General features: G+C 61.0%; 53 protein-coding genes (2 of these 53 cut by a window edge). 10 read left to right on the forward strand and 43 right to left on the reverse strand.

Annotated features, from left to right (window positions below; translation table 11 throughout):
- The 4 genes in view from fdhF to ACYQ2U_RS13415 are tightly spaced (at most 60 nt apart) and all read left to right on the forward strand, a layout consistent with a single transcriptional unit that may run on beyond the window.
- Window positions 1-471, forward strand: partial view of a formate dehydrogenase subunit alpha gene (fdhF, locus tag ACYQ2U_RS13400; protein WP_459950878.1) — the end only. 2,400 nt of this gene lie to the left of the window's left edge; 471 of the gene's 2,871 nt are visible here — the last part of the coding sequence; its start codon lies off the left edge, out of view; it ends in the stop codon at window positions 469-471.
- 2 nt (window positions 472-473) lie between these two features.
- On the forward strand, window positions 474-1,319 hold the full coding sequence (gene fdhD / locus ACYQ2U_RS13405) for a formate dehydrogenase accessory sulfurtransferase FdhD (RefSeq protein WP_459950879.1): 846 nt from the start codon (window positions 474-476) through the stop codon (window positions 1,317-1,319).
- Window positions 1,316-1,546, forward strand: coding sequence for a formate dehydrogenase subunit delta (locus tag ACYQ2U_RS13410; protein ID WP_459950880.1), 231 nt, complete (start codon window positions 1,316-1,318; stop codon window positions 1,544-1,546). The genes fdhD and ACYQ2U_RS13410 overlap by 4 nt, the downstream gene beginning before the upstream one ends.
- A gap of 60 nt (window positions 1,547-1,606) precedes the next feature.
- Window positions 1,607-2,596, forward strand: coding sequence for a serine/threonine protein kinase (locus ACYQ2U_RS13415; RefSeq protein WP_459950881.1), 990 nt, complete (start codon window positions 1,607-1,609; stop codon window positions 2,594-2,596).
- Window positions 2,597-2,661: 65 nt separating this feature from the next.
- Here ACYQ2U_RS13415 and ppsA read toward each other — a convergent pair whose 3' ends face one another.
- Window positions 2,662-5,028 (reverse strand): phosphoenolpyruvate synthase, encoded by a 2,367-nt coding sequence (gene ppsA, locus ACYQ2U_RS13420; protein WP_459950882.1) that lies wholly within the window; start codon window positions 5,026-5,028, stop codon window positions 2,662-2,664.
- A 117-nt stretch (window positions 5,029-5,145) separates the two neighbouring features.
- Between ppsA and ppsR the strand changes: the two genes are divergently transcribed.
- On the forward strand, window positions 5,146-5,970 hold the full coding sequence (gene ppsR / locus ACYQ2U_RS13425; protein ID WP_459950883.1) for a posphoenolpyruvate synthetase regulatory kinase/phosphorylase PpsR: 825 nt from the start codon (window positions 5,146-5,148) through the stop codon (window positions 5,968-5,970).
- A 17-nt stretch (window positions 5,971-5,987) separates the two neighbouring features.
- Here the strand turns inward: ppsR and ACYQ2U_RS13430 are convergent, their stop codons facing one another.
- From ACYQ2U_RS13430 to rpsB, 18 genes are all read right to left on the reverse strand, one after another.
- Window positions 5,988-6,881 (reverse strand): hypothetical protein, encoded by an 894-nt coding sequence (locus tag ACYQ2U_RS13430; RefSeq protein WP_459950884.1) that lies wholly within the window; start codon window positions 6,879-6,881, stop codon window positions 5,988-5,990.
- 11 nt (window positions 6,882-6,892) lie between these two features.
- Window positions 6,893-8,848: a TonB-dependent receptor plug domain-containing protein gene (locus ACYQ2U_RS13435; RefSeq protein ID WP_459950885.1), complete on the reverse strand. Its 1,956-nt coding sequence runs from the start codon at window positions 8,846-8,848 to the stop codon at window positions 6,893-6,895.
- Between the two features lie 18 nt (window positions 8,849-8,866).
- A complete protein-coding gene (locus ACYQ2U_RS13440; protein ID WP_459950886.1) occupies window positions 8,867-9,667 on the reverse strand; it encodes a TrmH family RNA methyltransferase in 801 nt (266 codons plus the stop codon).
- Complete coding sequence (rnhB, locus tag ACYQ2U_RS13445) at window positions 9,660-10,250, reverse strand: ribonuclease HII (protein WP_459950887.1); 591 nt, start codon at window positions 10,248-10,250, stop codon at window positions 9,660-9,662. Before rnhB ends, ACYQ2U_RS13440 begins: the two co-directional genes overlap by 8 nt.
- Window positions 10,247-11,413 carry a lipid-A-disaccharide synthase gene (lpxB, locus tag ACYQ2U_RS13450; protein WP_459950888.1) on the reverse strand — a complete coding sequence of 389 codons (1,167 nt, stop codon included), beginning with the start codon at window positions 11,411-11,413 and terminating at the stop codon, window positions 10,247-10,249. The genes rnhB and lpxB overlap by 4 nt, the downstream gene beginning before the upstream one ends.
- Window positions 11,414-11,492: 79 nt before the next feature.
- On the reverse strand, window positions 11,493-12,275 hold the full coding sequence (gene lpxA, locus ACYQ2U_RS13455; protein WP_459950889.1) for an acyl-ACP--UDP-N-acetylglucosamine O-acyltransferase: 783 nt from the start codon (window positions 12,273-12,275) through the stop codon (window positions 11,493-11,495).
- The gene (gene fabZ / locus ACYQ2U_RS13460) at window positions 12,272-12,709 is read right to left on the reverse strand and encodes a 3-hydroxyacyl-ACP dehydratase FabZ (protein ID WP_459950951.1); all 438 of its coding nucleotides are present in this window, start codon (window positions 12,707-12,709) and stop codon (window positions 12,272-12,274) included. Before fabZ ends, lpxA begins: the two co-directional genes overlap by 4 nt.
- A gap of 5 nt (window positions 12,710-12,714) precedes the next feature.
- Window positions 12,715-13,737 (reverse strand): UDP-3-O-(3-hydroxymyristoyl)glucosamine N-acyltransferase, encoded by a 1,023-nt coding sequence (gene lpxD, locus ACYQ2U_RS13465; RefSeq protein WP_459950890.1) that lies wholly within the window; start codon window positions 13,735-13,737, stop codon window positions 12,715-12,717.
- Window positions 13,738-13,746: 9 nt separating this feature from the next.
- Window positions 13,747-14,259: an OmpH/Skp family outer membrane protein gene (locus tag ACYQ2U_RS13470; protein ID WP_459950891.1), complete on the reverse strand. Its 513-nt coding sequence runs from the start codon at window positions 14,257-14,259 to the stop codon at window positions 13,747-13,749.
- A 14-nt stretch (window positions 14,260-14,273) separates the two neighbouring features.
- A complete protein-coding gene (gene bamA / locus ACYQ2U_RS13475) occupies window positions 14,274-16,559 on the reverse strand; it encodes an outer membrane protein assembly factor BamA (protein ID WP_459950892.1) in 2,286 nt (761 codons plus the stop codon).
- 4 nt (window positions 16,560-16,563) lie between these two features.
- A complete protein-coding gene (gene rseP / locus ACYQ2U_RS13480) occupies window positions 16,564-17,913 on the reverse strand; it encodes an RIP metalloprotease RseP (protein ID WP_459950893.1) in 1,350 nt (449 codons plus the stop codon).
- A gap of 2 nt (window positions 17,914-17,915) precedes the next feature.
- On the reverse strand, window positions 17,916-19,118 hold the full coding sequence (ispC, locus tag ACYQ2U_RS13485) for a 1-deoxy-D-xylulose-5-phosphate reductoisomerase (RefSeq protein ID WP_459950894.1): 1,203 nt from the start codon (window positions 19,116-19,118) through the stop codon (window positions 17,916-17,918).
- Window positions 19,106-19,909 carry a phosphatidate cytidylyltransferase gene (locus ACYQ2U_RS13490; protein WP_459950895.1) on the reverse strand — a complete coding sequence of 268 codons (804 nt, stop codon included), beginning with the start codon at window positions 19,907-19,909 and terminating at the stop codon, window positions 19,106-19,108. The genes ispC and ACYQ2U_RS13490 overlap by 13 nt, the downstream gene beginning before the upstream one ends.
- Window positions 19,902-20,672 carry a polyprenyl diphosphate synthase gene (uppS, locus tag ACYQ2U_RS13495; RefSeq protein WP_459950896.1) on the reverse strand — a complete coding sequence of 257 codons (771 nt, stop codon included), beginning with the start codon at window positions 20,670-20,672 and terminating at the stop codon, window positions 19,902-19,904. Before uppS ends, ACYQ2U_RS13490 begins: the two co-directional genes overlap by 8 nt.
- Before the next feature lie 28 nt (window positions 20,673-20,700).
- Entirely contained in the window at window positions 20,701-21,258 is a 558-nt protein-coding gene (gene frr, locus ACYQ2U_RS13500) for a ribosome recycling factor (RefSeq protein WP_459950897.1), read from the reverse strand.
- 9 nt (window positions 21,259-21,267) lie between these two features.
- A complete protein-coding gene (gene pyrH / locus ACYQ2U_RS13505; protein ID WP_459950898.1) occupies window positions 21,268-21,990 on the reverse strand; it encodes a UMP kinase in 723 nt (240 codons plus the stop codon).
- A 22-nt stretch (window positions 21,991-22,012) separates the two neighbouring features.
- Complete coding sequence (gene tsf / locus ACYQ2U_RS13510) at window positions 22,013-22,912, reverse strand: translation elongation factor Ts (RefSeq protein ID WP_459950899.1); 900 nt, start codon at window positions 22,910-22,912, stop codon at window positions 22,013-22,015.
- An 81-nt stretch (window positions 22,913-22,993) separates the two neighbouring features.
- Window positions 22,994-23,746 (reverse strand): 30S ribosomal protein S2, encoded by a 753-nt coding sequence (gene rpsB, locus ACYQ2U_RS13515; protein ID WP_459950900.1) that lies wholly within the window; start codon window positions 23,744-23,746, stop codon window positions 22,994-22,996.
- 256 nt (window positions 23,747-24,002) lie between these two features.
- Here rpsB and map point away from each other — a divergent pair, with 256 nt between their 5' ends.
- Window positions 24,003-24,803 (forward strand): type I methionyl aminopeptidase, encoded by an 801-nt coding sequence (gene map, locus ACYQ2U_RS13520; protein ID WP_459950901.1) that lies wholly within the window; start codon window positions 24,003-24,005, stop codon window positions 24,801-24,803.
- Window positions 24,804-24,807: 4 nt separating this feature from the next.
- Window positions 24,808-27,399 (forward strand): [protein-PII] uridylyltransferase, encoded by a 2,592-nt coding sequence (locus ACYQ2U_RS13525; protein ID WP_459950902.1) that lies wholly within the window; start codon window positions 24,808-24,810, stop codon window positions 27,397-27,399.
- 31 nt (window positions 27,400-27,430) lie between these two features.
- Here the strand turns inward: ACYQ2U_RS13525 and ACYQ2U_RS13530 are convergent, their stop codons facing one another.
- Both ACYQ2U_RS13530 and ACYQ2U_RS13535 read right to left on the reverse strand, forming a co-directional pair.
- Entirely contained in the window at window positions 27,431-29,332 is a 1,902-nt protein-coding gene (locus ACYQ2U_RS13530; RefSeq protein WP_459950903.1) for an ATP-binding cassette domain-containing protein, read from the reverse strand.
- A 27-nt stretch (window positions 29,333-29,359) separates the two neighbouring features.
- Window positions 29,360-30,208: an NAD-dependent protein deacetylase gene (locus ACYQ2U_RS13535; protein ID WP_459950904.1), complete on the reverse strand. Its 849-nt coding sequence runs from the start codon at window positions 30,206-30,208 to the stop codon at window positions 29,360-29,362.
- Window positions 30,209-30,290: 82 nt separating this feature from the next.
- On the opposite strand from ACYQ2U_RS13535, the gene ACYQ2U_RS13540 reads away from it, so the two are divergent.
- Window positions 30,291-31,943, forward strand: a complete 1,653-nt coding sequence (locus ACYQ2U_RS13540; protein WP_459950905.1) for an ATP-binding domain-containing protein — start codon at window positions 30,291-30,293, stop codon at window positions 31,941-31,943.
- A 28-nt stretch (window positions 31,944-31,971) separates the two neighbouring features.
- Here the strand turns inward: ACYQ2U_RS13540 and def are convergent, their stop codons facing one another.
- The gene (def, locus tag ACYQ2U_RS13545; RefSeq protein ID WP_459950906.1) at window positions 31,972-32,505 is read right to left on the reverse strand and encodes a peptide deformylase; all 534 of its coding nucleotides are present in this window, start codon (window positions 32,503-32,505) and stop codon (window positions 31,972-31,974) included.
- Window positions 32,506-32,610: 105 nt separating this feature from the next.
- Entirely contained in the window at window positions 32,611-33,366 is a 756-nt protein-coding gene (locus ACYQ2U_RS13550) for an S-methyl-5'-thioinosine phosphorylase (RefSeq protein WP_459950907.1), read from the reverse strand.
- A 140-nt stretch (window positions 33,367-33,506) separates the two neighbouring features.
- Here ACYQ2U_RS13550 and typA point away from each other — a divergent pair, with 140 nt between their 5' ends.
- Window positions 33,507-35,321: a translational GTPase TypA gene (gene typA / locus ACYQ2U_RS13555; RefSeq protein ID WP_459950908.1), complete on the forward strand. Its 1,815-nt coding sequence runs from the start codon at window positions 33,507-33,509 to the stop codon at window positions 35,319-35,321.
- A 59-nt stretch (window positions 35,322-35,380) separates the two neighbouring features.
- Here the strand turns inward: typA and ACYQ2U_RS13560 are convergent, their stop codons facing one another.
- From ACYQ2U_RS13560 to ACYQ2U_RS13650, 19 genes are all read right to left on the reverse strand, one after another.
- Window positions 35,381-35,677: a hypothetical protein gene (locus ACYQ2U_RS13560; protein ID WP_459950909.1), complete on the reverse strand. Its 297-nt coding sequence runs from the start codon at window positions 35,675-35,677 to the stop codon at window positions 35,381-35,383.
- A gap of 19 nt (window positions 35,678-35,696) precedes the next feature.
- Window positions 35,697-36,998, reverse strand: coding sequence for a methyl-accepting chemotaxis protein (locus tag ACYQ2U_RS13565; protein ID WP_459950952.1), 1,302 nt, complete (start codon window positions 36,996-36,998; stop codon window positions 35,697-35,699).
- Between the two features lie 116 nt (window positions 36,999-37,114).
- Entirely contained in the window at window positions 37,115-38,800 is a 1,686-nt protein-coding gene (locus tag ACYQ2U_RS13570) for a methyl-accepting chemotaxis protein (RefSeq protein WP_459950910.1), read from the reverse strand.
- Between the two features lie 129 nt (window positions 38,801-38,929).
- On the reverse strand, window positions 38,930-40,240 hold the full coding sequence (locus tag ACYQ2U_RS13575; RefSeq protein WP_459950911.1) for a DUF1329 domain-containing protein: 1,311 nt from the start codon (window positions 40,238-40,240) through the stop codon (window positions 38,930-38,932).
- A gap of 94 nt (window positions 40,241-40,334) precedes the next feature.
- A complete protein-coding gene (locus ACYQ2U_RS13580; protein WP_459950912.1) occupies window positions 40,335-42,179 on the reverse strand; it encodes a DUF1302 family protein in 1,845 nt (614 codons plus the stop codon).
- Window positions 42,180-42,223: 44 nt separating this feature from the next.
- Window positions 42,224-44,650 carry an efflux RND transporter permease subunit gene (locus ACYQ2U_RS13585; RefSeq protein ID WP_459950913.1) on the reverse strand — a complete coding sequence of 809 codons (2,427 nt, stop codon included), beginning with the start codon at window positions 44,648-44,650 and terminating at the stop codon, window positions 42,224-42,226.
- 15 nt (window positions 44,651-44,665) lie between these two features.
- Window positions 44,666-45,607, reverse strand: coding sequence for a WD40/YVTN/BNR-like repeat-containing protein (locus ACYQ2U_RS13590; RefSeq protein WP_459950914.1), 942 nt, complete (start codon window positions 45,605-45,607; stop codon window positions 44,666-44,668).
- Window positions 45,608-45,674: 67 nt separating this feature from the next.
- Window positions 45,675-45,866, reverse strand: coding sequence for a 2-hydroxymuconate tautomerase (locus ACYQ2U_RS13595; protein WP_459950915.1), 192 nt, complete (start codon window positions 45,864-45,866; stop codon window positions 45,675-45,677).
- Window positions 45,867-45,876: 10 nt separating this feature from the next.
- Window positions 45,877-46,665 (reverse strand): 2-oxo-3-hexenedioate decarboxylase, encoded by a 789-nt coding sequence (gene dmpH, locus ACYQ2U_RS13600; RefSeq protein ID WP_459950916.1) that lies wholly within the window; start codon window positions 46,663-46,665, stop codon window positions 45,877-45,879.
- A complete protein-coding gene (gene dmpG / locus ACYQ2U_RS13605) occupies window positions 46,665-47,693 on the reverse strand; it encodes a 4-hydroxy-2-oxovalerate aldolase (RefSeq protein ID WP_459950917.1) in 1,029 nt (342 codons plus the stop codon). The genes dmpH and dmpG overlap by 1 nt, the downstream gene beginning before the upstream one ends.
- Before the next feature lie 10 nt (window positions 47,694-47,703).
- The gene (locus ACYQ2U_RS13610) at window positions 47,704-48,615 is read right to left on the reverse strand and encodes an acetaldehyde dehydrogenase (acetylating) (protein ID WP_459950918.1); all 912 of its coding nucleotides are present in this window, start codon (window positions 48,613-48,615) and stop codon (window positions 47,704-47,706) included.
- 51 nt (window positions 48,616-48,666) lie between these two features.
- Window positions 48,667-49,266, reverse strand: a complete 600-nt coding sequence (locus ACYQ2U_RS13615) for a carboxymuconolactone decarboxylase family protein (protein WP_459950919.1) — start codon at window positions 49,264-49,266, stop codon at window positions 48,667-48,669.
- Between the two features lie 69 nt (window positions 49,267-49,335).
- On the reverse strand, window positions 49,336-50,130 hold the full coding sequence (locus tag ACYQ2U_RS13620) for an SDR family NAD(P)-dependent oxidoreductase (RefSeq protein ID WP_459950920.1): 795 nt from the start codon (window positions 50,128-50,130) through the stop codon (window positions 49,336-49,338).
- Window positions 50,131-50,139: 9 nt separating this feature from the next.
- Window positions 50,140-50,922: a 2-oxopent-4-enoate hydratase gene (dmpE, locus tag ACYQ2U_RS13625; protein WP_459950921.1), complete on the reverse strand. Its 783-nt coding sequence runs from the start codon at window positions 50,920-50,922 to the stop codon at window positions 50,140-50,142.
- Window positions 50,923-50,924: 2 nt separating this feature from the next.
- Window positions 50,925-51,761, reverse strand: a complete 837-nt coding sequence (locus ACYQ2U_RS13630; RefSeq protein WP_459950922.1) for an alpha/beta fold hydrolase — start codon at window positions 51,759-51,761, stop codon at window positions 50,925-50,927.
- A gap of 7 nt (window positions 51,762-51,768) precedes the next feature.
- Window positions 51,769-53,229, reverse strand: coding sequence for a 2-hydroxymuconic semialdehyde dehydrogenase (locus ACYQ2U_RS13635; RefSeq protein ID WP_459950923.1), 1,461 nt, complete (start codon window positions 53,227-53,229; stop codon window positions 51,769-51,771).
- A gap of 39 nt (window positions 53,230-53,268) precedes the next feature.
- Complete coding sequence (locus tag ACYQ2U_RS13640) at window positions 53,269-53,694, reverse strand: GlcG/HbpS family heme-binding protein (protein ID WP_459950924.1); 426 nt, start codon at window positions 53,692-53,694, stop codon at window positions 53,269-53,271.
- 7 nt (window positions 53,695-53,701) lie between these two features.
- Complete coding sequence (locus tag ACYQ2U_RS13645; RefSeq protein WP_459950925.1) at window positions 53,702-54,631, reverse strand: catechol 2,3-dioxygenase; 930 nt, start codon at window positions 54,629-54,631, stop codon at window positions 53,702-53,704.
- Between the two features lie 118 nt (window positions 54,632-54,749).
- Window positions 54,750-55,679, reverse strand: a complete 930-nt coding sequence (locus ACYQ2U_RS13650) for a catechol 2,3-dioxygenase (protein ID WP_459950926.1) — start codon at window positions 55,677-55,679, stop codon at window positions 54,750-54,752.
- Between the two features lie 274 nt (window positions 55,680-55,953).
- On the opposite strand from ACYQ2U_RS13650, the gene ACYQ2U_RS13655 reads away from it, so the two are divergent.
- Window positions 55,954-56,871, forward strand: a complete 918-nt coding sequence (locus tag ACYQ2U_RS13655) for a LysR family transcriptional regulator (RefSeq protein ID WP_459950927.1) — start codon at window positions 55,954-55,956, stop codon at window positions 56,869-56,871.
- Here the strand turns inward: ACYQ2U_RS13655 and ACYQ2U_RS13660 are convergent.
- Window positions 56,846-56,970 carry the end of a 2Fe-2S iron-sulfur cluster-binding protein gene (locus tag ACYQ2U_RS13660; protein ID WP_459950928.1) on the reverse strand. 181 nt of this gene lie beyond the right edge of the window, so only the last 125 of its 306 coding nucleotides appear in the window; its start codon lies off the right edge, out of view; its stop codon occupies window positions 56,846-56,848. The two genes, ACYQ2U_RS13655 and ACYQ2U_RS13660, sit on opposite strands and share 26 nt — an antisense overlap.

Raw genomic sequence — 56,970 nt, forward strand, 5'->3', positions numbered from 1 at the left:
CAGCCCACGGACGAAAAGGTCACCTCACGCCTGCCATTGATCCTCACCACGGGCCGCATCCTCAGCCAATACAACGTGGGTGCCCAGACCCGCCGTACGGCCAACTCGCTGTTCTACGACGAGGATCGGCTGGAGATTCATCCTCACGACGCCGAGGAACGGGGCATCGCCGAGGGTGACTGGGTGGGCATTACCAGCCGTGCCGGTGAAACCGTTTTGCGCGCCACGGTCACGCCCCGAGTGCAGCCCGGGGTGGTGTACACCACTTTCCACTTCCCCGAATCCGGCGCCAACGTGATTACGACGGATAATTCGGACTGGGCCACCAATTGCCCGGAATACAAGGTCACCGCCGTACAAGTGACCAAGGTGTCGCAGCCATCCGAATGGCAGCAACGCCAGCGCCGCTTCGCCGCCGAGCAGGCCGAGCTCGCCCCCAAGCGTTCCAACCGGCAACGGGTCACTGCCTAGCCATGGCCTCCCCCCGGTCCGCCGCCACCGCTGTCACCCTGCCCGCGCGGGACACGGCACGTAACCGCCAGGCCCGGCGGGTTTCCGCCGGGCATCCGACGGTGGACCGGATCGAGACGCTGCCCGAGGAAGTGCCGGTCGCCCTGGTGTACAACGGTGTCTCCCACGCGGTGATGCTGGCGACGCCAGCCGACCTGGAGGACTTCGCTCTGGGCTTCAGCCTGTCAGAAGGCATCCTCACCCGCCCTGCGGAGTTGTACGACTGCCAGATCCAGGAGCAAGGACAAGGCATCGAATTGCAGTTGGACATTGCCAGCGAGCGCTTCGCCAAGCTCAAGGAACGCCGCCGCAGCTTGGCCGGCCGCACCGGCTGCGGCTTGTGCGGCGTGGAAAGCCTGGGACAGGCCTTGCGTCCGATTCGCACCGTGGCGACTGGCCTGGCCCTGCCAGTGACGGCCATCTCCGTCGCCCTGGAACGCATCCACCACCACCAGCCCCTGCACCACCGCACCCATGCCGTCCACGCTGCCGCCTGGGTCGATCTGGCCGGCAACATCGTCCTGACGCGGGAAGACGTGGGGCGTCACAACGCCCTGGACAAATTGGTGGGTGCCCTGGCGACTCGCGGTTTCGACAGCACAACCGGCTTCGTCCTGGTCACTAGCCGGGCCAGCGTGGAGATGGTGCAAAAGGCCGCCAGCATCGGCGTCCAGTTGCTGTTCTCAATTTCCCATCCCACCGCGCTAGCCGTGGAAACCGCCGAGGCCAGCGGTCTCACCCTGGCCGGGAGCCTTCACGGCGACGGCTTCTCCATCCATACCCATCCCCAACGCGTCCTGTTGCCATGAACACCCAGTACCTGATCAAGATGGCCAACCAAATCGGCACCTTTTTCGAAAGCCAGCCCTGCCACGAGCAGGCCCTGGACGACCTGGCCCGACACCTGCAAAACAGCTGGGAAAAACGCATGCGCAATGCCCTGCTTGCCCATATCGACGGACAGCAAGGGGAAGGACTGCTGCCCATCGTCCGCGACGCGGTGGCCAAGCACCGCCAGGAGTGGCCCACCGACTGAAGTAGGCGGACCAGGCAGGCGGCAGGCCCTACAATCGGGCTTTGCCTTTTTCCGCCCGCCATGGTGCAAGACATCCTCCATCCTTACGCCACCCTCACCCCCGACCACGTCCTGGACGCGGTGGAAAGCCTTGGGCTGCGGCCGGATGGTCGGCAGCTGGCCCTCAACAGTTTCGAGAACCGGGTCTATCAGGTGGGCATGGACGACAGCCCGCCCCTGATCGCCAAGTTCTACCGTCCCCAGCGCTGGAGCGAGGCGCAAATCCTGGAGGAACATGCGTTCGTCGCCGAACTGGCCGAAGCGGAAATCCCCGTCGTGCCGCCGCTGGCGCTGCAAGGCAAGACCCTGCACCGCTACGGCGACTTTTCCTTCGCCCTCTTCCCCCGCCAGGGTGGTCGGGCGCCAGAATTGGGTGATGAGCAGACCTTGCAATGGCTGGGTCGCTTCATTGGCCGCATTCATGCTGTCGGCAAACGGCAACCCTTCCATCACCGGCCAGCACTGACGCCGACCAGCTTCGGTACGGAGTCCCGCGACTTCCTGCTGGAACACCAGTTCATTCCCATGGAACTGGAAAGCTCCTGGCGCAGCACGGTGGACATGGCCCTACAAGGGGTAGCCCGGGCCTACGAGCGGGCCGGCGACGTGGCCCTGATCCGACTCCACGGCGACTGTCACATGGGCAACGTGCTTTGGACGGATCATGGGCCGCACTTCGTCGATTTCGACGACAGCCGCAGCGGGCCGGCAATCCAGGACCTGTGGATGTTGCTCTCCGGCGAGCGGGAGGAAATGCAAACCCAGTGGGATGCAATACTGAGGGGCTACCGCACCTTTTGCGATTTCGACGGGCGTGAACTCCACCTGTTGGAAGCCCTGCGCACCCTGCGCCTGTTGCACTTCTCCGCCTGGTTGGCGCGCCGGTGGGACGATCCGGCTTTTCCGGCGGCCTTCCCCTGGTTCAATACCCAGCGCTATTGGCAGGACCGCATCCTGGAGTTGCGGGAACAGATTGCCTTGATGGACGAATCCCCGCTGGAAGTCCGCTAGTCATCCCAACAAAAACAAAAGGGAGGGGTTTCCCCCTCCCTTCTGCCATCGGCCTCAGGCCGCTATCAGCCCTTCTTTGCCAGCTTCAACCAGGTGTCGACCACGGTGTCGGGGTTCAGGGAGATGCTCTGGATGCCCTGCTCCATCAGCCACTCGGCCAGATCGGGATGGTCGGAAGGACCTTGGCCGCAAATGCCCACGTACTTGCCCAGGCGGTTGCAGGTGGAAATGGCCATGGACAGCAACTGCTTGACGGCCGGGTCCCGTTCGTCGAAAGCGTGGGCCACCAGGCCGGAGTCGCGATCAAGGCCCAGGGTCAGCTGGGTCAGATCATTGGAGCCGATGGAGAAGCCATCGAAGTGTTGCAGGAACTGCTCGGCCAGCAGGGCATTGGACGGGATCTCGCACATCATGATCAGCTTGAGGCCGTTGTCGCCGCGCTTGAGGCCGTGGGAGATCAGCAACTCTTCCACACCCTTGGCTTCTTCCAAGTTGCGCACGAAGGGCACCATCAGCTGGACGTTGGTCAGGCCCAGCTCATTGCGCACCTTCTTCATGGCCGTGGTTTCCATTTCGAAGCAATCGCGGAAACTGTGGGCGATGTAACGGGAAGCACCGCGGAAACCCAACATGGGGTTTTCTTCCTCGGGCTCGTAGATGCTGCCGCCAAGCAGCTTGCGGTATTCGTTGGACTTGAAGTCGGACAAGCGCACGATCACCGGATTGGGATAGAAGGCGGCGGCAATGGTGGCCACGCCTTCCACCAGCTTCTCGATGAAAAATTCCTTCGGGCTGGCATAGCCGCGGGAGCGGCGCAGGATTTCCTCGCGCAGGGAGGCCGGCACCTGGTCGATTTCGAGGATCGCCTTGGGATGGATGCCAATCATGTTGTTGATGACGAACTCCACCCGGGCCAGGCCGACGCCGGCATTGGGGGTTTGGGCGAAATCGAAGGCCAACTCCGGGTTACCCACGTTCATCATGATCTTGACCGGCACGTCGGGCAGGTGACCCATGTCCTGCTGGGTGACCTCGAAGTCCAGCTTGCCACGATAGACGTAGCCGGTGTCGCCTTCGGCGCAACTCACGGTGACGGATTCGCCAGCCTCCAGCACGTCGGTGGCGTTGCCGCAGCCGACGATGGCGGGAATGCCCAACTCACGGGCGATGATGGCGGCGTGACAGGTACGACCACCCCGGTTGGTGACAATGGCGGAGGCGCGCTTCATCACCGGCTCCCAGTTGGGGTCGGTCATGTCGGCCACCAGCACGTCACCGGGCTGGACTTGGTTCATCTGGGCCGGATCGAGCACGACGCGGACGGGACCGGCACCGATCTTCTGGCCGATGGCGCGACCAGAGGTGAGCACCTTTCCATGCTGCTTGATCTTGAACTTCTCGATCACGCCGCTGGATTGGGACTGCACGGTTTCGGGCCGGGCTTGCAGAATGTAGAGCTTGCCGTCGCGACCATCCTTGCCCCACTCGATGTCCATGGGACGACCGTAGTGCTTCTCGATGATCACGGCGTAACGCGCCAGTTCCAGCACGTCGGCATCAGTCAGGGCGTACTTGATGCGATCGGCCTCGGGCACGTCCACGGTGACGGTGGACTTGCCGGCCACCTTGGTCTCGGAGAAGACCATCTTGATCAACTTGGAGCCCAGATTGCGGCGGATCACGGAGGGCTTGCCTTGGGCCAGGGTGGGCTTATGCACGTAGAACTCGTCGGGGTTCACGGCGCCCTGCACCACGGTTTCGCCCAGGCCGTAGCTGGCGGTGACGAAAACCACGTCCTTGAAGCCGGACTCGGTGTCGATGGTAAACATCACGCCGGCAGCGCCGGTATCGGAACGCACCATGCGCTGCACACCGGCGGACAGGGCCACGTCAGCGTGGGCGAAGCCCTTGTGCACGCGATAGGCGATGGCGCGGTCGTTATAGAGGGAGGCGAACACTTCCTTCATGGCGTGGAGGATGTTCTCGTAGCCGTGGATGTTGAGGAAGGTTTCCTGCTGGCCGGCAAAGGAGGCATCGGGCAGATCCTCGGCGGTGGCGGAGGAACGCACGGCGAAGGAGGCATCGGGGCCGCTGGTGGCGATCAGGGCTTCGTACTGGGATTTGATCTCTTCTTCCAGCTTGGCCGGGAAAGGCTGGTCGATCACCCATTGGCGGATTTGTGCACCGGTCTTGAGCAGGGCGTCCACGTCGTCCACGTTCAGGCCGTCGAGGGCAGCGTTGATCTTGTCGGCCAGGCCTTGGTGGGCCAGGAATTCCCGATAAGCGTCAGCCGTGGTGGCAAAACCGCCGGGAACGCGAACGCCGGAAGCGGCGAGCTGGCTGATCATTTCCCCCAGGGAGGCATTCTTCCCACCGACATCACCAACGTCGGTCATGCGAAGTTGTTCAAAGGGGATCACATAGCGGGTCATGTTGGGCACAGCCTTTCTTGCTTCGGACGTGAATTGAGGAAAACCCCGGGGAATTCGGTGGGCCGTCACCGGGAAAAGACGCTATTGTAACGTCTTTGCCTATCACCTTTCTTCATCATGCACGCTTCCCGTACCGTTTTCTTCATTTCCGACGGCACCGGCATCACCGCCGAAACCCTGGGCCACAGCCTCCTCAGTCAGTTCGAAAACACCCAGTTCCGCCAAACCCGTATTCCCTTTGTGGATTCCGAGGAAAAGGCCCGGGAATGCCTGGCTCGCATGGAGGAAGCAAAACAAAGGGATGGGGCGCGGCCCATCGTGATTTCCACCCTGGTACGGGCCGATATCGCGGCTTTTTTCCACCAGGCCGACGCCGTGGTATTGAATTTCTTCGAGGCCTTCATCGCCCCCTTGGAGGCCGAGCTGGGCTGCAAATCCTCCCATACCGTCGGCCGTTCCCATGGATCGGTGACATCCAAGGGCTACCTGGCCCGGATCGAGGCCATCAACTTCACCCTGGCCCACGATGACGGCATCACCGACCAGGGGCTGGATCAGGCCGACGTGATTCTGGTCGGCGTATCCCGCAGCGGCAAAACCCCCACCAGCCTCTATCTGGCCCTGCAATTCGGCCTCAAGGTCGCAAATTACCCGTTGATTCCCGAGGATTTCGAACGCCACCAATTGCCGGACAGCCTGCACAAGCATCGAAGCAAGCTCTTCGGCCTGACCATCGCACCCGAACGGCTCTCCCAGATTCGCCAGGAACGGCGCCCGGACAGTCGCTACGCCTCCCTGAAAAACTGTCTTTGGGAAATTGAAGCAGCGCAGAACCTGATGCGCAGAGAGGGCGTTCGCTGGCTGGACTCGACCGCCAAATCCATTGAGGAAATCGCCGCCACGCTGATGCAAACGGTGGGGTTGGACAAATTGACCTATTAAGCCGGATCGGCCGCCGCCTATTCCTTCAATTGGCGCAGGCGGTTCTCCAGTTCCTCCGCCGCGGGCAATGCCAGCCCAAGGGACCGGGCGACGGAAAAATTGACCCCCACCGAGAAATAGCGGGCGTATTGAGCGCTGGGCAAGGCACGCCCCTGTCGGTAGGCGGTGATGTTGTCCAGTAGTTGTTGGGCAATCTGCTCTGTCGAGGAATAAATCGCCACGGCAGCCCCCGCACGCAAATAGCTTTCAGAGAAAGCCACCACTGGCACTCCGGCCCGATAGCTGATCAACAGCAATGGGGGGACGGTCGCCGCCGTATGGACCGCGGGGTCGGGCATGGCCACCAGGATGGAAATCCGCTGTACCAGACGCTCCACGGCGGGACCGACCTCGCTTTCCCGCTCCACCGATTCCGTATGCAGTCGCAAACCGTGTTCCACGGATTGCTGCTCCAATCGGGGAACCCGCTCCAATAGCGGAGACGAAACGATCATGCCCATATCCCGGTTGCGGGAAGGCAGCAATTGCACCAGATTCAGGAATCGCGTGGGCGGCTGCTCGGGGAAAAGCAAGGACACCTGCCTGCCGCCCTTCCTAGCCTGAACCTCGGCAGCCGCAGAAGATGGAAGCACCGCGAGTACCGGCCAATCCCCGCTGCCGGTTTCCAACACATGACGCCAGGCCTTGAGACCCACGACAACCCACAAACGCCGCTGCCCAGCCGCTACCGAACCACCGCTGTCAAGGACCACGTCAGCGTCTCGGCGCAAGGCCTGCTCGACCTTCACCACCACCTGAGCCGCGAATCCGCCCTCCTCGACCCCCGTCAAGCGTAGCGTGAGGGACTCGGCCCTGGCCTGCCCCGCCACGACAAGGATGCATACGAAAAAGAAACGGGACAAGCGGAGCATGAACAAACGCCTTAGAAGTCCATGCTCAAGCGCAGGGTACTGATACGCGGCGGTTTGACGTAGCCATAAAAGTCCATGGTGGGCTGTGAGGCGTTTTCCACCACCCAGGCCAGTTCGCCCTTGTAGCCAGGCGCTGGACTAAACGTGCGCGCCAGACGGATATCGGCCTTGTGGTAACCAGTTTGTTGGGTACCGCCCGCCCACTTCATGGCGCTGACGGTGTATAGACCGATCCCCAATTGCCATTGATCGAACAATTTCTGGTCCAACAAAATACTTTCCGTACTGGACGGTGTTTGGGCGATCAGACCTTGCGCATTGCCAGTACCAGAGGCCGCCCACAAGAATGCTCCGGCGTAATAAATTTTCGTAGTTGGGATAGGCGTCCAGTGCAAGGAAAAGTCTGTCCCACTGAGTTCCAACCTATCTCGATTAACAAATGTTTGCGCACACTGAACTCCATCGCATGTCTGTGCAGTCGAGGGGAGTTGCCCAGGAAAAGGAATGCTGGTTGTCGCCAGCAGACTCGTGATTTCCGATTTAAAAACCCGGACATCCCCGGACAAGTGCCATCCCGGCATCTCCCCCAGATAAGCAATTTCTGCTGTCTGATTTTTTTCGGCCCTGGGAATCGTTGGCACAAAGAACAATTGCTTCAACAAAATTCCATTCAGGGACAAACTGGAATTTCCTTTCGCCTCGAATAACGTCGGTGTACGCTCAGCGCGCCCCCAAGAAACTCTCACCGTGTGTTGAGGAAAAAATTCCCAGTTCACAGCAAGTCGGGGAGAAACACTGGCTACAGTGAGACCCGTTTTTTCGAACATAACCCCAGCATTAGTGACGACGTTCTCGCTGACCCGCCACTCAAGATTACTGAACAAACGCCAAAGCCCCATATCCACCCAAGTATTTTTTCCTAAAAAACCAGGGGATCGAGCTGCGTCATAGCGTAATTGGCCACCTGAGCTCACCCTGAGAGAGGGTGAAATCCCATTAATACGCTGGAATTCCACATCATCACGTCTCGTGTCCATCCCATAGTCGACGGGAACCGAGGTTGTGCCATCAGTGATACTTGTCATTTCTGCTGCTTTACGTTGCTCGTGGAAATACTGAATCCACCATTCATCGTCAGCTGAATTTCGCCTGGACCAACGCAATTGGGCAAATGCACTATTTACCGTACGATTTCTTATGATTTTGTTATCTCTATCCTCCTGCCCCCGTACCCCTCCTGCATAGCCAGCCTGAATTTGAAGCTGATTGGCCGTATCGACCTGATATTCCGCACGCAAATTCGCTTTGTCTGTTTTCTGACTATCGAACAGGTCTGGGAATCCCCTATCCTCGTTTCGTACCGCTGTTACTCGATAGCGCCAGCCCTTATCCACACCACCGTGTCGGTAGACCAGTTCTGACACACCTTCGTTACCTCGCACCCATTCGATATGCTCCCCCTGTTCCGTTCCGGGTTCTTTGGTGATGATATTGATGACCCCCAAAAAGGAATTCGCACCGTAGGTCACAGCATTGGGACCACGGACCACTTCGATGCGTTCGATGTCGGCAATCGCCAGGGGAATGTCGGTCCAATTCACCCCGCTATAAAGCGGGCTGTAGATGGAACGGCCGTCAATCAGGACCTGCATTTGATGAGAAAAGGCATCGGCCAGTCCTTGGTTGGTCACCGAGGCCGTGTTGCCATTCAGTTGCCCCACCAGAAAACCAGGAACCAGGCGCAACAGATCTGGCAAGGCTCTGGCGCCGGAAGCTTTGATCATGTCCCGGTCTACCACCGTAACGGCGGCAGGTGCATCCTTGAGAGGTTGGCGTAGTCGGGAAGCTGACAATACGACGGGAAGATCATCCAGCCCAGTGGCATCCGACCACTGACAATAGCCGGGCAACGTTGTTAATGTCGCCAGCGAAGCAGCCGCATAGCACGCGCCTTTTTTCCTGACCATGTTTCCCCTCGACTCAGCTCATCGTCTCTTTGAATAAGCGGTAAAAAAACAGATGGCGGCAGCGGCAGCCACGTTCAACGACTCTGTCCCGCTTGCCATTGGAATACGCATCCTATCAGTACACAGCGCCACGATGTCGGGGGAAACACCCCGCCCCTCGTTCCCCAATACCCAGGCGGCAGGCTCGGAAGAGAAGGTATCCACATGTAGCTCGGCGCCATCCAGCACCAGGGCGATGGTTCTGCCGCCGTACTGGGGCAATGCCTGCGCCAAGTCCACCTGGTCGTGGAGATGCAAGGCGAAATGGGCACCTTGGGCGGCCCTCAGCACCTTGGGCGACCAAACCGCCGCGCACCCCTTGCCCAGTAGGATGTGGCGGATGCCAAAAGCGGCTGCCGAACGCAAAATCGAACCCAAGTTACCCGCATCCTGCACACCGTCGAGAACACCCCAATCCTGAAGGGGGACCAGAGCATCCTGCCATGAGGAGGGAGAGACGATGGGAATCACGGCAAGAATGCCCACGGGAGAGACCACCCCGCTCAATTCGCGAAACAGCGCATCGCCGATCAGGAGTCGCTCAGGACAATCGCTTTCGGAAAGTAACTCGACGACTTCGGGGTGACGCTGCCCAGACTCGCTGACGACCAGGGTCTGAATGGGATAACCATGGTCCAGGCAGGCGCGGACCAGATGCGGCCCATCGGCCAGCGTCAGTCGCTCCTTGCGCTGTAAGGCAGGATCCGAGGCCAACTGACGGAGTTGCTTGAGCCTCGGATTGTGCCGGGAGGTCAGGTGCAACAGGCCATGGTCAGTCATGACGGATGCCCGGCATACCCAACAATTTTTTCACCGGCCCATAACTACGACGGTGAACGGGACTGACCCCGTGCCGCGCCAAGGCCTCGCGGTGGGCTGCCGTGGGATAGCCCTTGTGCTGGTCGAACCCGTAGCAGGGAAAGGCCTCGTGCAGCTTGAGCATTTCCGCATCACGGGCGGTCTTGGCCAGGATGGACGCCGCCGAGATCTCCGCCACGAGGGCATCGCCGCCGATGATGGCGCGGCTCGGCCAGTGCCACTTCGGCAAGCGGTTACCATCCACCAGCACCTCGGTGGGCATGGTTGTCAAACCCGCCACGGCCCGAGACATGGCCAGCAGGGTTGCCTGGAGGATATTCATCGTGTCGATTTCCTCGACCGAGGCACTGGCGATGCACCAAGCCATGGCCCGCTCACGGATGAGGGGCGCCAAGCGATCCCGTGCCTTTTCAGAAAGTTTTTTCGAGTCGGCGAGCCCCTCGATGGGCCGCTGCGGATCGAGAATGACGGCTGCGGCATAAACTGCCCCCGCCAAGGGGCCGCGTCCGGCCTCGTCCACACCGCAGCACAAGGAGACCGTCATGCAGGGACCAAGGGTAGTGGCGGCAAATGGCCGAGCACCGCTTCCGTGGCTCGGGTAGCGGTATCTTGCCGCAACGTTTGATGAATGGCAGTAAAACAGGCCTCGATACGGCGGATATAGGTCTTGTCCGCGACCTGATTCCCCAGCGCCTGGGCCAGGTTGTCGGGTGTTGCATCATCCTGCAACAACTCCGGCACGACGAAGCGTCCCGCCAGGACATTGGGCAAGCCCACCCACGGCTGGTAACGCATGCGATTCATTTTTTTCCAGGACCAGGGCGACATCTTGTAGGTGATCACCATGGGCCGCTTCAACAGGGCAGCCTCCAAGGTCGCCGTGCCACTGGCGACGAGCACACCATCACTGGCCGCCATGGCGTCCTGGGCATGACCGAACAGCAATTTGAAAGGCATTTCCTGGGCGCCGAGTTTCCACAGAGCTGTCTCGAATTGATTCCGCGTCTCCCGGGAAACCAGCGGCACGAGGAACAGGGCTTGGGGGAAGCGGGCCAACAAGCGCTTTCCGGTTTCGATGAAGGTCTCGGCCATGTACTGCAACTCGGACTGGCGGCTTCCGGGCAACAGGGCGAACACCGGTCCCTTGACGTCCCCCAGTGCCAGCCGCTCCCGAGCCGAGGAACGGTTGATTTCCATGGGAATCACATCCGCCAAAGGATGACCAACGTAGCTGACCGGGATCCGCTGTTTTTCGTAGAGTTCCGGCTCGAAAGGGAACAGGGCCAGCATGCGGGACACTGACTTGGCGATGGACTTGATCCGCTCGCCACGCCAGGCCCAAATGGAAGGGCTGACAAAATGAATGGTGGTGAGCCCTGCCTTCTTGAGCTTGGCTTCCAACCAAAGATTGAAATCCGGGGCATCGACACCGATGAACAAGTCCGGTTTATCGGCCTTGAGCCGACGTAGCAGGTCGCGGCGGATGCCGGTGATCTCACGGTAATGACGCAGTACCTCGGCATAGCCTCGCACGGCAAGCTTTTCCGCCGGCCACCAGGCATCAAATCCCTGGGCTTGCATTTTGGGACCGCCGATGCCGTAGAACTGGGCGTCGGGGAGCCGCTCCTTCAGGGCGGCAATCAGATGGGCGGCCAGGAGGTCGCCGGAAGCTTCGCCCGCGACAAGGGCAATTCGGATCGGTTTCATGCCTAGGATTGTCGCTTAACTCTCCCCGGACAAATCGGGGAAAACCCGGAAAAAACCCGGCAAATCGCCGGGCTTCAGGCTAGCGGATCACGCCCCGGCCGGAATCGGCCAGGAAATCCACAAAACAGGCCAGTTCCGGTACGGTCGCGACTTCGGCGGCAATCGTCGTCCGTGCCTCTTCAAGGCGCTGACCGGACTTGTAGAGCACCTTGTAGGCACGCCGGATAGCGGCGATGGCCTCGGGAGAAAACCCGCGCCGCTTGAGGCCTTCACTGTTGATGCCATGGGGCTGAGCGGTGTTGCCCGAAGCCATCACATAGGGCGGCAAATCCTGGAGCAGGATGGTGCCCATGGCCGTCATGCTGTGGGCACCAATGCGAACGAACTGATGGACAACGGTAAAACCACCAAGAATCGCCCAATCCCCGACGTGAACGTGGCCAGCCAACTGGGCGTTGTTGGCGAAGATCGTGTTGTTCCCCACCATGCAATCATGGGCCACGTGCACATAGGCCATGATCCAGTTGTCGTTGCCCATGCGGGTGATACCACCATCCTGTACCGTGCCGCAGTTGAAGGTACAGAACTCACGGATGGTGTTGCGATCACCGATCTCCAGCCGCGTCGGTTCGCCCTTGTACTTCTTGTCCTGGGGCTCGCCGCCGATGGCGGCAAAGGAGAAAATCCGGTTGTCCCGCCCGAGCCGAGTATGGCCGCCAATCGTCACATGGGGCGCCACTTCGCAACCATCACCGATTTCCACATGCTCGCCGATGACGGAATAGGCGCCAATCGTCACGCCCTCACCCAATCGGGCACCGGGATGGACGATGGCGGTCGGATGAATAACGACGCCGCTCATTCCAGGGGGCGCACCGTACACATCAGGTTGGCTTCCGCCGCCACCTGGCCATCCACCTTGGCCACGGCGGCAAACTTCCAAATACCCCGCTTATTAGCCTCGATGGTCACTTCGAAGATCAATTGATCGCCGGGGCTGACGGGACGCTTGAAACGGGCATTGTCGATGCCGACGAAATAATAGACGGACTTGTCGTCGGGCTTGCCGCCCATGGTCTTGAAGGACAGGATCGCCGCCGTCTGGGCGAGGGCCTCGATTACCAACACCCCAGGCATCACCGGATGGTGGGGATAGTGGCCGGGAAAGAAGGGCTCGTTGATGGTGACGTTCTTGAGGGCCGTGATGCGTTCACCGGGCACCACCTCGAGCACGCGGTCCACCAGCAGGAAGGGATAGCGGTGGGGAAGATATTCGAGGATTTCATGGATATCCATGGCCGTCATGACTTTTTCTCCAATTCAACGAGCCGATTTTCAAGGGCGCGTATTTTATCCGCCATGGCGTCCAGATGCCGCAAACGGGCGAAATTTCTCAACCAGTCCTCGTGGGGCATGAAGGGCACCGTCCCCGTGTAGCTACCGGCACGGGTGATGGACTTGGCCACCAGGGTGCCGGACGAGACATGGACGTCATCGGCCAGTTCGATATGACCGAGGATGATCGCCCCACCGCCAATGGTGCAACGCTTGCCGATGCGTGCGCTGCCGGCGATACCGACACAACCCGCCATGGCGGTGTGATCGCCGACATGGACGTTGTGAGCGACCTGGATTTGGTTGTCGAGCTTGACGCCGTTGCCAATCACCGTGTCCTCCAGGGCGCCACGATCAATGGTGGTATTGGCCCCCACCTCCACGTCTTCCCCTAGGCGAACAGCCCCCGTCTGGGGAATCTTCAGCCAGCGACCGTCCTGTTCCCGGGCAAAGCCGAATCCGTCCGCACCAATCACGACACCGCTATGAATCAATGCGCGACGGCCGATGACGCTGCCCTCGTAAAGGCTGACCCGGGCGTACAGCCGGCTCCCCTCCCCCACACAACTGCCTTGGGCAAGGGAACACTGAGCGCCAATCACCACACCATCACCGACCTGAACACCCTCGTCGATGAAAACGCCGGCTCCCACCTCCACGGTAGTCGGCAGGGGCGACAACACGACGGCGCTGGGGTGGATACCCGGACGGACCGGTCGCGGCGGATTTAAAAGACCGGCGAGACGGGCGAAATACAGGTATGGCTGAGCCGTAATGATGCAGGGTAGCTGGCAACGCTCCGCCATCTCCGGCGCGAGGATGACGGCAGCAGCGCGGCTGCGGCTTAGTTTCGCGACATAACGAGGATTGGAAAGAAAGGCGATATCGCCGGGGCCCGCTGTCTCCAGCGGAGAAACCCGGAGAATCTCGATGTCCGCCGAACCCTTGAGTTCCCCGCCAAGGCGGTCGACAAGCGCGCCCAGTCGCATGAAAACGGACTATTTACCGTCCGCCAGGGCCTTGATGACCTTCTCGGTGATGTCGACGCGGGGATTGACGTAGGCAGCTTCCTGCAACACCAAGTCAAAGCCCTCCTTCTCGGCGATCACCCGGATCGCCTTGTTGGTCCGGTCCACGACCGCCTGGAGTTCCTCGTTGCGGCGTGCATTGAAGTCTTCGTTCAATTCACGCTGCTTGCGCTGAAAGTCCCGGGTGGCATCGGCTAGTTCCCGCTCTTTTTGCTTACGGGCCGATTCGCCCAGGGTCACGCCGTTCTTTTCAATATCCTCTTGGAGCTTTTGGGCCTGTTGCCGGACCTTTTCCAAATCCTGGCCACGCTTCTCGAACTCCTTTTCGAGTTTCTTCATAGCCTTCTTGGCCGGATCGGAGTCGCGCATCACTTTTTCAATATTGATGATGCCGATCTTTCCTTCCGCCCGGGCGACACCCGCGACAACGAGCATCAATGCGGCCAGGCTAAACATCAGAGCATTCTTCATCACGTTGGTCACCTTCATCTCCTGCATCAGAACGACGACCCCATCTGGAATTGGAGCCGCTGGATCTTATCGGTACTGTCCTTCTTGATCGGCGTAGCAAAACTGAACTTGAGGGGGCCCATGAAGGAGCTCCAGGTCACCGCCATACCGGCCGAAGCACGCAGGTCCGACAGGGCAATCTTTTGATCGCTACCCCACACCTGGCCCACGTCGACGAAGGTACTAAGGCGCAAGGATTTGTCCTGCCCCGAGCCGGGCATCGGGAACAGCAATTCGGCATTCCCCACCAGGCGCTTGGTGCCGCCCATGGAGGTGCTTGTCGTGGCATCCTTGGGGCCCAGCGTCGCGGTATCGAAACCACGCACAGAACCGATACCCCCCGCATAGAAGTTCTTCCAGAACGGCAGCTCCTTACCGCCAAAGCCCTTGGCCATGCCCGCCTCACCGTTGAGCATCAGCGTAAAGGTCTTACTCAAGGGCAGGTACTGCTGATGCTGGAAGCTGGCTTTGTAGTAGCGCAAGTTGCTGCCCGGCACGGATAACTCACCATTGATCCGACGGGTGAAACCGGAAGTCGCATACAGCCGGCTATCCACCGTGTCCTCAACCCAACCCACCGAAGCCGCCAGGGATGAGAATTTGTTGCCGTTGGCGTTCACCCAGTCGATATAACGCTGCGGACTGTTGGACGTCAGGGAGATTTTGGTGGAGTCGTAGGCCAAGCCGAAGTTGATCTTCTGCTCATCCGCCACGGGAATCCCATAGCGAATACCGCCCCCCCAGGAGTTCACATCGTAGCTGGCAATGGAGGAGGTGTACTGCGAGGTATCGGTTTTGCGGCGATAGACGTCAAAACCACGACTGACGCCATCCACCGTGTAATAGGGATCGGTATACGACAGGGAGTAGACCTTGTTGGCCTTGCTCGTATTGAGTTGCACACCGACGCTGCGGCCGCTGCCGAACAGGTTCTGTTGTTCGATCGAGCCGGAAAGCACGAGCTTTTCGCTGCTGGAAAAACCGGCACCCAACATCAGGTTGCCGGTGGGCCGTTCCTTGACCTTGACCTCCACGTCCACCTGGTCGGTGGTGCCGGCAACAGCTGGGGTCTCAACGGACACGTCCTCGAAGTAACCCAGGCGATCGACACGCTTCTTGGATTTATTGATCCGCTCCCCGTCGTACCAGGCGGACTCCATCTGGCGGAATTCGCGGCGCACCACTTCGTCCCGGGTCCGGGTATTGCCGACCACGTTGATCTTGCGCACATAAACCCGCCGGCCCGGATCGACGTAGATCGTGAAGGAAGCCTCGTGTTTTTCCTTGTCCAGGTCCGGTGCGGCATTGACGTTGGCAAAGGCATAGCCATCGTTGCCCAGGCGATCGGAAATGGCCTTGGTGGTCGCCGTCAGGTTGGCCCGGGAATAGGTATCGCCCGGTTTCACCATCACCATCTTCCTCAACTCCGCCTCGGGCACGAGCAGATTGCCCGCCAGCCGGACGGCCGCCACCTTGTAAGGCAGACCTTCGCTAACGTTGATGGTGATGTAGATGTCTTTTTTATCGGGAGAAATGGAAACCTGCGTGGAGTCCACATTGAACTCGAGGTAACCGTTGTCGAGATAATGGGAGCGCAGGGTTTCCAAGTCCGCGCTGAGCTTCTGCTTCGAGTATTGGTCGTTCTTGGTGTACCAAGTAAACCAGCCGGGCGTCCGAAGCTGGAACAGGGCCAGCAAGTCCTTCTCGCTGTAGACCTTGTTACCGATGATGTTGATCTGGCGAATCTTGGCGATATCGCCTTCTTCCACGTTGAAGTTGATGCCGACCCGGTTCCGCTCCAGCGGGGTCACCGTCGTCGTCACGTTGGCGGCGTAGTAGCCGCGACTCAAATACTGGCGCTTGATTTCCTGCTCAGCCTTTTCCAGCAGTGACCGGTCGAAAATCCGGGACTCAGAAATCCCCAGCTCCTTGAGAGCCTTCTTCATCTGGTCCTTTTCGAAGGCCTTCATGCCGACGAAGTCCAGGGCCGAGATCGCGGGGCGCTCATCCAGCACCACCACCAAGACGTTGCCTTCGATTTCGAGGCGAACGTCCTTGAAGAACCCGGTGGCGAACAATGCTTTGATGGCCTGGGCGGCCTTGTCGTCGTCGAGGGTATCCCCCACCTTGACCGGCAGGTAGTTGAACACCGTACCTGCCTCGGTACGCTGAATGCCCTCTACGCGGATGTCCTTGACGACGAAGGGATCGAAAGCGCTGGCCGTGGAAGCAAAGAAGGTTGCGACAAGCCCGGCCAGTAATGTTTTCTTCATGAGGTTAGCCGAAGAAGAGACGATTGAAGTCGTTGAATAGGGCAAAAGCCATCAGCAAACCGAGGATGCCAAAACCGACGCGCTGACCGATTTCCATGGCCCGCTCGGAGACTGGACTACCCTTGATGAACTCCGCCAAATAATACATCAAATGCCCCCCATCCAGGATGGGGACAGGCAGCAGGTTAAGGACGCCGAGACTGATACTGATCAGGGCCAAAAACCGCAAATAGGGCATCACGCCGAGCTGTGCTGACTGCCCGGCATAGTCGGCGATGGTCACCGGACCAGAAATGTTTTTCCAGGAAATATCGCCGGTCACCATGCGCCCCATCATGGACAGGCTCAGGCGGATGGTGCTCCCGGTCTGATGCAAGGCCTGAAGCATTGCCTGCCACGGGCCGTAACGCATTTCCAGCAACATGGCGTTGGGCCGATCCGACTTCACGGCCGCGCCGATGCGGCCAATGGTCTGCCCTTTGACCTGAACGGCATCGGGCACCAGGTTCAGGCGCATTGACCGCCCTTGGCGCTCGATGTCGAAAACCATGTCCTTGCCGGGCGCCTTGCGCACCTGGGTCACCAAAGTCGCCCAATCCTCCAAGGGCATACCGTCAATGGCGACGATCCGATCATCCCCCCTGAGCCCCGCCCGCTCGGCCGGCGACCCGGCTTGCACGGCCCCCACCAGCGGCGGAAGTTTTGGCTGAAAGGGCACCAAGCCCAGCTTACGCATCAGGTCGCTATCCAGATCGGTCGAGCTAAGAGAATCCGTCGGCACCTGGACCGACCATTCCCGCCCATCCAGGGTCAAATCAAGACTGGCCGCCCGATTGGCCAAGCGGGCCTCCAATACCGCCAACCGAAATTCCGACCAGGTTTGCAGGGGCTTGCCATCCACCCCGCGCACCAGGGCACCCTCCGTCACACCGGCATGGGCAGCCGGCGTATCGGCCAGGGGCATGGCCAACAGGGGCCGTAGCTCCTGTACGCCTCCCATGAACATGCCCCAATAAATCACCACGGCCAGCAACAGATTGGCGATCGGGCCCGCCGCGACCACCAGGGTGCGCCGCCCCAGGGACTGGCGATTAAAGGCGCGATGGGCTTCATTGTCGGCCACCTCGCCTTCCCGCTCGTCGAGCATCTTGACGTAACCGCCAAGAGGAATCAGGCCGATGGACCAAGTCGTGCCATCCTTGCCGATCACCCGCTGATAAACGCTGCGACCGAAACCGATGGAAAAGCACAGCACCTTGATGCCGCAGGCTCGGGCGGCGAGATAGTGGCCCAATTCATGAACCGTGACCAGGATGCCCAGAGCCAGCAGGAAGGCGATGGGATACCAGAGCATGGCTAGGGCATCAATCCGGCAACGATACGGTTTGCCGCCACGCGCGCGTCAGCATCCGCCGCCAGCACCGCGGCCAGATCAGGCGTCGGGCCGTGGGGCACCGCTGCCAAGGTATCCGCGATCACCTGGCTGATCGCCATGAAGGGCAATCCATCCGCCAGGAAGGCCGCCACCGCCACTTCGTTGGCGGCGTTGAGCACGGCGGGGGCATTGCCGCCCAGGGCCAGGGCACGGTACGCCAGGGCCAGGCAGGGAAAACGGTCGAAGTCGGGCGGCTCGAAATCAAGCCTGGCCACCGCAAACAAATCCAGGGACGCCACACCGGACTCGATCCGATCGGGATAGGCCAAGGCATGGGCGATGGGCGTGCGCATGTCGGGATTGCCCAATTGGGCCAGGACCGAACCATCCGTGTATTGCACCAGGGAGTGAATGACGCTTTGCGGATGCACCACCACCTGGATGTCCGCAGCTGCCGCATTGAACAGCCAATGGGCCTCGATCACCTCCAGCCCCTTGTTCATCATGGTGGCGGAATCCACGGAAATCTTCCGCCCCATCACCCAGTTGGGATGGGCGCAGGCCTGGGCCGGAGTCACGTTCGCCAAATCAGCCAAGGGCGTGGCGCGGAACGGCCCACCCGACGCCGTCAACAGGATCTTGCGCACGCCGGCGGCGGCGAGATCCCCGGAAAAACTGGCCGGCAGGGATTGAAAGATCGCATTGTGCTCGCTGTCGATGGGCAGCAGCACGGCCCCACTACGCCTCACCGCAGCCATGAACACAGCCCCGGCCATGACCAGAGCCTCCTTGTTCGCCAACAGAATGCGCTTCCCCGCCTCGGCCGCGGCCAAGGCGGAAGGCAATCCCGCAGCACCGACAATGGCCGCCATCACCGTGTCGGTTTCCTGCAGGGAGGCCACCCGCACCAAGGCATCGGGACCATGCAGGATGGTGAGACCGGGGACGGCATCGCCAAGGCGCCGAGCCAACTCAAGGGCCGCCGCCTCCGACCCCGCCACGGCGAATCGGGGATGATGTTGACGACACTGCTCCGCCAACAGGTCCATGCGCGTATGGCCGCTCAGGGCCAGGACCTCGTAGCGCTCGGCATGACGGGCCACCACATCCAGGGTGCTGACGCCGATGGAGCCCGTGGCGCCAAGAATGACGAGTCGTTGCCGCGCCACGGTCAACCGAGCCAATGCAGCAACAGCGCCACCAGGGGCAAGGTGGAGGTCAGGCTGTCGATGCGGTCAAGAATGCCGCCATGGCCAGGCAAAATCCCGCTGCTGTCCTTGATCTCCGCCTGGCGCTTGAGCAGGGATTCGAACAAATCCCCCATGATGCTCAATACCGTCAGCACCACCAGCGCCAGCGCCAGAAACAACCACTCGCCCACCGCAACCGGGCTGGCCACGCCCGCCAGGGGCCAGACCAACAGACCGTAAGCAGTCACGCCGACCAGTGCGCCATAGGCGCCTTCGCGGGTTTTGCCGGGACTGATGGCCGGCGCCAATTTGTTTTTACCCAGGGCACGCCCAGTGAAATAGGCGGCGATATCGGCCACCCAAATGGCGGCCAACACCGCCAGCAAGACCCAGGGGCCTCGCTGATGCAAGGCCACCAGGGCCGCCCAGGTCGGCACGATGGCGACCACGCCCAAGGCATAGGCCGCAAAATCATTGCCGCCGAAGGTCCACCGACGCACCAGCCAGAGCGGTGCCAGCAACAACCAGAACATGGCGGACAATCCCCACAGCAAGGGGAACAGCTCGGCCTGGGTTTCCCGCAACATCCAGCAGAAAAAGAAAACCATGCTGCCGTACAAGCAACGGGTGGCGCCGTCCTGCTTCATCAGGCCGGCCCACTCCCAGCCTGCCAGGGCGGCAATCAGGGCGAAGGCGGTCAACACCACCAGGTCCGGCGCGGCGAACAGCAGCCCGAGCAAGGCGGCCACCAGCACCAACGCGGTCAGCACGCGGGCTTTAAGCATCGTTGGCTGCCGGCGGCGGTACCACCAGCTGCTCGCTGGTCCGACCGAAACGCCGCTCCCGACGCTGATAGGAAGCGATGGCTTCATCCAAGGCGGCACGATCAAAATCGGGCCAGAGGATGGGCGTGAAATAGAACTCGGAATAGGCCAATTGCCACAACAGGAAATTGCTTACCCGCTCCTCGCCACCGGTACGGATGAACAGGTCAGGCTCGGGGGCATAGGCCATCGCCAGGTAGGGAGCCAGATCGCATTCCTCAAAGTGACCGGCCTTCTCGGGCTGGGCCAGCGTCATGCGATTGACCGCTTGCAGAATGTCCCAACGCCCGCCGTAATTGGCGGCAATGGTCAGCGTCAGTTTTTGATTGTCGGCGGTCTTTGCCTCGCCGCGACGAATCAACTCCAGCAAGCGGGGCTCGAAGGGGGACAGGTCGCCCACCACCTTGAGACGCACGCCGTTGGCGTGCAATTTGTCCACCTCCGCCTCCAGAGCCGAGACGAACAGTCCCATCAGGAAGGACACCTCGTCCTTGGGACGACGCCAGTTTTCGGAACTGAAGGCAAACAGGGTCAGAAATTCGATGCCCTGCTCAATGCAGGCCTTGACCATGGCCCGCACCGTTTCCACGCCGCGCTTGTGGCCGGCCACCCGGGGCAGGTAGCGCTTCTTGGCCCAGCGCCCGTTGCCATCCATGATGATGGCGACGTGGCGGGGAACCGGCGGCGCGGTGGGAATGTCCCGGGTTGAGCTGGAAAAGATCATGAAAAAAAAGAAGCGAGGTCGATGGCGCTCAGATCGCCATCAGATCCTTTTCTTTTTCCACCAGCAGCTTGTCCACTTCCGCCACGTAGCGGTCAGTGAGTTTCTGGATTTCGTCCTGGGCGCGACGCTCGTCGTCCTCGGAGATTTCCTTTTTCTTCAACACGTCCTTGAGGGCGTTGTTGGCATCGCGGCGCAGATTGCGCACGGCCACCTTGGCGTTCTCACCTTCGCCCTTGACGACCTTGATCAACTCCTTGCGGCGTTCTTCGGTCAGCGGCGGCATGGGCACGCGGATGATCTCCCCCATGGTGGCGGGATTGAGCCCCAGATCGGCATCGCGGATGGCCTTTTCCACCTTGGCCACCATGGGCTTTTCCCAGGGCTGGACGCTGATGGTACGGGCATCCATCAGGGTCACGTTGGCCACTTGGCTCAGGGGCACCATGGAACCGTAGTACTCCACTTGAACATGATCCAGGATCCCGGTATGGGCGCGGCCCGTACGGATCTTGCCCAGATCGTTCTTCAACGCCTCCAGGCTCTTCTGCATTTTCTGTTCGGTGGTTTTTTTCAACTCGGGAATCATGCCCCACTCCTAAACATGAACAAGCGTGCCTTCATCCTCGCCCAGCACCACGCGCTTCAACGCGCCGGCCTTGAAGATGGAGAACACATTGATCGGCAATTTCTGGTCGCGGCAAAGGGCGAAGGCCGTGGCATCCATCACTTGGAGATTGCGGCCGATGGCTTCGTCGAAGTGGATCTTGGCGTACCGCGTCGCGCTGGGGTCCTTCTTGGGGTCGGCGGTATAGATGCCGTCCACCTTGGTGGCCTTCAACACGATCTCGGCACCGATCTCGGAACCCCGCAGGGCGGCGGCCGTGTCGGTGGTGAAGAAGGGATTGCCGGTACCGGCCCCGAACACCACGACCTTGCCTTCTTCCAGATAGCGGATGGCCTTGCCCCGGATGTAGGGCTCCACCACCTGCTCGATATTCAGGGCCGATTGCACGCGGGCTTGCAGGTCGACGCGACGCATCGCGTCGGCCAGGGCCATGGCGTTCATCACCGTGGCCAGCATGCCCATGTAGTCGGCGGTTGCCCGATCCATGCCCGTGGCCGTACCGGCCACGCCACGGAAGATGTTGCCGCCGCCGATCACCACGCCGATCTCGACCCCCATCTCAGCCACCGCCTTGATCTCGGCCACGATGGAACCGAGCATGGTGGTGTTGATGCCGTAGGCGTCGTCCCCCATCAGGGCCTCGCCGGACAGCTTGAGCAGGATGCGTTTGTAGCGTGGTGTGGCAGCGGTCATGGGCAGTATGTTTCCTCGCGGTTTATTTCTTCGCAGCGGCAGCAGCGGCTTGTTCGGCCACTTCAGCGGCGAAGTCGGTCACCTTCTTCTCGATGCCTTCACCGACGATGAACAGGGTGAAGGAAGCGACGGAGGCGCCCTTGGCCTTCAGCAGTTGCTCAATGGTCTGCTTGCCGTCTTCAGCCTTGACGAAGACCTGGCCCAGCAGGGTGACCTCCTTGAGGAACTTCTGCACGGTGCCTTCGGCGATCTTTTCCAGCATCTCGGCGGGCTTGCCGGCTTCCTTGGCCTTTTCGATGGCCACGCGACGCTCGGCAGCGATCAACTCGGCATCCACACCGGAAGCATCCAGGGACTTGGGCTTGGACGCGGCGATGTGCATGGCGATGTCCTTGGCCAGGGCTTCGTCGCCACCCACCAGGTCGATCAGCACACCAACCTTGGCGCCACCGTGAATGTAGGAAGCCAGCTTGCCCTTGGCTTCGGTACGCACGAAGCGGCGGATAGTCATGTTCTCGCCGATCTTGCCGACCAAGGCCGAACGGGTGGATTCCACGGTGCCTTCGCCCATGGGCAGGGCGGACAGGGCCGCCACGTCGGCGGGGTTCTTTTCGGCAACCAGGGTGGCGCTGCCGTTGGCCAGGGCGATGAATTCGTCGTTCTTGGCAACGAAGTCGGTTTCGCTGTTCACTTCAACGATGGCGCCAGTCTTGCCGTCAGCGGAAATGCTGATGGCGACGATGCCTTCGGCGGCGACGCGGGTAGCGGCCTTGGAGGCCTTGTTGCCCAGCTTCACACGGAGAATTTCTTCAGCCTTGGCCATGTCGCCAGCGGCTTCGGACAGGGCCTTCTTGCATTCCATCATGGGCGCGTCGGTCTTTTCGCGCAGTTCCTTGACCATGCTTGCGGTGATTTCCGCCATGACACTTACTCCAGATTCAAAAAAACAATCGCCACGGCACCCGGCCAGAAAACGACCGGATCGCCGTGGCAGGAAAGATGATTACTCGGCAGATTCTTCGACTTCGACGAACTCGTCGTCACCGCCGACGGCAGCCACCACTTCGCTCAGGGATTGGGCCTTGCCTTCGAGGATGGCATCGGCGGCACCGCGGGCGTACAGACGGATGGCGCGGCTGGAGTCGTCGTTACCGGGGATCAGGTAGTCCAGGCCTTCGGGGGAATGGTTGGTGTCAACCACACCGACCACGGGGATGCCGAGCTTGTTGGCTTCGGTCACGGCGATCTTGTGGTAACCCACGTCCACCAGGAAGATGGCGTCGGGCAGGCCGCCCATGTCCTTGATGCCGCCGATGGACTTTTGCAGCTTTTCCATTTCCCGTTGCAGCACCAGGCCTTCCTTCTTGGACAGCTTCTCGAAGCTGCCGTCCTCGGCCATTTGCTCGAGTTCCTTCAGGCGCTTGATGGAAACCTTGACGGTCTTGAAGTTGGTCAGCATGCCGCCGAGCCAACGTTCGTCAACGAAGGGCATGCCGGCGCGCTGGGCTTCCTCGGCGATGATTTCGCGGGCTTGGCGCTTGGTGCCGACGAAGAGGATGGTGCCCTTCTGGGAAGCCAGCTTCTTCAGGAAAGCCATGGCTTCGTTGTACTTGGCCAGGGTCTTTTCCAGGTTGACGATATGAATCTTGTTGCGATGGCCGAAGATATAAGGGGCCATCTTGGGGTTCCAGAAGCGGGTTTGGTGGCCGAAATGGACACCGGCTTCCAGCATTTGACGCATGGTGGTGGTAGTCATCGAATTGTGCTCCGATATGGGTTGGATCCGCCGCCTGGCCGTATTGCAATTCCCTCAAGGGAAATCACCCACTCGGTGCCAGACGTGTGAATTTGCCCTGCTCAAACCAAAAACATTCCAGGGCAGCCCGAGATTATAGCGATATCAGCGTCTTGGCGGCAAGGTTTGCAGCACTTTCTTGCCCTGACGGGCCTTTCTGGCGCTTTGCCAGGGGGCTGCGTAGAATGGCGAACCCAACCAGAAACTGCGGAACATCATGGGAATTTCCCTAAAAACCCCTGAAGAAATCGAAAAAATGCGTCTCGCCTGCCGTCTTGCCGGCGAAGTCCTCGACTACATCACCCCCTTCGTCCAACCCGGCACCACCACTGAAGAATTGGACCGCCTCTGCCATGACTACATGGTGAATGTCCAAGGCTGCGTTCCCGCGCCGCTCAACTACGCCCCGCCGGGCTACACCCCCTATCCCAAGTCCATCTGCACCTCCATCAACCACCAGGTCTGCCACGGCATCCCCAACGACCGCCCCCTGAAGAAGGGCGACATCGTCAATCTGGACATCACCACCATCAAGGATGGCTGGCACGGCGATTCGAGCCGCATGTTCATCGCCGGCGAAGCCTCCATCCTGGCCAAGCGACTGTGCAAAGTGACCTATGAGTGCATGTGGAAGGGCATCGAACAGGTCAAGCCGGGCGGTCACCTGGGCGACATCGGCGCCGCCATCCAGCGCTACGCGGAAAGCCAGGGGTTTTCCGTGGTGCGGGAATTCTGCGGCCACGGCATCGGCAGCAGCTTCCATGAGGACCCCCAGGTGCTCCACTACGGCAAGGCCGGCACCGGCGTCGTGCTCGAACCGGGCATGATCTTCACCATCGAGCCCATGATCAACGCCGGCAAGGCCGCCATTTCCGAGCTGGCCGACGGCTGGACCATCGTCACCAAGGACCGCAGCCTGTCGGCCCAGTGGGAACACACCATCCTGGTCACCGACAGCGGCTATGAGGTCCTGACCCAGTCCGCCGGCGCACCGCCGAAACCCGACTTCGGCGCCTGAAGCCATGAGCCAAGTCCTCGCCCCCAGCGGCGACCTGTGCCGGACCCTGGCCGGCCAGTGCCGCAATCGTCTCCAGGATGCCATGGCCGCCCTGATCGCCGCCTATCGCGACAACGAAGACGACCAGGCCCTGTTGCGGGGCCGGGCGAAGCTGGTGGATACCACCCTGACGGACCTATGGCAACAATTGGCCATGCCGGCCCATCTGGCCCTGGTGGCTGTGGGCGGCTATGGACGCGGTGAACTCTTTCCCGCCTCCGACGTGGACCTGCTGCTGCTCACGCCCGAGGGCTTCGACCCGGCCACGGAGCCCCGACTCGAGCAGTTGGTGGGCCTGTTCTGGGACATGGGCCTGGACGTGGGCCACAGCGTACGTTCCCCCTCGGAATGCAAGGCCGAGGCCGACAAGGACATCACCGTCCAGACCGCCCTGCTGGAAGCCCGTTATCTCACCGGCGACAAGGTGCTGTACGACCAACTGGTGCAGCAATTGGCCGAATCCCTTGAACCGGGCGACTTTTTCAAGGCCAAGCAACTGGAGCAGGAAGAACGCTACTCCCGCTACCAGGACACCCCCTTCAGCCTGGAGCCCAACTGCAAGGAAAGCCCCGGCGGCCTGCGCGACCTGCAAATCATCCTCTGGGTGGCCAAGGCCGCCTACCTGGGCACGACCTGGGACGAACTGGTGCTGGAGGACCTGCTGACCCGGGAAGAGGCCCAGCAACTGGCCCATGCCGAGCGCTTCCTCAACCATCTGCGGATCCGCCTGCACCTGCTGCTCAAGCGCAAGGAAGAACGGCTGCTGTTCGACTACCAGGAAGCCCTGGCCCAGGCCATGGGCTTCGAGCGGACGGAAACCAAACGCGCGTCGGAAGTGTTGATGCAGCGCTATTACCGCAACGCCAAACTGGTCACCCAGATCAATACCCTCGTCCTGCAAAACTTCGGCGTGCGCCTGATCAAGCACCCGCCCACCCCGCCCCTGGTCATCGACGAACACTTCCAGGTATTGCGCGACCGACTGGACATCCGCGACACCAAGCTGTTCCAGACCCATCCGGCCACCCTGCTCAAGAGTTTCCTGATCCTGGAGCAACGCAACGAGCTGGTGGGCATGACCAGCCGTACCCTGCGCGCCCTGTGGCGGGCCCGCAACCGCATCGACGACGAATTCCGCGCCGACCCGGCCAACCGGGCCCTGTTCCTCAAGCTGTTCCAGCAGCGCCATCTGATCCGCGAACTGCGGCGGATGAACAAGTACGACATTCTCGGCCGCTACCTGCCCGCCTTCGGCCGCATCGTCGGCCAGATGCAGCACGACCTGTTCCACGTATACACCGTGGATCAGCACATCATGCAGGTCATCCGCAACCTGCGGCGCTTCGCCATGGCCGAGTTCGCCCACGAATACCCGCTCTGTTCCCGGCTGTTTTCCGCCTTCGAGCGCCCTTGGCTGCTCTACATCGGCGCCCTGTTCCACGACATCGCCAAGGGGCGTGGCGGCGACCACTCCAAGGAAGGTATGTCCGACGCCCGCCAGTTCTGCGCAGAGCACGGCATCGAGGGCGAAGACGCCGACCTGGTGGTGTTCCTGGTGGAGCAGCACTTGACCATGTCCGCCATCGCCCAGAAACAGGACGTGGGCGACCCGGAGGTCGTCACCGCTTTCGCCGCCATGGTCAAGAACGAGCGCCAGCTCACTGCCCTGTATCTGCTCACCGTGGCCGACATCCGCGGCACCAGCCCCAAGGTCTGGAATGCCTGGAAGGGCAAGCTGCTGGAAGACCTGTTCCGCGGCGCCCGCAGCGTGCTGCAAGGCAATCCGCCGGGCCAGCTGTCCGCCACCGGTATCCCGCCCCACCAGCAGGAAGCCCTGACCCAGCTGCGCATGCGGGGCCTGCGCAGCGGCATCGAAAACGAGCTCTGGCAACGGCTGGACACCACCTATTTCCTACGCCACGATGCCGACGAAATCGCCTGGCACACCCGTACCCTCTACTACCGGGTGGACAGCCCGGAACCCGTGGTCAAGGCCCGGCTCATTCCCATCGGCGAGGGCCTGCAAGTCATGGCCTACGTGCCTGACCAACCGGACTTGTTCGCCCGCCTCTGCGGTTTCTTCTCCCGCTACGGCTATTCCATCGTGGACGCCAAGATCCACACCACCAAGCATGGTTACGCCCTGGACAGCTTCGTCCTGCTCGATGCCCAGGAACACCTACCCTACCGGGACATGATCGCCCTCATCGAGCACGAGCTGGTGGAACTGCTCAAGGCACAACCACCCTTGGAAGCTCCGGCCCGGGGCCGGCTGACCCGCCAGGTCAAGCATTTCCCCATCCCGCCGGAAGTCAGCATCCGCGCCGACGACAAGGGCAACCGCTACGCCCTGGCCATCACCGCCGCCGATCGTCCCGGCCTGCTGTACACCATCGCCTACCTACTGGCGCAGCACCACATCAACTTGCACACGGCCCGGGTGAACACCCTGGGCGAGCGGGTGGAGGACATGTTCCTGATCTCGGGCAAGGAATTGGAGAAATCCGCGCCCCTGGTCAAACTGGAACAGGAGCTGTTGGCCGCCCTCCAGGTGTGAGCGGTGCCCCGCCCTATAGCGCTGTAGCGCCCTAGCCTGCGGCCCTCTGCTCCAACTGCTCCCACCGCTCCAGGGCCGCCAGCAGCTCGGCCTCCAGGGCCTGAGAGCGTTCGCCGAGGGCCTTGGCCTCGGCCGGCGCATCCCGATAGACGCTGCCGTCCGCCAGCCGTTCGCCGATGGTCTGCTGTTCGGCCTCCAAGGCGGCGATCCGGTCCGGCAAGGCGTCCAATTCCTTCTGTTCCTTGTAGCTCAAGCCCGACTTGGCCTTGGGCTTGACGACCGGCTTGGCGGCGGACGGTGTTTCCGCCCCCTTGGCCAGCGACTTGGTTTCGGCAGCGGCAACGGGGCGCATCCGCTCCCAGTCGGCGTAACCACCGACATACTCCTTCCAGCGGCCACCCCCCTCGAAGGCGATGGTTTGGGTCACCACATTGTCCAGGAAAGCCCGGTCATGGCTGACCAGCAGCAAAGTCCCCGGGTAGTCCTGCATCAGTTCTTCCAGCAGTTCCAGGGTCTCGATGTCCAGGTCGTTGGTGGGTTCGTCGAGCACGATCAGATTGGCGGGTTGAGCGAACAAACGGGCCAGCAACAGTCGATTGCGTTCGCCACCGGACAGGGTGCGCACCGGCGAACGAGCCCGTTCCGGAGCGAAAAGAAACTCCCCCAGATAACCGATCACGTGCTTGCGCTTGCCGCCGATCTCGACGTATTCCGAGCCGGGACTGATGGTGTCGGCCAGGGTGGCCTCCTCGTTCAACTGGGCCCGCATCTGGTCGAAATAGGCGATGGTCAGCCGGGTCCCCAATCGGACCTGGCCGCTGTCAGGAGCAACTTCGCCCAGAATCAGCTTGATCAGGGTGCTCTTGCCGGCGCCATTGGGGCCAATCAGGCCGATCTTGTCGCCGCGCAGGATGCGGCAGGAAAAATCCTCGACGATGGCGCGACCTTCGTAGTGCTTGCTGACATGGCTGAGTTCGGCCACCAATTGCCCCGAGGCCTCGCCCTTGTCCACCTGTAACTCCACCTGTCCCAGCCGATTGCGCCGCTCGGCCCGCTCCTTGCGCATATCCACCAGGCGGGCAATGCGGCCGACGCTGCGGGTACGACGGGCCTCGACCCCCTTGCGGATCCAGATCTCCTCCTGGGCCAATAGCTTGTCGAAGCGGGCATTGGCTTTTTCCTCTGCCACCAATAATTGGCTCTTGCGCTCCTGGTACTGGCTGTAGTTGCCGGGAAAACTCGCCAACTTGCCCCGGTCCAGTTCCACGATGCGGGTCGCCACCCGATCCAGGAAGCGGCGGTCATGGGTGATCAACAGCACGCTGCCGGCAAAGCCCAGCAACAATTCCTCCAGCCAGAGGATGCCATCCACGTCCAGATGGTTGGTCGGCTCGTCCAGCAACAGCAGATCCGGCTCGCCCACCAAAGCGCAGGCCAGGGCCAGGCGTTTCTTGGCACCGCCGGAGAGGCTGCCCACCAGGGCGTCCTCCCGCAGCTTGAGGGTTTCCAGCACCCGGCTGATCCTCGCCTCCACCGCCCAGCCGCCCGAGGCATCAAGGGCGTTCTGGACTTCGTGCAGCTTGTCGAGCTGCCCCGGGTCGTCGCCGGCCGCATGAATCAGGCGGTGATAATCCCGCAACAACTGGGCAGCCCCGCCAGCCTGGGAGACCACGGCATCGAACACCGCACTGGCCGGATCGAAGTTCGGTTCCTGGGGTACGTGGGCGACACGAATGCCGGCCGCCCGCCAAACCTCGCCATCGTCCAAGTGGGCCTCGCCGGCCAGGGCCTTGAGCAAACTGGACTTGCCAGTGCCATTACGGCCGATCAGGGCCACCCGTTCGCCGGCGTGCAATTGCAATTCCGTATGGTCGAGCAGCGCCACGTGACCGAAGGCAAGACAGGCATTGGAAAGGGAGGCAATCAAACTCACGATGTTCCGTTCTTCAATGGGTAAAGGTTATTCAACGCCCAAGCGAATGAGCAGCCCCGGCAGGGCATGGTCGCAGGGCTCTGCCAGCTTCAGCGCCAACAGATCGTCGGCCCGGGTCCGGCCAAGATTCACGGCCGCGATGGGTTTGCCCAGTTCCGCCGCCTTGAGGCAGAAACGATAGCCGGAATACACCATCAGGCTGGAGCCCGCCACCAGCAGGGCATCGGCCTGGGCCAGGGTGCGCATCGCTGCGTCCACCAGGCTTTTCGGCACGGTATCGCCGAAGAACACCACATGGGGCTTGAGCACGCCACCGCAATTTTCGCAGGCCGGCACCACCACCGAGGAAAAATCCGTTTCCACATCCGCGTCGCCGTCCGGCGCACTGCGGGCCTGGGCGGCGGCCTCCGCCAACAACCAGGCGTTGTCCAGCGCCAGGCGGGCCTGCAAATCTCGCCTGGCGGTGATCCGTCCGCAACCCAGGCACACCACCTCGGCAATACTGCCGTGCAACTCGCGCACCCGCTGGCTGCCGGCCTTCTGGTGCAAGCCATCCACATTCTGGGTCAGCACGCATTCAACGTGCCCCATCGCCTCCAGACGGGCCAGGGCCTCATGGGCGGCATTGGGCCGCGCATCGCCCAAAGTGGGCCAGCCCAACAGACTGCGCCCCCAGTAACGCTGGCGCACCGCGGCGGAAGCAATGAAATCCTGGTGGTTGACCGGCTGGCGGCGCTTCCATTGCCCGGCGGCATCCCGATAGTCGGGAATCCCCGAAGCGGTACTACATCCCGCGCCGGTCAAGACGAACAGACGGGGATGAGTGCGCACGAAGTCGGCCAATGCCGACAAGGCTGCCCCCTCGTCTCCGCCCATCCCTATCTCCCACCGTGAAGAGGCGGCATGATACCCGCCTCCATCCGTTACCATTCGCCTCTTCTTCCCCTCACCGACCACCATGGCCCACATACTTCCCGACGGCTGGCGCGAGTTGACGGTGACCGGCGCCGCCCAACGGGAAATCGAAACCCTGGCGCTGCTCGCCGCCGGCCTCCCCGATGCCTACACGGTGTACCACGCCGTGCATTGGACCAACATCGAACGGGGCTATGCCGTGTTTGGCGAAATCGACTTCGTCGTCGTCAATCCCGCCGGCAACCTGCTGCTGATCGAGCAGAAAAGCGGTTTTCTCGACGAAACCGCCGAGGGCCTGATCAAGCGTTACGGCGGCAAACCCAAGCCCGTGGCGGTACAGATGGCCCGCAGCCGCGACCACCTGGTCGGCAAACTGCGCCAGCGCGCCGGCTGCGCCGAGGTGATGGTGGACACCCTGCTCTACTGCCCCGACTACGCGGTCAAGCATCCCCACACCGCCGGCCTTGCGCCAGAACGGATCGTGGACAGCACCCGCCGGGAACAGTTGGTGGCGAAAATCCGCCAGATCCTGCCCGCTTCCGCCGACTCGGCGCCCGGACCCCAGGCCAAGGCGGTGCACCAGTTCCTCCAGGACGTGATTCAACTGCAACCGGACGTCAGCGCCCTGATGGGCCAGGCCCGCAGCCTGGTGACCCGGGTTGCCGGCGGCCTCGCCCACTGGGCACGGCAGTTGGAAATGACGCCTTTCCGCCTGCGGGTCACCGGCACCGCCGGTTCCGGCAAAACCCAACTGGCCCTGGCCGAGTACCAAGCGGCCCTGGCGGCCGGCCAACAGCCCCTGTACGTCTGCTTCAACCGGCCCTTGGCCGATCATTTCTCCCGCGTCGTCCCCGAAGGCGGTCTGGTCTGTACCTTCCACACCCTGTGCGACCGTCTGCTACGACACCACGGCATCACCCCGGACTTCAGCCAACCCGACGCCTTCCAGCGTCTGGCGGAACAGGCGGCCATCCTGGCGGTGCCCGATGCCCTGCGGTGCGACAGTCTGATCATCGACGAGGGCCAGGATTTTTCCATCCCCTGGCGCGATACCCTGCTGCGCCACCTACGGCCCGACGGCCGTCTGCTCTGGTTGGAAGATCCCTTGCAGAACCTCTACGACCGCCCCGCCGCTGCCCTGCCGGAATGGGTGGGATTGCGCGCCGACACCAACTATCGCTGCCCACGTCCGGTGGTCAGGTTGCTCAACGCCCTGCTCCCCCAGGAGGCCTACCCGCAGGGTATTGAAGCCGCCTCCCCCTTTGCCGGCGAGGAGGTGGACATCCTCACCTATGCCGACTCCGCCGCCATGCTGCAACAAGTGAAGGAGGCCATCCGCCGCTGCTATTCCGCCGGCTTCCGCAAGTCGGATCTGGCCCTGCTCAGCTACCGGGGCCGGGAGAACTCCCATCTGCTGCGCCACGACCGGCTCGGCGCCAACACGCTGAAAACCTTCACCGGCAAATACGACCTGCTCGGCCAGCCCATCTATAACGACGGCGACGTGCTGATGGAATCGGTGTATCGCTTCAAGGGACAATCGGCACCAGCGGTGATCCTGGCGGAAATCGACTTCGAGAGCCTCGACGACAAAGCCCTGCGCAAGCTCTTCGTCGGCGCCACGCGGGCCATGATGAAACTGGTGCTGGTGATTTCCGACCGGGCTGCCGAGCAATTACTGGCGCGCCTGGACTGAGGCACTAAATCACGGGACGAAGCCAAGCTTAATCGTCCCCGCCTGACAAACCCTCGGGAAAAAGTTCCTCGGTGAAACCAAAACGGCGAAAATCCTCCACCCGCATGGGATAGAGGATGCCGTCCAGGTGGTCGCACTCATGTTGCACCACCCGGGCATGAAAGCCCTCCACCTCCCGCTCGATGGGCTTGCCGAACACATCGCAACCGGCGTAGCGCAGGCGCTCCCAGCGGGGCACCCAACCACGCAGGCCGGGCACCGAGAGACAGCCTTCCCATCCCGCTTCCCGTTCATCGCCAATGGGCGTCAGTACCGGGTTGATGAGCACGGTATAGGGCACGGCGGGGGCGTCGGGATAGCGCTCGCTGTGTTCGAAACCGAAAATCACCAACCGCCGATTGACCCCGATCTGGGGAGCGGCCAAGCCCACGCCACCGGCTTCCCGCATGGTGTCCTCCATGTCTGCCACCAAGCGCAGCAGTTCGTCGCTACCGAAGTCACTTACCGGCTCGGCAATCCGCAACAGACGGGGGTCGCCCATGCGCAGAATGGGATGAATCATGATTTTCCTCCGCCTATTCCTTTGCCTCAGCGGTCCAGCCTCCGCCGCCTCTCGCGTCCACCGGGTCAGCGCAAATCCTCAAGGGGGTGACGCCAAGACCCGACGTCAAGTCGGACAAAATTCCTCGGTGCACAAGCCGGCGACGACCTGCCGCACCTGCCCCAAGGCGCCCTGCAACACGGCCTCGATATCGGAAAAACGGATTCCTTCAGCGCTATCGGCGCGGCCAGCCGCCCAGTTGGCCACCACGCAAACGGCGGCATAGGGGATTTCCAACTCCCGTGCCAGCACCGCTTCGGGCATGCCGGTCATGCCGACGATATCCGCACCATCCCGCTCCAAGCGATTGATCTCGGCCGCCGTCTCCAGCCGGGGGCCCTGGGTGGCGGCGTAAACCGCGCCCTCCAGAACCGAAACCCCCGCTACCTCCGCCGCCCGCAGCAACTCGCTACGGACTTCCTCGCTGTAGGGATGGGTGAAGTCCACATGCACCACCTGGCCCTCGCCGCCCTCGAAAAAGCTCGAATCCCGGCCCCAGGTGTAGTCGATGATCTGGTGGGGAATCACCAGTTGCCCCGGTCCCAGGTCCTTGCGGATACTGCCCACCGAGGCCACGGAAACGATGCGATTGGCCCCCGCTTCCCGGGTCAGGGCCCAGATATTGGCCCGATAATTCACGCGATGGGGAGGAATGCTGTGGCCGTAACCGTGCCGGGCCAAAAAAACCACCGATTGCCCGCCGATACGACCAAAAGTCAGGGGGCCGGAAGGGTCACCCCAGGGGGTACGCACCACCTCCCGCCGGTCCACTTCCAGATTGGCCAATTGAGTCAAACCGCTACCACCGATCACTGCCAGCATCTATTTGTCTCTCCAAGAATTTTTCGGCTGCGAGGGTGTGCTAGCCATGGTAGAATGCGCGCCTCATTTTTCGCACCGCAGCATTTTTCTTCCCATCCCGCTCCGGTGCCTCACCAGCATACCCATTACAGGATTTCCCCATGTCTCGCGCCCTACGCAATATTGCCATTATCGCCCACGTGGACCACGGCAAGACCACCCTGGTTGACCAACTGCTGCGCCAATCCGGCACCTTCCGTGACAACCAGCAAGTGGACGAACGGGTCATGGACAGCAACGACCTGGAAAAGGAACGGGGCATCACCATCCTGGCCAAGAACACCGCCATCGACTACAACGGCACCCACATCAACATCGTGGACACCCCGGGCCACGCCGACTTCGGCGGTGAAGTGGAGCGCGTGCTCGGCATGGTGGACGGCGTGCTGCTGCTGGTGGATGCCGTGGAAGGCCCCATGCCCCAGACCCGCTTCGTGACCAAGAAGGCCCTGGCCCAAGGCCTGCGCCCCATCGTCGTGATCAACAAGGTGGACCGTCCCGGCGCCCGTCCCGACTGGGTGGTGGACCAGACCTTCGACCTGTTCGACAAGCTGGGCGCCACCGACGAACAGCTGGACTTCCCCATCGTCTACGCCTCCGGCCTCAACGGCTTCGCCAAGCTGGACCTGAAGACCGAATCCAGTGACATGGTGCCCCTGTTTGAAACCGTGTTGTCCCACGTACCGCCCCCTCCTGGTGATGCCAACGCCCCCCTGCAATTGCAGATCGCCGCACTGGACTACTCCACCTACACCGGTCGCCTGGGCGTTGGTCGCGTGCTGAATGGCCGCATCAAGCCCGGCCAGTCCGTGGTGGTGATGAACCACGAGAACCAAGTGGCCAGCGGCCGTATCAACCAGGTACTGGGCTTCCGTGGCCTGGACCGGGTTGAAGTGCCCGAAGCCGAAGCCGGCGACATCATCATCATTTCCGGCATCGAAGACATCGGCATCGGCGTCACCATCGCCGACAAGGACAATCCCGTCGGCCTGCCCATGCTGACCGTGGACGAGCCCACCCTGACCATGGACTTCATGGTGAACTCCAGCCCCCTGGCCGGTACCGAAGGCAAGTTCGTCACCAGCCGTCAGATTCGCGACCGCCTGACCAAGGAACTGCTGACCAACGTTGCCCTGCGCGTTGAAGACACCGCCGACTCTGACGTGTTCCGCGTTTCCGGCCGTGGCGAACTGCACTTGACCATCCTTCTAGAAAACATGCGTCGCGAAGGCTTCGAAATCGCCGTGGCCAAGCCCCGCGTGGTGTTCAAGGAAATCAACGGCGAAAAGTGCGAGCCCTACGAAAACCTCACTATCGACCTGGAAGACAGCCACCAAGGTGGCGTCATGGAAGAACTGGGCCGTCGTCGTGGCGAACTGACCAATATGGAATCCGATGGTCAGGGCCGTACCCGTCTTGAATACCATATCCCTGCCCGAGGCCTGATCGGCTTCCAGTCCGACTTCATGACCATGACCCGCGGCTCCGGTCTCATGAGCCACATCTTTGACGACTACAAGCCCGTCAAGCCCGATCTTCCCGGCCGCCACAACGGCGTGCTGATCTCCCAGGAAGACGGCGAAGCCGTGGCCTACGCTCTGTGGAACCTGGAAGACCGCGGCCGCATGTTCGTCAGCCCCGGCGACAAGCTGTACGAAGGCATGATCATCGGCATCCACAGCCGCGACAACGACCTGGTGGTGAACCCCATCAAGGGCAAGAAGCTGACCAACGTGCGCGCCTCCGGCACCGACGAAGCCGTGCGTCTGACCACGCCGATCAAGCTGACCCTGGAGTCCGCCGTGGAATTCATCGACGACGACGAACTGGTGGAGATCACGCCCAAGTCCATCCGTCTGCGCAAGCGTCACCTGAAGGAACACGAGCGCAAGCGCGCGGTTCGCGCCGAAGCATAAAGTTCGGGAACAGCCGATCAAGGACGAAAAGCCCGGGCAATAGCTCGGGCTTTTCGCTTTCAGGCCGGCTTTGAACGGTAGTGTTCGCGCACCGAATTGGCCAAGGTGAAATCCTTGCGCAAACCAGCCAGATCCCGCTCGAACTCCTCGATCCGCTCCTCGCTCCAGGCGGAATTGAGCAAGGCCGTACGCAAGGTTTCGGCAATATCGTCAAAATGGGCCAATGCCTCTCCGGCGGCGGGATGGGTCCTGATCAAGGCCGTCACGGCAACCCGCAGGGAAAAATGATGGGCCATCATGACCCGCATCATTTCCTGCATCACCGCCTGATCGCCCACCGCGTGGTCGTCGCTCATGGTCTACTCCTTTCCTCGCTCAGACAACAACGCCGGCTTCGCCGCACAAGCGGTCAAGGGATGCCTTGAGGGCATCGTAGGCGGGACGCACGCGTTTGGGCACAAGAACGCGCACTTGGGAAAACTCGCCCTTCAAGGCCAAATCCTGCGCCGCCTGCCAATGGTTGCGCCACTCCTCGTAGCACCGCCAAAGTTCATCTGATGCGGGTGCCGGCGCAGCACGAAAATCGGCCAGGATTTCCTCGTTACGCTTGTCGATCTCCCGCGCCCGAATGACGGCCTGGCCGGCCTCGTCCACCGTCTGTGCATTCATCACCAGGACATTGTTGGCCCGGATTTCCTCAACGCCATCGAGCAGTCTTTCAACCATGGGCATGGCCGAGGTCAGCGCAGCCGCATCATCCTTGACCTCCTCGACCATGCGGGACATTTGACGCAACAGCGCATTGCAGGATTGGACGGCAGCACGCATGTCGTCCGTACCCTGGACGCAGGCGTCAGTGACTGACTTGAGCCGCTCCCCCAACGCCACTTGGCGCGACGACGCAGCAACGATGCCGTCGGCGGCATCAACAGCCCCCAAGGATCGTGCTTGCATCGCCTCCATGACCGCAGCCGCCTTCGACGCCAATGCCACCGAACTGGCCACCGCCTGACGGGACATGGCTAATTGCTCGTTCACCGTGCCAGTGCTACTCACAATCCGCTCGATCATCGCTTGAATATCCACCGTCGCCACCGCCGTCCGCTCAGCCAATTTGCGCACCTCGTCCGCCACCACGGCAAAGCCACGCCCCGCCTCCCCTGCCCTGGCGGCTTCGATCGCCGCGTTCAGGGCCAACAAATTGGTCTGTCCAGCAATGTCCTGGATGATGCTGACGGCGGAACCGATGCTCTGGGAACTCACGACCACATCACCGAACTCCCGTTCCGTCTCCGCAACCGATTGGTCCACCCGATTCACGGCTTCCATTGCGCTTTTCACCTGCTGACAGCCTTGAATCGCCAGATCACCCACTTCCTGCACGCTTTGCTTAAGGGCTTCCGCCGCCCCGGCCACTACCGCGTTATCGGCGATGACCCCTGCCGTCGTATCCCTCACCGAATTCACATTGCCGAACAACCCTTCCCCTACGCTCATAACCTGGGTGAAACGGGAAACAAGGGTGGCGTTGTCGATAATCAAGGTCCGACACTTTCTCCCCAGAAACAAAAGGCTTTCCTGGTGAACACCGTCGCCATCCTGCCCACCATCGGCAATCACAGGGCGGCGGAGCCCCACGTTGCCGATCCAGCCAATGCCGCCGGCCCCCAGGAGCATGCCCGACAAGACCATGAGTCCGTACTCACCGTCACTTGCGGGCCAAGCGCCATACGCGGCCATCGACAATCCCACCAGTAGGCAGACCATCCAATAGAGTCTCGCTACCGCCATGACTATGCAATCCTGAAACGGCCAGCCAGCGTGGCCAATTGCTGTGAAAGACCGTCCAACTCCTGCGCCAGGGCGGCGGTCTTTTGCACTGTGGCACTGTTTTCCTCGGTACTGCGGGCGATGGTTTCCACCCGATGTGCCACTTCTCGGGCCGATGTCGTCTGTTCGGCCAGGGCAAGGGAAATATCGGCAACCACCTGGGCCGCCCGATCCGCCGAATCCCGAATGGCGGTGACCGAATCCCCGGCTTGATGAGCCAGATGGACCCCATCGGTGACTCGGCTGACGCCGGCTTCCATCTCCCGCACGGCTTCCTGGGTGCCCTCCTGTATCTTGACGATCATGGTGCCGATTTCCTGTGTCGACGCCCCCGTCCGCTCCGCCAGCTTCCGCACCTCGTCGGCCACCACCGCGAAGCCCCGCCCCTGCTCGCCGGCCCGCGCCGCCTCGATGGCGGCATTGAGAGCCAGCAGATTGGTCTGGTCAGCAATCTCGTGGATCACCTGAACGATGCCTGATATCTGCTTGGAAAAGCTTTCCAGCTCCCGAATCGTGCCAGCAGTCACATTGACGGCAGTCGCCACGTGCTCCATTTCACCCGCCGTCTGATAAATGATCTGACCGCCGGCCGATGCCTGACTGCTAGAGTTCTGGCTGACGGCATGAGCTTCGCGCGCATTGTCACCAACGCGATCAATGGAAGCGGAGAGTTTTTCCATGTCGTCCGCCATGGCGCTTGCCGCTAGCGACTGCTGCTCGATGGCCTTGGCACTGGTCCCGGCGGCCAAGGAAAGCTCGGTCGCCTGGTGGCGCAGGCTGGCGACATTGGACAAAATCTGGGCAATGAGCTGGTGCAGGCTTTCCCTCATACTGGAGAGCTTGAGCAAGAGTTCGCCAATCTCATCCTTGCCACTGACGACGATCGCCTGGCGCAAGTCACCGGCGGCAATCGCGGAGGCAACCTGGCCCGCATGATGCAAGCTCTGGGTGATATAGCGCAAGGTGAGTACCGAGGGCAGACCAACGAAAACGCCGCCGGCGATGAAAAAGAACAACAGCAGTGAACGGCTCAGTCGATATCGATCCTCGGCAGCCTGGTATTCATCCCTGGCCACCTCCGCCTGATGGGCCATCAGTTGTTTGAGGCTATCAAGCGCCGCCTGACGCTCTTCCCGTACCGCATACAAAAAGGTGGCCAACACTTCCGGATTGTTGAGCTTTCTGGCCTCGATGTCGGCGAGGGTCTGTTTCAGCTTTGCCAACCAGGTTTGGTGCTTGGCGGAAAAATCTTCCAACAACTTTTTTTCCTCATCGCCATGAGGGAGCACTAAGTACTTCTGCCACAAGGTTTCGAATCGCTGTTCGTTCTTATGCACGGCTTCCGTCAAGGTGTTGATCGAATCGTCCATCAACCCGGCGGCCGGACGACCCGGCGCGCCTTCAAAGGCAAACAATAGATTGAGTGCATCCTCCCGGATATTGGCATCGATTTGCGCCAAATCCTGCATGGGAACCGCCCGATCCTCGTAAACCGATTTGAGGGAATTGCTCGCCGCCTGGAGCCCTACCCAGCCGATCGTGGCGGCAATCAGATACAAAGTCACCGACAATACCGTGATGTAGGCAATACGGTGGGAAATCCTCAAGCAGGAAAAAATCCTCCCGATCTTTTCGATCTGGAATTTCATAAATACACTCCATGGAATCCACAACAGTCCATCGATGCGACCATGGAGTCGGCCGACAGACTATTGCTGGCATCCCAACAATCACTGGGATGCCGGGGACGACCGCATGTAGGCCGTCCCCGACTGGGTTTAATCGCCGCCGCGCATGTACTGCACCTGGAACATGGCCGGAGGATTCTGCTTATAGTCCACCTGCCCCTTGAACTGTCCCGTGGTGCAATGCTTTGCCTGCACATCGACCATGGAGAAAGCATCATCAATACCGATGCCGGATCCCTTGTTCATGGGCAGATGGGCATCGGCATGGGACTTTCCGACCGACCAGATCTTCCACAATTCTCCCTTGCGGTCATAAATCTCGACGGCGCCGTTCAAGTTCTGTAACTGGCTGTCCATATAGAAGACGCGCTTACTGATGGGGTGGTTGGGATTGGTGGGTACCGCCTCCAACACGTACACCTTGCGCAACTGATAGCTGCCGTTGAAGAAGCAACTCCCCTGGCCGCCGAAGTCGACGTACTTGTAGCCGTCGCTTTCTGAAGGCATGTCACCGGTCAGCTTGAGCTCGTTGTGATTCCACATGGGCAGCAGCACGTTCTTGGTGCCCTTGTAGGTCCACTTCATGTCCGACACCCGGCCGTTGTAGCCCTCGAAGTCCTCAATCATCAGGTCGGAGCCGAGGAAGGAGTCGGTCACCTGGCCGGTGGCCAAACGGCGGACCCGGCGTTGGAAGCCCAGGTACAGATAGGCATCATCCAGTTTCTGATCGTCGTCGTAGCGCTGGATCAAGAGCTGAGTGTTCTTCAGATCCATGGGTTCCTGCACATGGACGTAAATGGCTCGATACAGGTTGGAGGCATTGCCGGGCACCTCGGGTACCGGCGCATCCTTCACCCGGTGCTTGAGATTGAGGAAGTGGAAATCGAACTTGATGGTCTTTTCCAATTGCCCCGTCGCCATATTGCGATACTTCCAATAGAAGGGATTGATGGAGGCGTTATCGCCCCAGTTCACCCCGTACTTGTAATTCCAGGCCAGTTTCTCGCCCGCGCGGGGATCCTTGGCATCCGGCTCCTCAGGAAAGGGACGACCCGCCACATAGCCGGTCAAGTCGCCGTTGTTGGCCCCCAGCTTGGCCGTGTTCAGATGCTTTCGGGTGGCATCCACGTAGGGTTTGGACAAATCAAAGCTGGTGGTCGCCCCCACCTTGATTTCCGTCCATCCCTCCTTGATTGCCTTATAGGTACCGACAGCGAGCACCTCCTTGAACTGATCGACATTACCCTTGTTGATGGTCATACCGGGGGTCAGGCCGGGGAACTTGGGGGTTCCGGCCTTGTACGGAAAGAAAGTGGCGTCCACGTCGGCCTCGGTGGCGGCGAGGGTGATGCCGTTGGCGAAGAGCAGGGACATGGCCAAGACGAGTTGTGTGGTTTTCATGTTTTCACATCCTTAATGAGTCGATTTGCAAGCGAGGGCGACCATGGATACTGTCGTCTGCGAGACATGGACGCCCCCATTCCGCCAATGCGATTTAGAACTTGTAACGCATCATGAAATAGATGTCGTTTTCCTTGAAGGCCGTGCCAATGGGACCGGCACGGAAGCGTCCCAGGGGCTCGATGCCGGCATAGCCACCATTGGCAGTACCTGTTCCCAGCGCGCCATTGTTGGTGGTGTTATCCCATTTGTAGCGACTGGTGTTGTCGTCCCTTCCTTTGACGTTGGCACCGAAGGTCAGCTTCAAGTCATTGGTCACGCTCCACTCCACTTGGGGAGATGCCACCCAGGCATGGGCCTGGAAGTCCCGCGCCAAGATGAGCTGGGGACTGACCCGATCACCACTCATGAAGCCCTTGATCAACAGGGTGCCGATCACGTTGTTTTCCCAGTCGGGCATGCCGACGACCCCTGCTGTTCCCTGCTTGATCTCGTGGTTGTAGATGTGTTGATAGAACAATTGGGCAGACAACAACGTTGTCCGGTTGGGATTGATGAAGGAAATGAAAGTGGGACGATCGATACCGATCACAGAACGGAAGGTGTTGTTGCTGGAATACAGCTCGGGACGCGCCGTATTGGCAAACTCTTCGCCATGGGTGAACGCGCCCTCCAGCCGGATGGCAGCCCCAATGCTTTCTGCCTGAAGATCCAAGGAACCACCCACCATGGTCAGACGGGGAAATTCCATGTCAAAGTTAAGTAGATAGGGATTCCCACTGGCTCGCAGAGTGTTGCCTTTACCACCACGCAGAGAAGGAAGCTGGGAACGATAGGACAGCGCATTCAAAGAGAACGATGTTCCCCCTTGCGTTACCCCTTCGAACTTAACCCCAAAAGACCCCGCATCTTTCCATTCAGGCAGATTCACTGTTCTGATGCCAGCAATTCCGGGAGCGAAGTTGCCAGTGGCCCCTCCCAAGTCCCCGAAATTGGTCAACGTATTACCGTTATCCCAGAGCATTTTCAGGGCACGGAATAAACACGCCGCGTCCAGGATCGAGTTGGGTGATCCGCATTGTCCCAGGTTGTTGGCGCGGAACTGGTCGAAACTCCAGACGAATTGCAGGTTACGATCCTGCATCGTCTCGGAGCCCCCCATGCGCCACTCGGCCTGCGCCGACCAGAGCGGGATACGGATGTCCTGCAACTCGTCGTAGATGTTGTTGCGGGAGTAATCCACCGGGTTGAAGACATCCAGCACCCGGAACAAATCCGTCCGTCCCCAGACGATTTGCTGCCGACCGACCTTGACGAACAGATCGCTGCCATCCTTCAAGGCAAAGGTCTTCTTGGCGTAGGCTTCCCGAATAAAGTCCAGCTTGCTATTGAACTCCGGGGCTTCCAGTTCACTCCGTTTCAAGTTACCGTAGCCGCCGAAATCGGCACAGCCACGACTATCAACGTCACAGGGCCGAACTGGTACTGCGGCAGTCGTATTGCCATCGAGGTCATGCCAACGATTACCCAGAATTTCCAATCCCGTGTTCGGGTTATTGGCCAAGTTAAAACCACCCCCGGCTGCTGTATTGCCAGCCGCGCCAAACATGGCCAAGGAACTACCCGCCTTGTCACCGAATTTGCTGTCATTGAGCCGATAGACGCCATCGAAGGTGCCGCGCAAGACGGTGTGGAATCCCCACCCATCGCCCATGCCCTTGTCGGCCTCAACTTGCAAGGTATTGCGGAACTTCGAAAGACCGACGCCGTTGCCCCGGTAGGCCGTATGGTTCTCATAAAACACATCGGCCTTCCAGGGAGAGGCGTCCTCTCCCATCGACGGCAGGTCGTCCGCCCAGGCGGGCATGGCGATCATCCCGCCCAGGAGGGCCGCAAGGCCCAGGGTGGCCGGTATGCGCCGGCTCCATTTTCTCTTCATGTTGACTCCTCCACGGTTATGGCACTACGAACAAGCCGGGCCGTTCAAGCGGCCTTCTTGGCAATGATTTCCAGGTCTTCTTCCAGAACACCGTCCTCGTTGTAGTGGGTGGCCACCACGAAGTGAGGTTTGAACACGACGCACCAGGCCGGCACGATCAACATGGCGGCGATGGCATTGACGATCAGCATGAAACTGAGCAACACCGCCGCGTCGGACTGGAAGCGCAGATCGGACATGAAGATCCACATCACCACCCCGGCAATCAGGGTGGCGGCGGTGAAGGACACGGCGTAGCCGGTGGTGGCCACGGCATTGATCACGGCCTTGTGGATGTTGCGGGTGGCGGCCATCTCCTCACGGATCCGGTCCATGAAATACACGGCGTAGTCGATGCCGACCCCGACCCCCACAGCGATCACGGGTACGGTGTTGACGCTGATGCCGATGTTGGCGGCCCCCATGTAGGCATAGGTCAGCAAGGTGGCGAACAACATGGGCAGCACCATCAGCCAGCCGGCGTGCAGGGACTGGTAATAGGCCATGACCAGCAGGAAGGCGATGATCATGACCGCCGGGATGATGATCATGTGGTCGGTGTGCAGGGCCTGGTTGCCCGCGGCGGTGACGCCGATGATGCCGCCACCCAGTTCGATGTGCAGGCCTGGGACATCCTTCTCGATGGCCAAGATGCCCTCTTCCGCCAGGGCCACGATGCGGCGGATGGTCTCGGCCTGGTGATCCTTGTAATAGAACACCATGTTGGCCTCGTCCTCGTCGGCGGTGACGAACTCCTTGAGGGCGCCGGGAATGGGGCTGGAGGCCATGTAGGCGAACATGAGGCCGCCCACTTCGGAGGCAGAGTCCGGCAGTTGCATCCAGCGGGGGTCGTCGTTATGGGTCAGCCGGTTCACCACCCGCACCACGCCGGGGATGGCCTTGGTGCCGCCCAGGGACGGATCGGACAGCATGTGGGCCTGGAAGCGTTCGATGGCCGCCATGACTTCGGGACGCTTGATGCCGCCCTTCTCGTCGGTGCGTGCCACCACATGGAGTTCCTCCGAGCCTGGGAACAAGTGGTTGATCGCGGTGGTGGAGACGTTGTAATCGTGGTTGCGGTGGAGCAAGGGACTGCCCGGCTCGGACTCGCCCAGTTGAACCTTGCCGATGAACCAGGTGGCGCCCAGCAGCCCCACCAGGGTGAGGATGAGGATGGTGCGGGCGCCGCTATCGGTGCCGCCGGTCTTGGCCATCATGGTGCCGAGGAAGTTGCGCACGCCCTGGTTGGCGTTCTCCATCTTTCTGGGCTGGGGCAGCACGGTGAGGGCCAGGGGCACCATGAAGTGCACGGTGAAGATGACCGAGAAGCCCCAGAAGCCGGCAGAGATACCCAGCTTGTGGTTGAAGGGCGCGGCCCCCAGCACCAGTACGGCGATACCGATGGCATCCACGATGATGGCCAGGGAGCCGGGGCGGAACAAGGCATCGAGGGCGTTGCGTGCCGCCCTCTTGCCGTTGTGGGTCACCGCCAGTTCCTCGTAGTAGCGCACCACCAGTTGCACACCATGGGAAGTGGCACGGGCGGCGATGAGGAAGGGGATGGGCAGCGACAGGGGTTCGAGATTGATACCGACCAAGGCCATGAAGCCGAGGCCCCAGATGGAGGACAGGGCGATGCCCAGCAGGGGCAAGGCGATGCCGTAGAGCCGGCGGAAGTAGACGACCAGCAGGGCCGCCAACAGGGCCAGGGTATAGGCGAGGATCTGGACGATCTGCCCCAGATAGGTATAGACCCAGCCGGTGAGGACGGGGTTGCCGGTGACGTAGACCTTGTGGCCGGGTTTCTCGATGGCGGCGCGAACCTTTTGCAATGCGGCGAAGGTCGTGGGGTAGTCCACGTCGCTTTCGTTCAACTGGGCCTTGATCAGGGCCGCCTTCATGTCGGGGGAGACGAGCAGGCCGTACAGGGTCGGGTTGGCGATGACGTCCTTCTTGATCTGTTCCAGTTCGGCGACGCTGTATTTGCCGTGGTTGGGGTCGTAGTAGGGGTCGGAGACGAAGCCGCCTTCGGGAGAGAGATACACCTTGCGGGCGGTGCGGTGGGTCAGGGACGAGACCAGGTTGTGGTTGACGCCGGGCAGGCTGTCCATACCCTGGGTGGCTTCGTGGATGAGGTGCAGGGTTTCATCGTTGAAGATGGTGCCCTTCTCCACTTCGATGGCCATGATGATCATGTTGGCGCCGCCGAAGTTCTCCTTGATGCGGTTGTACACCTTGATGTAGGGGTGGTTCTGCGGCAGCAGGTCGGAGAAGTCGGAGAAGACCCGCAGTTTGGGCAGGGCCAGGCTGAAGAGGAAGGTCACGGCCAGGATCAGGCCGAGGACGATCTTGGGATTGGCGAACAACCACTCTTCACCGATGTGGAGCCGGTGGGTGATCTTGTTGCGCAGTTGGGTGAGCTGGGGCAGCATCGTTTCTTCCTTTGTTCAGTTCTTGTGGGTGTCGATGACCCGCACGAGGCCGCCGGGGCCACCCAGGACCAGGCTCTGTTTGCCGGCACTGGCGCCGGCAGCGAGGAAGACGGGGACGGCATCCGGGTAGGCGATGGCCTTCCATTGGCCACCGTCGTAACGGGCCACGGTGCCGCCGGCACCGACGCCGGTAGGTTTGCCGTCATGCAGGAACAGTTGGTAGAGGGCGGCGCCGGTGGCGTTGCCGTCCTTGCGCCAGGTCTTGCCGCCATCCTGGGTGTGCAGGATTTGTCCGGCGATGCCGCTGGCCCAGCCTTCGTTGGCACTCACGAACAGGGCGGCGTAGGGGTAGAACTCGCCGCCGATGGTGGCGGTCTTGTGCCAGGTGGCGCCGCCATCCTGGGTGGTGACCACCATGCCGAATTCGCCCAGGGCGATGCCCATACGCTCGTCCACCATTTGTATGGTGGTGAATTGGGCATCCTCGCCCAGGTCGGTGACCCGCCACTGGGCACCCCGGTCGTCGCTGACGGCGATCTTGGCCCCCGATCCCGCCACCCACCAGCGTCCCTTGCCGTCGCAAGCCACGGCCAGAGGTACCCGCGGTTTGTCGATGGCGACTGCTTGCCATTGCGTTCCGTCCGGGCTTCCTTGCCACAGCCGATGGTAAAAGTCGATGCCGATGAACCCCTTGTCCGGGCACACCGCCAGCCCGATCAGGGAACTCCTGCCCAACTCCCGGCGCGTCCAGCTCTGGCCTCCATTGGCCGACAGCAGCACCGCACCATCCTGCGTCCCTGCTACCAAGACATCACCATTTCCCGCCACGCTCTGTATTACGTCGTAGCGCTTCAGCGGCTTGCCTTGCTCTGCCCGCACCGCAGTCATGTCCGGCGCGGAGCCGCAGGCCGCCAGCAGCAGGGACAAAATCCCCGCCGCCATCGTCATGGTTTTCATTTCCTACTCCTCCTGTTATCCGTTCGCTTTCTTTTCAATGCGACGGCTGTTTTTTACGCGTGGGGGATTAACGTCCCTGTTCCGCTGCCGACTTCCCGGCGATCCCGAAATGTTCCTTGGGCATTTCGGTGATGATGATCCTCACCCCTTCCGGCTTGACGTCGACGGACTTGCAGATGGCCTCAGTCACTTTGGCAATCAACATCCGCTTTTGCTCGGGAGTACGTCCTTCCATCAAGTGGATTTGGCAGACGGGCATGGGAATATCCTCAAATAAAGTTCAGGCTCACGGAGCCCAGGTGTTGAATGCGCAGATGAACGTGGTCGCCCGGCTTGACCGCAACCGCCTCGGTGACGCCGCCGGACAGAATCAAGGTCCCGGCAGGGATCTCCTCTCCCTTGGCCCCCAGGTGGTTGGCCAGGGCGGCGACGGCAGCAGCGGGATGGCCGAGGACGGCGGCACCGGAAGCCAAGGCCACGATCTCGCCGTTTTTTTCCAGGACCACGCCCAGGGTGCGTAGATCGAGGCGATCCGCCGGGATGGCCATGCCACCCACCACGAAACGGGCAGCGGAGGTGTTGTCGGCGATGACGCTCTTCAAATCGAACTTGAAATCCCGGTAGCGGGAATCGATCACCTCAATGCCGGGCATGATGAAATCCGTTGCCGCCAATACGGCGCCGATATGGCAACCCGGTCCTTTGAGCGGCCTCTTCGTGACGAAGGCGATTTCAGGCTCCACCTTGGGATGGATCAATTCGCTGCACTTCACTTCGCCGCCGTCGGCAACGGAACCGTAATCGGTGACGAAGCCGAAACAGGGGGAATCGACGCCCATCTGTTTCATCTTGGCAAAGGAGGTCAGGCCGCACTTTAGGCCGACAATCTTGTTTCCCCGCGCAATTTTGCGTCGCTTGATCTCATCCTGGATCGCGTAGGCATCCTCCCAATCCATCTCGGGATGATCGTCGGTGATTTTTGGCGTGTCCTGTGCCTTCAGCTCGCAGTTCTCCAGATACTCGGCGAGCTTGAGGATGGTGGCTTGGTCGAGTTTCATCAGATCAGCCCCCGTTCCTTCGCCATGGTGATGGCGGTATCCTCGATCATGTCCTCCTGGCCCCCCACCATGCCGCGCCGGCCGAGTTCCATCAGGATTTCCCGGGCAGAAATCTTGTACTTGGCCTCGGCCCGCTTGGCAAACAACAGGAAGGAGGAATAGACCCCGGCATAGCCCAGGGTCAGGGCATCCCGGTCGCAACGAATGGGGTGGTCCATCATCGGCACCACGATGTCCTCCGCCACGTCTTGCATCTTGAAAAGATCCACGCCGGTTTCGATGCCCATGCGATTGCACACGGCGATGAACACTTCCATCGGCGTATTGCCGGCCCCTGCCCCCAGACCGGCGGCTGCGGCATCGATCCGAACGGCACCGACCTCCACGGCGGCAACGGAATTGGCCACCCCCATGGCCAGGTTGTGGTGGCCGTGGAATCCCAGTTCGGTTTCCGGATTCAGCGCCGCACGTACGGCACCCAGTTTTTCCTTGACCTCGCCAGGGAGCATGTAGCCGGCGGAATCCGTGATGTAAATGCAGTTGGCGCCATAACCTTCCATCAGCTTGGCTTGGCTGATTAGACCCTCGGCACTGTTGCGGTGAGCCATCATGAGGAACCCGACCACATCCATATCCAGCTTACGGGCCATGGTGATGTGCTGCTCGGAGACGTCGGCCTCAGTGCAATGGGTGGCGACGCGAATGGTATGGACACCCAGGTCCTTGGCCATCTTGAGGTGCTCCACCGTGCCGATACCGGGCAGCAGCAGAGCAGAAACCTTGGCCTGCTTGAGGCAGGGGATCACGGTGGAGAGATATTCCTCGTCGCTGTGGGCGGGGAATCCGTAATTGACGGAGGAACCACCCAGGCCATCGCCGTGTGTCACCTCGATCAGCGGCACACCAGCTTGATCCAAGCCCATGGCCACGGCCTTCATCTGCTCCAGGGTCATCTGATGACGCTTGGGGTGCATGCCATCGCGCAGGGTCATGTCATGAACGACGATTTTCTTGCCTTTGACTGTCATGGTCTTCTCCTCAGGCGGCAATGGGTGTCAGAGTGAGTCGACCAGCGATCACTTCTTCCGCAAACATTTCGGCGGTACGGGCGGCAGCGGCGGTCATGATGTCCAGGTTGCCGGAATACTTGGGCAGGAAATCTCCCAGGCCTTCCACCTCCAGATAGACCGAGACGCGGTTGCCGTCGAACACCGGACCATTGACGATGCGGTAGCCGGGGACGTACTTCTGCACTTCCTTGACCATGGCGTGGATGGACGCGGAGATCTGGGCCTGGTCGGGTTCGGTTTCAGTCAGGCAATGCACCGTGTCGCGCATGATCAGCGGCGGCTCGGCGGGGTTGATGATGATGATGGCCTTGCCCACCTTGGCGCCACCAACCTTCTCGATGGCACCGGCGGTGGTGCGGGTGAATTCGTCGATGTTCTTGCGCGTACCGGGACCGGCGGACTTGGAAGAAACGGTGGCGACGATTTCGCCGTACTTGACTGGCTGCACGCGGGAAACGGCGGCCACCATGGGAATGGTGGCCTGGCCACCACAGGTGACCATGTTCACGTTCATTTCGCCCTTGCCCACGTGGTCCTTGAGATTCACGGGAGGAACGCAATAGGGGCCGATGGCCGCCGGCGTCAAGTCCACCATCAGGACTCCCTTGGCCGTCAGCTTGTCCGAGTTGTCCTTGTGCACATAAGCGCTGGTGGCGTCGAAGGCGATCTGGATGTTGTCGGCGGCCACGTGAGGCAACAGGCCATCCACGCCCTGATCGGTGGTTTTCAGGCCCATGTCGCGGGCACGCTTGAGACCTTCGGAGGTGGGATCGACGCCCACCATCCACACCGGTTCCAGGACCGGGCTACGCTTGAGTTTGTAAAGCAGATCGGTACCGATGTTGCCGGGGCCGATCAGGGCACATTTGATTTTATTCATCGGGATGACATGTCCTTGAGTGCAATGTTGGAGAAAATGGGTTTCCTGGCGTTATGCCTTTGGCGAGTGCTTTCCTGCATTCCAACCAGACGATGCGAGGTGCTTGCCAGCCAAATCCAGGGGTTCAGGTTCAAGGGTTGTGGCCATGGAGTCATTCCAACGATTGAAGAAACCAAACAGACTGACGACGCCGAGAATCTCGACGATTTGCCCTTCGGTCCAGTAGGTTTGTAATCGCTGAAAAAGAGCGTCGTCCACATCGTTCGGCTGGCTTGCCGCTGCAAAGGAAAAGTCAATTGCGACCCGCTCCGCCTCGCTGTAAAGGGGACTTGTTCGGTACTCGGGCAACGCGGCAAGTTTTTCCGCCGAAACACCATGACGCAAGGCACTCGTTCCCGTATGTGCCCGGCAATAAAGGCAACCGGCTGCCATGCTGGCAGTGTGACCGAGCAAGCGCTTAAGGCCTAAATCCACCTCACTTTTAGGGTCGTAGACACCACGAGACAAAGCAATCAAGCCTCTGGCAATGGCCGGACGACGGGCCATGGTAAGAAGACTGTTTGGCACAAAACCAAGTGTCCGCTCGAAAAAAGCAAAGTCCTCGTCGAGATCGGGTGCAGCATCGCGGGGTAAAGGAGAAAGCCTAGCCATGATGATGTCCTCTATATGAAACGCATCGAACAGTCGCCGACCTTGATCACGCTTCGATACTCCTCTGGGTTAAGCGATTGATCTGACGATGCCCCCTTCGGCGCGCAAGGCGGCACCGTTGGTGGCGGCAGCCAAGGGACTGCAAACATAGGCGACCAGGCTGGCGACTTCGGCCGGGTCGATGAAGCGTTTCAGCAGGGAACTTGGCCGGGACAGGGCGAAGAAATCCTTCTCTGCCTGATCCAGAGAAGCGCCCTGCTCTCTGGCCAGCTTGGCGAAGAACTCGCCAACCCCTTCGGTACGGGTCGGGCCGGGCAGAACGGCATTGCACGTGACGCCCGTGCCGGCCGTGGTCTCGGCAATCCCCCGGGAAACCGCCAACTGAGCGGCCTTGGTCATGCCGTAATGGACCATCTCGGCGGGAATGTTGGCGCCGGACTCGCTGGAGATGAACACAATGCGCCCCCAGTTCCGCACCTTCATTCCTGGCAAATAGTGGCGGGCGAGACGAACACCGCTGAACACGTTCACCTCGGTCATCCGTTGCCATTCGGCATCGCTGATTTGGTCGAAAGGAACCGGGTCGAAAATGCCCAGGTTGTTCACCAGGATGTCCACTTCCGGCAGTTTTGCCACCAGTCGCGTGCAACCCTCGGCCGTGCCAAGGTCGGCGGCAATGCCGTTGACGCAAGCCCCTGGCACCAGGTCAAGTAGCCGCTTGCTCGCGGCATCTACCCGCTCCTGAACGCGGCCGTTCAGGGTCACATGCGCCCCCTCCTTGGCGAGGAGGGTGGCAATGGCAAAGCCGATGCCGGCCGTGGAACCGGTGACCAGCGCCTGCGTGCCGATGAGTTGGAGATCCATGGCGTGTGCTTAGTAGAAGCGAACCGAACAGCCGCCGATGCCGCCAATGGTGACGCGCAGACTGTCACCGGCCTGGACGGGTATCAAAGCAGCGAGGGAACCGGACAGGACAACCTCACCCGCCTTGAGGGGAATGCCCAGCCGGCCGAGGGTGTTGGCCAACCACACCATCGCATTGACGGGGGATCCCAGGGAGGCCGCGCCGGCTCCGGTGCCAACGATCTCGCCGTTCTTTTCCAACACCATGCCGCAGGTAGAAAGATCGACGCTGCGCGGGTCGACCAACCTATCCCCAAGGACAAAGACACCGCAGGAGGCGTTATCCGCCACGGTATCCTGGATCTTGATCTTCCAGTCGCGGATGCGGGAATCGACAATTTCAAAACAGGCCATCACCCCTTCGGTGGCCGCCAGGATGTCGGCGGCGGTGAGCCCGGGGCCCATCACGTCCTTTTTCATCACGAAGGCGATCTCACCCTCGGCGCGGGGCTGAATCAGGGTCTTGCTGTCGATGGACTCGCCCTCGTTGTAGATCATGCCGTCCAGCATGTAGCCGAAATCAGGCTGACCGACGCCGAGCATGTTCATCACTGCCCTGGCGGTGACGCCGATCTTCTTGCCGATAATCCGTTCCCCCTTTTCCAGGCGTCGGGAAATCATGCGCTGCTGGATGTGATAAGCATCCTCGATCGTGATGTCCTGGTGGCGGCTGGTCAGGGGATCGATCACCTGGCGGGTGATCAGGGCGTCGTAAAGTTCATCGCCCAGTTGATTGATCAGGTTCTTTTCCATGTTCACTGACGATCCGGTTCGGTTAGAAAATTGCCCACCAATTGGGCAAAACGGGCGGCATGCTCGATCTGGGTCCAATGGCCGCATTGACCGAAGACATGCAATTGAGAGCGCGGAATCCACTGTGATAAGCGGAGAGAATTGGCGAGGGGGATCACCCTGTCCTCGCGGCCATGGATAATCAGGGTCTCGTGACCGATACCGCGTATCTCGGATTCGCTGCTGGCCATGGCATCCACCCAGCGTTGGCGCGGTGCGGGGAACATGGCGGCGAAGGACTCCTGGAAACCAGGACGGATGCTCGCCTCGTAGCGCAGTCTCGCCAGTTCGTCGGTGACCAGATTGCGATCATAGGCGAACAGGTCCAGCAACTTGCGCATGTTGTCCAGGGATGGGGTGTAGCCCCAGGCGGCATCAAGGCCGGGGGTGATGTCGAAATTCACCCCCACGGCGCCCATCAGCACCAACCGGCGAACCCGCTCCGGATAACGGATGGCCACGGCCAAGGCCAGGGCACCGCCGAAGGAGTTCCCGACCAGATCTGCCTGTTCGAGGTGCAGGGCATCAAGCAAGCCGACAACCTGTGCCACCCAAGCCTCCATGTCATACCGATAGTGGCTGGGACGCTCACTGAAACCGAAACCGGCCATATCCGGGGCAATCACCCTGAGCTGCTTGGCCAACTCGGGCATGACCAGGCGCCAATTGGCCCAGGCACTGACGCCGGGGCCGGACCCGTGGATCATCAACACCGGCTGTCCCTGACCCAAGTCATGGTAGTTGGTGTCGATGCCTGCGGCAGTGAGGCGCTGGCCGATTTCGGGATTGATGGCTTGCATCGCTGTCTCAGAGCTTGATGCAGACGTTCTTGAGTTCGGTGTAGAACTCAAGAGAATGAACGCCGCCTTCGCGACCGATGCCGGATTGCTTGGCCCCGCCGAAGGGGGTACGCAGGTCGCGCAGGAACCAGCTGTTCACCCAGGCAATGCCAACCTCCATCCGTTGCGCCATGCGGTGGGCGCGGGAAAGGTTCTGCGTCCAAATCGCGGTGGCCAGGCCGTATTCGTTGTCATTGGCCTTTTCCAGCACTTCGGCTTCGGTGTCGAAGGGGGAGATGTGGCAACAGGGACCGAAGACTTCCTCCTTCAGCACCCGCGCGCTCTCGGGCAAACCGGTCCAGATCGTGGGCTCCACCCAGCAGCCGTTGGCCAGCTCGCCCGGCATGGCGGGAACACCGCCACCGGTGACGACGGTCGCCCCTTCCTCCACGGCCAACTTGTAATAGGACAAGACCTTGCTCTGGTGTTCCTTGCTGATCAGGGGACCGATGCCGGTGGCCTTGTCTTCGGGCACCCCGGGTTTGAGGGCCTCGGCGCCGGCCTTGAGTGCGGCGACGAACTTTTCGAAGATGGGGCGTTCCACATAAACCCGTTCGGTGCCCAGACAAACCTGACCGCAGTTGGCAAAGGCGGAACGCAAAGTGCCTTCGATGGCGGCATCGAAATCGCAATCGGCAAAGACGATGGCCGCGTTCTTTCCGCCCATTTCCAGGGAGACGGGGCGGGCGCCGGTGGCGGCGGCCTTCATGATGACGGCTCCGGTTCGGGTTTCGCCGGTGAAGGTCAAGGCATCCACCTTCGGATGAGTGGTCAGATACTCACCGGCCGAATCGGGACCAAACCCATGGACCACGTTGTACACCCCCTTGGGGATGCCGACCTTGTTCATCACCTCGCCCAGCAAGGCAGCCGTGCGGGGCGTTTCCTCCGAGGGCTTGACCACCACCGTATTGCCGCAAGCCAAGGCGGGACCGACCTTCCAGGTCATCAGCAACAGGGGGAGATTCCATGGACAGATCACGCCGACGACACCGACCGGGCCGCGATAGCCGTAGTTGATGGCGGTCTTGCCGTCCGGAGTCGCCATTTCAAAGAACTCAGTGGGAACGTTCTTGACCACGTCGGCGAATACCTTGAAGTTGGCAGCACCGCGCGGAATGTCGATGTGGGCGGCCAAGCTGCGGGGTTTGCCGGTGTCCAGACATTCGGCTTCCAGGAACTCATCAAAACGCGCATTGATTTCGTCGGCCAGGGCTTCCAGCAACTTGATCCGCTCGGCCAGGGTCAGGGAACCCCAGGAGCCTTTCAAGGCTGCCCGGGCGGCCTTGACGGCCGCGTCCACCTCAGTCTTGCCAGCCTCGGCCACCCGGCCGACGACGGCATTGGTGGTGGGAGTCCGGTTGTCGAACCACTTCCCCGTGGCGACGAATTCGCCATTGATGAAGTTGAGGATGTCTTTTGTTGCCATTGCCGCTGCTCCAGTTATTCCAAGAAAATCTGCTTCATTTCACTCAAGACCGATGGCCTTGAGCCCAGCCCGGGCACATTCCTCGTCCTGGGCTTCCGACGCCCCCGACACGCCGATACCGCCAATCCAGTCGCCGCCTGTCGCGATCGGCAGGCCTCCGCCGAACACCACCAGTCTCGGCGTTGCCGAGAAACCCAGCTTCATCCCTTCGTCGTGACCGACAAGGCTCATCCACTGCTTGGTTGGAAAACCGAAACTGGCGCAGGTGTAGGCCTTATCGATAGCGATATCGATGGAGTGAAGAAAAGCCCCGGGCATGCGCAAGAAGGCCATGAGATTCCCGCCACGGTCCACCACTGCCGCGTTGATGCGCCAGCCGTTTTCCTCGGCATGGCGGACGGCGGCTTGTACCGCGGCGTTGGCTGCCGCCGCGGAAATGCCCGGAATTAGCGTGTTCACTTCCATTGCGGCCTCAGGTCACCACGGACAGGAAGGTTTCATTGAGCACGCGGTCATGGTAGAAAACACCGCGCCCCACCTCGTCCATGGTCCACTTGATCGGTTTGTGATCGGGATAGGACTGGTAGCCGCCGCAGAACGTCTCGAAGCGATTGCCGGACGGATCGAAGGCGTAGATCGTGGTGCCACGGGTAACACCGTGCCGGGTGGGGCCGATATCGATCGAGACCCGGTTCATCGACATCAGGTCGGCGGCGCGCAGCACCTTTTCCCAGCTCTCCAGCAGGAAGCTGATGTGGTGCAGCTTGCCGGGCTCCGGATGGCGCACGAAAGCGATGTCGTGGGCCTTGATCGAAGTGGACAACCACACGGCCAGATCGGTCTTACCGTCCTCCAGCACCACGTGCTCCACCAGGTAGAAACCCAGCACCTCGGTGAACAGGGCCACGTTCTTTTCGATGTCCGGCCCATAGAGCAGACCATGGTCGAAGCGGATCGGCGCGATGCCCCGCTCCGCCGCGGCATTCCAGGCTTCTGGATTGACCAGTCCAAGGCCGTTGCCGATGTCGGTTTTTTCCGCATACAGTTCGATCAGGTGGCCGCTGGGAATCTCAAAGCGCACCCGCTCCCCCGTTTCCAGCATTTCCCCGGCGGGAATCCGTTCGGTGGCCACGCCGTAGGCGCGCAGATCGGAACCCAATTTTTCCAGCGTCGCCTTGTTCGTCACCTTGAAGGCGAAGAAATCGATCCCGGCCCGGTCGGCCTGGCGGATCACGATGCTATTGTGATCGCGTTCGTCCCAGGCCTTGAAGTAGACGCGCCCCTGTTCATCGCGCCCCGTTTCCACCAGCCCCAGGACATCACGATAAAACCGGATGCCTTCCTCGATGTCCAACACGCGAATCTGCGCATGTCCGGGACGGGATACCCCGCTAATTGCCATTACCTTCTCCTCACGAATATTTTTGGTCACATGGGCGGCGACACTTTTCGGCCGCCCCGTCTCATGCCGGCGATTCGGATCGCCTTGTCGTTGGCCAAGCTCTCTGGAGGGAAAATGCTCAGGTGATCACGGTCAGGAACGCCTCGTTGAGTTTTCTGTCGTGATAGAAAATCGCCGGACCGACTTGATCGATGGTCCATGTGATCGGCTGACCATCCGGGTAGGCCTGGTAGCCGCCGCAAAATGTCTCGAACCGGTTGCCGGAGGGGTCGAAGGCGTAGATCGTCGAACCCCGGGTGATACCGTGGCGGGTGGGACCGATGTCGATGGAGACCCGATTCATCGACATCAGGTCGGCGGCGCGAAGCACCTTTTCCCAGCTGTCCAACAAAAAACTGATGTGGTGAAGTTTTCCGGGCTCGGCATGACGGACGAAGGCGATGTCATGGGCCTTGATCGAAGTGGACAACCAGATCGCCAGATCGGTCTTGCCGTCCTCCATCAGGACGTGCTCCACCAGATAGAACCCCAGCACGTCCTCGAAAATGCGTTGTACTTTCTCGATGTCGGGACCGTAGAGCAGACAGTGATCCATGCGGATGGGCGCAATGCCGCGCTCGGCGTCGGGTGTCCATGCCTCGGGATTCACGTAGGGCATGCCGTTGCCGACGTCGGTTTTTTCCGCATACAGTTCGATCAGGTGGCCGCTGGGAATTTCGAAACGCACCCGCTCGCCGGTCTCCAACATTTCACCGGCGGGGATCCGCTCGGTCGGAATCCCATAGGCGCGCAGATCGGCATCCAGTTTTTCCAGCGTCGCCTTGCTCGCCACCTTGAAGGCAAAGAAGTCGATCCCGGCACGATCCGCCTGGCGGATCACAATGCTGTTGTGATCGCGCTCATCCCAGGCCTTGAAGTAGACCCGGCCCTGCTTGTCGCGACCGGTCTCCTGCAAACCGAGCACCTTGCCGTAGTGATGAATTCCCTCTTCCAGATCCAGCACGCGCATCTGCGCATGGCCCGGACGCAACACACCATTCATACCCATCGCTGCTCCTCCTGCCCATTAGGGCTCTGTTGGTCGGATACGCCTCCGTCTGGCGCTCCTCTTATTGCAGGCGCGCAACGCAATCCGTTCCGCATCCGCCGATCACCGCCCAGCGGGCGATGTCTGTCTTATGTCTGGATCATAGGAATGACACTCCATACCGTCCAATACTTTATTTCTGCAATTTCAATACCGATAAAGTATTGATATAGTCCGTCTCACGAGCGGCCTGACCCAGGTCGTTGCCAAGGATCACGCGCGAAAAAGGAACGACATGGAAGTCAGGCAACTCAAATATTTCTTGACCGTGGCTGAAGAACTGAACCTGGGAAGAGCCGCTCTGCGACTGCATATCAGCCAACCTCCCCTAACCAGGCAGATCCAGCAACTGGAAGAGGAACTCGGCACCCTGCTCTTCTTGCGCACCCCGAAGGGCGTCGAGTTGACCGAAGCCGGACGACTGCTTCAGGAAGACGCCGCCAACATCCTCTCCCTGATGCATCGAGCATCGGAACGGACCCAACTCGCCGGTAGCGGACACTTGGGCCGAATCGACGTCGGCATCTTCGGTTCCGCCATGCTCAACGTGATTCCCCGGCTGCTGCTGACCTTTCGCAACCGTTATCCCGGCGTCGTCATGGCGCTGCACAGTCTCAACAAAACGCAGCAGATCGAGGCCCTGCGGGAAAAGCGGCTGACTATCGGCTTCAACCGGATCATTCCCGAGAGCGGCGACATCCAGGTGGAGAAGGTTCTGGTCGAACCCATCCTGGTCGCCGTCAACCGGAACAATGCGCTGTCGCAACTGGATGAGATCCCCATGGCGGAAATCGCCAGCCAGCCCTTGATCGTCTACCCCAACCAGTCCCGACCAAACTTTGCCGACGACATCATTTCCCTCTGCCACAACGAAGGCTTCCAACCGAATGTGGTCCAGGAGGTGGAGGACGTGGTCACCGCAGTTGCGCTGGTGTCCAGTGGCTTCGGCTTGTCCATGGTGCCGGCGTCCGGTGCCAACCTGAAACTTCCCGACGTGGTTTACCTTCCCTTGAAAAAGGTCCCCACCCCGTCCATCGACCTGTCCTGCGTCTACCGCAAGGATGACCGCTCGCCCATCCTCCACGCTTTCCTCGAAATCATCCGCTCCTATCGAGACACGAATTTCACTAGCGGCACACATTCTTCTTCATGAGGCCGATGATGGATATCTGAAGGTCGCTCTCGGGAAGGATGCGGCAAGCCAGCACGCAACCGGAAGACTCCTCGTCCTCGCTAACGTGCTGGCGACTCA

Source organism: Denitratisoma sp. agr-D3 (assembly GCF_054658675.1).

Bases quoted from the DNA above. Each gene is read 5' to 3' on its own strand.
- ACYQ2U_RS13585 (WP_459950913.1), bottom strand. From the start codon at position 44,650: ATGCTGCCCCAGCTCACCCAACTGCGCAACAAGATCACCCACCGGCTC.
- rpsB (WP_459950900.1), bottom strand. From the start codon at position 23,746: ATGACTACCACCACCATGCGTCAAATGCTGGAAGCCGGTGTCCATTTC.
- ACYQ2U_RS13415 (WP_459950881.1), top strand. From the start codon at position 1,607: ATGGTGCAAGACATCCTCCATCCTTACGCCACCCTCACCCCCGACCAC.
- fabZ (WP_459950951.1), bottom strand. From the start codon at position 12,709: ATGGATATCCATGAAATCCTCGAATATCTTCCCCACCGCTATCCCTTC.
- ppsR (WP_459950883.1), top strand. From the start codon at position 5,146: ATGCACGCTTCCCGTACCGTTTTCTTCATTTCCGACGGCACCGGCATC.
- ACYQ2U_RS13440 (WP_459950886.1), bottom strand. From the start codon at position 9,667: ATGACTGACCATGGCCTGTTGCACCTGACCTCCCGGCACAATCCGAGG.
- ACYQ2U_RS13645 (WP_459950925.1), bottom strand. From the start codon at position 54,631: ATGGCAATTAGCGGGGTATCCCGTCCCGGACATGCGCAGATTCGCGTG.
- lpxD (WP_459950890.1), bottom strand. From the start codon at position 13,737: ATGCGACTGGGCGCGCTTGTCGACCGCCTTGGCGGGGAACTCAAGGGT.
- ACYQ2U_RS13540 (WP_459950905.1), top strand. From the start codon at position 30,291: ATGGCCCACATACTTCCCGACGGCTGGCGCGAGTTGACGGTGACCGGC.
- ACYQ2U_RS13565 (WP_459950952.1), bottom strand. From the start codon at position 36,998: ATGCTCCTGGGGGCCGGCGGCATTGGCTGGATCGGCAACGTGGGGCTC.
- dmpG (WP_459950917.1), bottom strand. From the start codon at position 47,693: ATGACAGTCAAAGGCAAGAAAATCGTCGTTCATGACATGACCCTGCGC.
- ACYQ2U_RS13550 (WP_459950907.1), bottom strand. From the start codon at position 33,366: ATGCTGGCAGTGATCGGTGGTAGCGGTTTGACTCAATTGGCCAATCTG.
- lpxA (WP_459950889.1), bottom strand. From the start codon at position 12,275: ATGAGCGGCGTCGTTATTCATCCGACCGCCATCGTCCATCCCGGTGCC.
- tsf (WP_459950899.1), bottom strand. From the start codon at position 22,912: ATGGCGGAAATCACCGCAAGCATGGTCAAGGAACTGCGCGAAAAGACC.
- def (WP_459950906.1), bottom strand. From the start codon at position 32,505: ATGATTCATCCCATTCTGCGCATGGGCGACCCCCGTCTGTTGCGGATT.
- fdhD (WP_459950879.1), top strand. From the start codon at position 474: ATGGCCTCCCCCCGGTCCGCCGCCACCGCTGTCACCCTGCCCGCGCGG.
- bamA (WP_459950892.1), bottom strand. From the start codon at position 16,559: ATGAAGAAAACATTACTGGCCGGGCTTGTCGCAACCTTCTTTGCTTCC.
- rseP (WP_459950893.1), bottom strand. From the start codon at position 17,913: ATGCTCTGGTATCCCATCGCCTTCCTGCTGGCTCTGGGCATCCTGGTC.
- ACYQ2U_RS13410 (WP_459950880.1), top strand. From the start codon at position 1,316: ATGAACACCCAGTACCTGATCAAGATGGCCAACCAAATCGGCACCTTT.
- ACYQ2U_RS13615 (WP_459950919.1), bottom strand. From the start codon at position 49,266: ATGGCTAGGCTTTCTCCTTTACCCCGCGATGCTGCACCCGATCTCGAC.
- ACYQ2U_RS13655 (WP_459950927.1), top strand. From the start codon at position 55,954: ATGGAAGTCAGGCAACTCAAATATTTCTTGACCGTGGCTGAAGAACTG.
- ACYQ2U_RS13490 (WP_459950895.1), bottom strand. From the start codon at position 19,909: ATGCTTAAAGCCCGCGTGCTGACCGCGTTGGTGCTGGTGGCCGCCTTG.
- ACYQ2U_RS13630 (WP_459950922.1), bottom strand. From the start codon at position 51,761: ATGCAAGCCATCAATCCCGAAATCGGCCAGCGCCTCACTGCCGCAGGC.
- ACYQ2U_RS13610 (WP_459950918.1), bottom strand. From the start codon at position 48,615: ATGAATAAAATCAAATGTGCCCTGATCGGCCCCGGCAACATCGGTACC.
- frr (WP_459950897.1), bottom strand. From the start codon at position 21,258: ATGATTCCCGAGTTGAAAAAAACCACCGAACAGAAAATGCAGAAGAGC.
- lpxB (WP_459950888.1), bottom strand. From the start codon at position 11,413: ATGAAACCGATCCGAATTGCCCTTGTCGCGGGCGAAGCTTCCGGCGAC.
- ACYQ2U_RS13595 (WP_459950915.1), bottom strand. From the start codon at position 45,866: ATGCCCGTCTGCCAAATCCACTTGATGGAAGGACGTACTCCCGAGCAA.
- pyrH (WP_459950898.1), bottom strand. From the start codon at position 21,990: ATGACCGCTGCCACACCACGCTACAAACGCATCCTGCTCAAGCTGTCC.
- ACYQ2U_RS13430 (WP_459950884.1), bottom strand. From the start codon at position 6,881: ATGCTCCGCTTGTCCCGTTTCTTTTTCGTATGCATCCTTGTCGTGGCG.
- ACYQ2U_RS13640 (WP_459950924.1), bottom strand. From the start codon at position 53,694: ATGGAAGTGAACACGCTAATTCCGGGCATTTCCGCGGCGGCAGCCAAC.
- dmpE (WP_459950921.1), bottom strand. From the start codon at position 50,922: ATGGAAAAGAACCTGATCAATCAACTGGGCGATGAACTTTACGACGCC.
- dmpH (WP_459950916.1), bottom strand. From the start codon at position 46,665: ATGAAACTCGACCAAGCCACCATCCTCAAGCTCGCCGAGTATCTGGAG.
- ACYQ2U_RS13620 (WP_459950920.1), bottom strand. From the start codon at position 50,130: ATGGATCTCCAACTCATCGGCACGCAGGCGCTGGTCACCGGTTCCACG.
- ACYQ2U_RS13560 (WP_459950909.1), bottom strand. From the start codon at position 35,677: ATGAGCGACGACCACGCGGTGGGCGATCAGGCGGTGATGCAGGAAATG.
- uppS (WP_459950896.1), bottom strand. From the start codon at position 20,672: ATGATCTTTTCCAGCTCAACCCGGGACATTCCCACCGCGCCGCCGGTT.
- rnhB (WP_459950887.1), bottom strand. From the start codon at position 10,250: ATGACGGTCTCCTTGTGCTGCGGTGTGGACGAGGCCGGACGCGGCCCC.
- ACYQ2U_RS13650 (WP_459950926.1), bottom strand. From the start codon at position 55,679: ATGGGTATGAATGGTGTGTTGCGTCCGGGCCATGCGCAGATGCGCGTG.
- ACYQ2U_RS13570 (WP_459950910.1), bottom strand. From the start codon at position 38,800: ATGAAATTCCAGATCGAAAAGATCGGGAGGATTTTTTCCTGCTTGAGG.
- ACYQ2U_RS13575 (WP_459950911.1), bottom strand. From the start codon at position 40,240: ATGAAAACCACACAACTCGTCTTGGCCATGTCCCTGCTCTTCGCCAAC.
- ACYQ2U_RS13435 (WP_459950885.1), bottom strand. From the start codon at position 8,848: ATGGTCAGGAAAAAAGGCGCGTGCTATGCGGCTGCTTCGCTGGCGACA.
- ACYQ2U_RS13580 (WP_459950912.1), bottom strand. From the start codon at position 42,179: ATGAAGAGAAAATGGAGCCGGCGCATACCGGCCACCCTGGGCCTTGCG.
- map (WP_459950901.1), top strand. From the start codon at position 24,003: ATGGGAATTTCCCTAAAAACCCCTGAAGAAATCGAAAAAATGCGTCTC.
- ppsA (WP_459950882.1), bottom strand. From the start codon at position 5,028: ATGACCCGCTATGTGATCCCCTTTGAACAACTTCGCATGACCGACGTT.
- ACYQ2U_RS13535 (WP_459950904.1), bottom strand. From the start codon at position 30,208: ATGGGCGGAGACGAGGGGGCAGCCTTGTCGGCATTGGCCGACTTCGTG.
- ACYQ2U_RS13635 (WP_459950923.1), bottom strand. From the start codon at position 53,229: ATGGCAACAAAAGACATCCTCAACTTCATCAATGGCGAATTCGTCGCC.
- ACYQ2U_RS13590 (WP_459950914.1), bottom strand. From the start codon at position 45,607: ATGAAAACCATGACGATGGCGGCGGGGATTTTGTCCCTGCTGCTGGCG.
- ACYQ2U_RS13525 (WP_459950902.1), top strand. From the start codon at position 24,808: ATGAGCCAAGTCCTCGCCCCCAGCGGCGACCTGTGCCGGACCCTGGCC.
- typA (WP_459950908.1), top strand. From the start codon at position 33,507: ATGTCTCGCGCCCTACGCAATATTGCCATTATCGCCCACGTGGACCAC.